The sequence below is a fragment of the Myceligenerans salitolerans genome (genome assembly GCF_017349295.1).
Classification (GTDB): Bacteria; Actinomycetota; Actinomycetes; order Actinomycetales; family Cellulomonadaceae; genus Myceligenerans; species Myceligenerans salitolerans.
Map to the genome: position 1 here is coordinate 273026 of NZ_JAFMPK010000047.1, position 54697 is coordinate 327722.

Annotated in this window: 56 protein-coding genes (1 of these 56 only partly in view); 19 read left to right on the forward strand and 37 right to left on the reverse strand. The window is 73.0% G+C overall.

Translation table 11 applies throughout. The annotated features are described in order from the left end of the window. Positions 1 to 51: 51 nt before the first annotated feature. Entirely contained in the window at positions 52 to 735 is a 684-nt protein-coding gene (locus J0911_RS14700; RefSeq protein WP_207276199.1) for a hypothetical protein, read from the forward strand. 92 nt (positions 736 to 827) lie between these two features. Here J0911_RS14700 and J0911_RS14705 read toward each other — a convergent pair whose 3' ends face one another. Beyond that, entirely contained in the window at positions 828 to 1676 is an 849-nt protein-coding gene (locus tag J0911_RS14705) for an SDR family oxidoreductase (protein WP_207276200.1), read from the reverse strand. A 76-nt stretch (positions 1677 to 1752) separates the two neighbouring features. Then, positions 1753 to 2244: a DoxX-related protein gene (locus J0911_RS14710; RefSeq protein WP_207276201.1), complete on the reverse strand. Its 492-nt coding sequence runs from the start codon at positions 2242 to 2244 to the stop codon at positions 1753 to 1755. A 46-nt stretch (positions 2245 to 2290) separates the two neighbouring features. On the opposite strand from J0911_RS14710, the gene J0911_RS14715 reads away from it, so the two are divergent. Then, entirely contained in the window at positions 2291 to 2821 is a 531-nt protein-coding gene (locus J0911_RS14715; protein ID WP_207276203.1) for a TetR/AcrR family transcriptional regulator, read from the forward strand. Here J0911_RS14715 and J0911_RS14720 read toward each other — a convergent pair. Together J0911_RS14720 and J0911_RS14725 are read right to left on the reverse strand one after the other, a co-directional pair. Next, complete coding sequence (locus J0911_RS14720; protein ID WP_207276204.1) at positions 2811 to 3185, reverse strand: nuclear transport factor 2 family protein; 375 nt, start codon at positions 3183 to 3185, stop codon at positions 2811 to 2813. The two genes, J0911_RS14715 and J0911_RS14720, sit on opposite strands and share 11 nt — an antisense overlap. A gap of 125 nt (positions 3186 to 3310) precedes the next feature. Continuing rightward, the gene (locus J0911_RS14725; protein WP_207276205.1) at positions 3311 to 4036 is read right to left on the reverse strand and encodes an SDR family oxidoreductase; all 726 of its coding nucleotides are present in this window, start codon (positions 4034 to 4036) and stop codon (positions 3311 to 3313) included. Between the two features lie 102 nt (positions 4037 to 4138). Here J0911_RS14725 and J0911_RS14730 point away from each other — a divergent pair, with 102 nt between their 5' ends. Further along, on the forward strand, positions 4139 to 4969 hold the full coding sequence (locus tag J0911_RS14730; protein ID WP_207276206.1) for a helix-turn-helix domain-containing protein: 831 nt from the start codon (positions 4139 to 4141) through the stop codon (positions 4967 to 4969). A 48-nt stretch (positions 4970 to 5017) separates the two neighbouring features. On the opposite strand, the gene J0911_RS14735 is transcribed toward J0911_RS14730, so the two are convergent. After that, a complete protein-coding gene (locus tag J0911_RS14735; RefSeq protein WP_207276207.1) occupies positions 5018 to 5686 on the reverse strand; it encodes a maleylpyruvate isomerase family mycothiol-dependent enzyme in 669 nt (222 codons plus the stop codon). 114 nt (positions 5687 to 5800) lie between these two features. Between J0911_RS14735 and J0911_RS14740 the strand changes: the two genes are divergently transcribed. Continuing rightward, a complete protein-coding gene (locus tag J0911_RS14740; RefSeq protein WP_207276209.1) occupies positions 5801 to 6514 on the forward strand; it encodes a DUF1684 domain-containing protein in 714 nt (237 codons plus the stop codon). Between the two features lie 6 nt (positions 6515 to 6520). On the opposite strand, the gene J0911_RS14745 is transcribed toward J0911_RS14740, so the two are convergent. After that, entirely contained in the window at positions 6521 to 8422 is a 1902-nt protein-coding gene (locus J0911_RS14745; protein WP_242636831.1) for an ABC transporter ATP-binding protein, read from the reverse strand. A 244-nt stretch (positions 8423 to 8666) separates the two neighbouring features. Here J0911_RS14745 and J0911_RS14750 point away from each other — a divergent pair, with 244 nt between their 5' ends. Further along, positions 8667 to 9776 (forward strand): winged helix DNA-binding domain-containing protein, encoded by a 1110-nt coding sequence (locus J0911_RS14750; RefSeq protein WP_207276211.1) that lies wholly within the window; start codon positions 8667 to 8669, stop codon positions 9774 to 9776. Between the two features lie 37 nt (positions 9777 to 9813). Here J0911_RS14750 and J0911_RS14755 read toward each other — a convergent pair whose 3' ends face one another. Beyond that, entirely contained in the window at positions 9814 to 10818 is a 1005-nt protein-coding gene (locus J0911_RS14755; RefSeq protein ID WP_207276212.1) for a LysR family transcriptional regulator, read from the reverse strand. A gap of 71 nt (positions 10819 to 10889) precedes the next feature. Between J0911_RS14755 and J0911_RS14760 the strand changes: the two genes are divergently transcribed. Beyond that, entirely contained in the window at positions 10890 to 11849 is a 960-nt protein-coding gene (locus tag J0911_RS14760) for an EamA family transporter (RefSeq protein WP_207276214.1), read from the forward strand. A gap of 36 nt (positions 11850 to 11885) precedes the next feature. Here the strand turns inward: J0911_RS14760 and J0911_RS14765 are convergent, their stop codons facing one another. Continuing rightward, positions 11886 to 12020, reverse strand: coding sequence for a hypothetical protein (locus tag J0911_RS14765; protein ID WP_372434884.1), 135 nt, complete (start codon positions 12018 to 12020; stop codon positions 11886 to 11888). Between the two features lie 191 nt (positions 12021 to 12211). Here J0911_RS14765 and J0911_RS14770 point away from each other — a divergent pair, with 191 nt between their 5' ends. After that, complete coding sequence (locus tag J0911_RS14770; protein ID WP_207276216.1) at positions 12212 to 12727, forward strand: mycothiol transferase; 516 nt, start codon at positions 12212 to 12214, stop codon at positions 12725 to 12727. 15 nt (positions 12728 to 12742) lie between these two features. On the opposite strand, the gene J0911_RS14775 is transcribed toward J0911_RS14770, so the two are convergent. Both J0911_RS14775 and J0911_RS14780 read right to left on the reverse strand, forming a co-directional pair. Next, complete coding sequence (locus tag J0911_RS14775; protein WP_207276217.1) at positions 12743 to 14230, reverse strand: flavin-containing monooxygenase; 1488 nt, start codon at positions 14228 to 14230, stop codon at positions 12743 to 12745. 127 nt (positions 14231 to 14357) lie between these two features. Further along, positions 14358 to 14705: a hypothetical protein gene (locus J0911_RS14780; RefSeq protein WP_207276218.1), complete on the reverse strand. Its 348-nt coding sequence runs from the start codon at positions 14703 to 14705 to the stop codon at positions 14358 to 14360. Between the two features lie 216 nt (positions 14706 to 14921). Between J0911_RS14780 and J0911_RS14785 the strand changes: the two genes are divergently transcribed. The 3 genes from J0911_RS14785 (at position 14922) to J0911_RS14795 (ending at position 18690) form a co-directional block, all read left to right on the forward strand. After that, a complete protein-coding gene (locus J0911_RS14785) occupies positions 14922 to 15986 on the forward strand; it encodes a sigma-70 family RNA polymerase sigma factor (RefSeq protein ID WP_207276220.1) in 1065 nt (354 codons plus the stop codon). 151 nt (positions 15987 to 16137) lie between these two features. After that, positions 16138 to 17763 (forward strand): RyR domain-containing protein, encoded by a 1626-nt coding sequence (locus tag J0911_RS21175; protein ID WP_207276221.1) that lies wholly within the window; start codon positions 16138 to 16140, stop codon positions 17761 to 17763. A 177-nt stretch (positions 17764 to 17940) separates the two neighbouring features. Beyond that, positions 17941 to 18690: a GOLPH3/VPS74 family protein gene (locus J0911_RS14795; RefSeq protein WP_207276223.1), complete on the forward strand. Its 750-nt coding sequence runs from the start codon at positions 17941 to 17943 to the stop codon at positions 18688 to 18690. Between the two features lie 81 nt (positions 18691 to 18771). Here J0911_RS14795 and J0911_RS14800 read toward each other — a convergent pair whose 3' ends face one another. From J0911_RS14800 to J0911_RS14810, 3 genes are read right to left on the reverse strand one after another with little or no spacing between them, the layout of a single operon-like run. Beyond that, a complete protein-coding gene (locus J0911_RS14800) occupies positions 18772 to 19404 on the reverse strand; it encodes a TetR/AcrR family transcriptional regulator (protein ID WP_207276225.1) in 633 nt (210 codons plus the stop codon). After that, positions 19388 to 20119, reverse strand: coding sequence for a YqeB family protein (locus J0911_RS14805; protein WP_207276227.1), 732 nt, complete (start codon positions 20117 to 20119; stop codon positions 19388 to 19390). The genes J0911_RS14800 and J0911_RS14805 overlap by 17 nt, the downstream gene beginning before the upstream one ends. 26 nt (positions 20120 to 20145) lie before the next feature. Then, on the reverse strand, positions 20146 to 20787 hold the full coding sequence (locus J0911_RS14810) for a DnaJ family domain-containing protein (RefSeq protein ID WP_207276228.1): 642 nt from the start codon (positions 20785 to 20787) through the stop codon (positions 20146 to 20148). A gap of 69 nt (positions 20788 to 20856) precedes the next feature. Here J0911_RS14810 and J0911_RS14815 point away from each other — a divergent pair, with 69 nt between their 5' ends. After that, a complete protein-coding gene (locus J0911_RS14815; protein ID WP_207276230.1) occupies positions 20857 to 21534 on the forward strand; it encodes a 4a-hydroxytetrahydrobiopterin dehydratase in 678 nt (225 codons plus the stop codon). A 46-nt stretch (positions 21535 to 21580) separates the two neighbouring features. On the opposite strand, the gene J0911_RS14820 is transcribed toward J0911_RS14815, so the two are convergent. Genes J0911_RS14820 through J0911_RS14830 form a run of 3 tightly spaced genes read right to left on the reverse strand, consistent with a single transcriptional unit; the run spans position 21581 to position 27329 of the window. Next, positions 21581 to 22087, reverse strand: a complete 507-nt coding sequence (locus J0911_RS14820) for a hypothetical protein (protein ID WP_207276232.1) — start codon at positions 22085 to 22087, stop codon at positions 21581 to 21583. A gap of 59 nt (positions 22088 to 22146) precedes the next feature. Beyond that, positions 22147 to 24618, reverse strand: a complete 2472-nt coding sequence (locus tag J0911_RS14825; RefSeq protein WP_207276234.1) for a glycosyl hydrolase family 95 catalytic domain-containing protein — start codon at positions 24616 to 24618, stop codon at positions 22147 to 22149. After that, positions 24615 to 27329, reverse strand: a complete 2715-nt coding sequence (locus J0911_RS14830; protein ID WP_207276236.1) for a VWA domain-containing protein — start codon at positions 27327 to 27329, stop codon at positions 24615 to 24617. Before J0911_RS14830 ends, J0911_RS14825 begins: the two co-directional genes overlap by 4 nt. Before the next feature lie 124 nt (positions 27330 to 27453). Between J0911_RS14830 and J0911_RS14835 the strand changes: the two genes are divergently transcribed. Next, positions 27454 to 27993, forward strand: coding sequence for a gluconokinase (locus J0911_RS14835; RefSeq protein ID WP_207276237.1), 540 nt, complete (start codon positions 27454 to 27456; stop codon positions 27991 to 27993). Between the two features lie 14 nt (positions 27994 to 28007). On the opposite strand, the gene J0911_RS14840 is transcribed toward J0911_RS14835, so the two are convergent. The 7 genes from J0911_RS14840 to J0911_RS14870 form a co-directional block, all read right to left on the reverse strand. Beyond that, entirely contained in the window at positions 28008 to 28754 is a 747-nt protein-coding gene (locus J0911_RS14840; protein WP_207276239.1) for an ABC transporter permease, read from the reverse strand. Continuing rightward, positions 28754 to 29527, reverse strand: a complete 774-nt coding sequence (locus J0911_RS14845; RefSeq protein WP_207276242.1) for an ABC transporter ATP-binding protein — start codon at positions 29525 to 29527, stop codon at positions 28754 to 28756. Before J0911_RS14845 ends, J0911_RS14840 begins: the two co-directional genes overlap by 1 nt. A 144-nt stretch (positions 29528 to 29671) precedes the next feature. Continuing rightward, positions 29672 to 30514, reverse strand: coding sequence for a DUF4097 family beta strand repeat-containing protein (locus tag J0911_RS14850; RefSeq protein WP_207276250.1), 843 nt, complete (start codon positions 30512 to 30514; stop codon positions 29672 to 29674). A gap of 65 nt (positions 30515 to 30579) precedes the next feature. Continuing rightward, the gene (locus J0911_RS14855; protein WP_207276252.1) at positions 30580 to 31125 is read right to left on the reverse strand and encodes a toxin-antitoxin system HicB family antitoxin; all 546 of its coding nucleotides are present in this window, start codon (positions 31123 to 31125) and stop codon (positions 30580 to 30582) included. A 135-nt stretch (positions 31126 to 31260) separates the two neighbouring features. Further along, on the reverse strand, positions 31261 to 32955 hold the full coding sequence (locus tag J0911_RS14860) for an NAD(P)/FAD-dependent oxidoreductase (RefSeq protein ID WP_207276254.1): 1695 nt from the start codon (positions 32953 to 32955) through the stop codon (positions 31261 to 31263). 36 nt (positions 32956 to 32991) lie between these two features. Next, positions 32992 to 33924, reverse strand: coding sequence for an aldo/keto reductase (locus J0911_RS14865; RefSeq protein ID WP_207276256.1), 933 nt, complete (start codon positions 33922 to 33924; stop codon positions 32992 to 32994). Positions 33925 to 33946: 22 nt separating this feature from the next. Then, positions 33947 to 34819 carry an aldo/keto reductase gene (locus J0911_RS14870; protein ID WP_207276258.1) on the reverse strand — a complete coding sequence of 291 codons (873 nt, stop codon included), beginning with the start codon at positions 34817 to 34819 and terminating at the stop codon, positions 33947 to 33949. 147 nt (positions 34820 to 34966) lie between these two features. On the opposite strand from J0911_RS14870, the gene J0911_RS14875 reads away from it, so the two are divergent. Continuing rightward, a complete protein-coding gene (locus J0911_RS14875) occupies positions 34967 to 35851 on the forward strand; it encodes a LysR family transcriptional regulator (RefSeq protein ID WP_207276259.1) in 885 nt (294 codons plus the stop codon). 91 nt (positions 35852 to 35942) lie between these two features. Here J0911_RS14875 and J0911_RS14880 read toward each other — a convergent pair whose 3' ends face one another. The 4 genes from J0911_RS14880 to J0911_RS14895 all read right to left on the reverse strand — a co-directional run bounded on the left by J0911_RS14880 (position 35943) and on the right by J0911_RS14895 (position 40491). Next, entirely contained in the window at positions 35943 to 36932 is a 990-nt protein-coding gene (locus tag J0911_RS14880; protein WP_207276261.1) for a DUF2157 domain-containing protein, read from the reverse strand. A 64-nt stretch (positions 36933 to 36996) separates the two neighbouring features. Further along, on the reverse strand, positions 36997 to 38250 hold the full coding sequence (locus tag J0911_RS14885) for an arginine deiminase (RefSeq protein WP_207276262.1): 1254 nt from the start codon (positions 38248 to 38250) through the stop codon (positions 36997 to 36999). 42 nt (positions 38251 to 38292) lie between these two features. After that, positions 38293 to 39744, reverse strand: a complete 1452-nt coding sequence (locus J0911_RS14890) for a basic amino acid/polyamine antiporter (RefSeq protein ID WP_207276263.1) — start codon at positions 39742 to 39744, stop codon at positions 38293 to 38295. A 117-nt stretch (positions 39745 to 39861) separates the two neighbouring features. Then, the gene (locus tag J0911_RS14895) at positions 39862 to 40491 is read right to left on the reverse strand and encodes a superoxide dismutase (protein ID WP_207276264.1); all 630 of its coding nucleotides are present in this window, start codon (positions 40489 to 40491) and stop codon (positions 39862 to 39864) included. Between the two features lie 198 nt (positions 40492 to 40689). Between J0911_RS14895 and J0911_RS14900 the strand changes: the two genes are divergently transcribed. The 3 genes from J0911_RS14900 to J0911_RS14910 are packed head-to-tail and all read left to right on the forward strand — an operon-like array spanning position 40690 to position 43898. Continuing rightward, positions 40690 to 41313 carry an ECF transporter S component gene (locus J0911_RS14900; RefSeq protein WP_207276265.1) on the forward strand — a complete coding sequence of 208 codons (624 nt, stop codon included), beginning with the start codon at positions 40690 to 40692 and terminating at the stop codon, positions 41311 to 41313. A gap of 3 nt (positions 41314 to 41316) precedes the next feature. Continuing rightward, complete coding sequence (locus J0911_RS14905; RefSeq protein WP_207276266.1) at positions 41317 to 43083, forward strand: ABC transporter ATP-binding protein; 1767 nt, start codon at positions 41317 to 41319, stop codon at positions 43081 to 43083. Next, positions 43080 to 43898 carry an energy-coupling factor transporter transmembrane component T gene (locus J0911_RS14910; RefSeq protein ID WP_207276267.1) on the forward strand — a complete coding sequence of 273 codons (819 nt, stop codon included), beginning with the start codon at positions 43080 to 43082 and terminating at the stop codon, positions 43896 to 43898. Before J0911_RS14905 ends, J0911_RS14910 begins: the two co-directional genes overlap by 4 nt. Positions 43899 to 43921: 23 nt before the next feature. Here the strand turns inward: J0911_RS14910 and J0911_RS14915 are convergent, their stop codons facing one another. The 6 genes from J0911_RS14915 to J0911_RS14940 all read right to left on the reverse strand — a co-directional run bounded on the left by J0911_RS14915 (position 43922) and on the right by J0911_RS14940 (position 47469). Then, entirely contained in the window at positions 43922 to 44179 is a 258-nt protein-coding gene (locus J0911_RS14915) for a DUF6510 family protein (protein ID WP_207276268.1), read from the reverse strand. A gap of 1 nt (position 44180) precedes the next feature. Next, positions 44181 to 44942, reverse strand: a complete 762-nt coding sequence (locus J0911_RS14920) for an FAD-binding oxidoreductase (protein WP_207276269.1) — start codon at positions 44940 to 44942, stop codon at positions 44181 to 44183. Beyond that, positions 44939 to 45532 carry a molybdopterin-dependent oxidoreductase gene (locus J0911_RS14925; protein WP_207276270.1) on the reverse strand — a complete coding sequence of 198 codons (594 nt, stop codon included), beginning with the start codon at positions 45530 to 45532 and terminating at the stop codon, positions 44939 to 44941. Before J0911_RS14925 ends, J0911_RS14920 begins: the two co-directional genes overlap by 4 nt. Before the next feature lie 78 nt (positions 45533 to 45610). Then, positions 45611 to 46456, reverse strand: a complete 846-nt coding sequence (locus J0911_RS14930) for a hypothetical protein (protein WP_207276271.1) — start codon at positions 46454 to 46456, stop codon at positions 45611 to 45613. 24 nt (positions 46457 to 46480) lie between these two features. Next, on the reverse strand, positions 46481 to 46846 hold the full coding sequence (locus tag J0911_RS14935; RefSeq protein ID WP_207276272.1) for a DUF2171 domain-containing protein: 366 nt from the start codon (positions 46844 to 46846) through the stop codon (positions 46481 to 46483). Between the two features lie 47 nt (positions 46847 to 46893). Further along, complete coding sequence (locus J0911_RS14940) at positions 46894 to 47469, reverse strand: iron transporter (protein ID WP_207276273.1); 576 nt, start codon at positions 47467 to 47469, stop codon at positions 46894 to 46896. Positions 47470 to 47663: 194 nt separating this feature from the next. On the opposite strand from J0911_RS14940, the gene J0911_RS20880 reads away from it, so the two are divergent. After that, the gene (locus J0911_RS20880; protein WP_207276274.1) at positions 47664 to 48608 is read left to right on the forward strand and encodes a metallophosphoesterase; all 945 of its coding nucleotides are present in this window, start codon (positions 47664 to 47666) and stop codon (positions 48606 to 48608) included. Between the two features lie 25 nt (positions 48609 to 48633). On the opposite strand, the gene J0911_RS14950 is transcribed toward J0911_RS20880, so the two are convergent. Both J0911_RS14950 and J0911_RS14955 read right to left on the reverse strand, forming a co-directional pair. Beyond that, positions 48634 to 49677, reverse strand: coding sequence for a cytochrome d ubiquinol oxidase subunit II (locus tag J0911_RS14950; protein WP_207276275.1), 1044 nt, complete (start codon positions 49675 to 49677; stop codon positions 48634 to 48636). After that, positions 49674 to 51026, reverse strand: coding sequence for a cytochrome ubiquinol oxidase subunit I (locus tag J0911_RS14955; RefSeq protein ID WP_207276276.1), 1353 nt, complete (start codon positions 51024 to 51026; stop codon positions 49674 to 49676). The genes J0911_RS14950 and J0911_RS14955 overlap by 4 nt, the downstream gene beginning before the upstream one ends. A 310-nt stretch (positions 51027 to 51336) precedes the next feature. On the opposite strand from J0911_RS14955, the gene J0911_RS14960 reads away from it, so the two are divergent. Together J0911_RS14960 and J0911_RS14965 are read left to right on the forward strand one after the other, a co-directional pair. Further along, positions 51337 to 52809: an RICIN domain-containing protein gene (locus J0911_RS14960; RefSeq protein ID WP_207276277.1), complete on the forward strand. Its 1473-nt coding sequence runs from the start codon at positions 51337 to 51339 to the stop codon at positions 52807 to 52809. A 104-nt stretch (positions 52810 to 52913) separates the two neighbouring features. Then, entirely contained in the window at positions 52914 to 53375 is a 462-nt protein-coding gene (locus J0911_RS14965; protein WP_207276278.1) for an aminoacyl-tRNA deacylase, read from the forward strand. 53 nt (positions 53376 to 53428) lie between these two features. On the opposite strand, the gene J0911_RS14970 is transcribed toward J0911_RS14965, so the two are convergent. Both J0911_RS14970 and J0911_RS14975 read right to left on the reverse strand, forming a co-directional pair. Beyond that, on the reverse strand, positions 53429 to 54313 hold the full coding sequence (locus J0911_RS14970; protein ID WP_207276279.1) for a potassium channel family protein: 885 nt from the start codon (positions 54311 to 54313) through the stop codon (positions 53429 to 53431). Between the two features lie 115 nt (positions 54314 to 54428). Then, positions 54429 to 54697, reverse strand: the 3' end of a protein-coding gene (locus tag J0911_RS14975; protein ID WP_307865103.1) for a YegS/Rv2252/BmrU family lipid kinase. Its footprint extends 682 nt past the window's final position; the window shows 269 of its 951 coding nt (coding positions 683-951); the start codon falls outside the window, past its right edge; the stop codon is at positions 54429 to 54431.

Consider the following 54697-nt stretch of genomic DNA (forward strand, 5'->3'; position numbering starts at 1 on the left):
CCGACCGCTCGACAAGAGACCGACCAACCGCTTTCGCCCGAGGAGCCCCAGATGACCACCACCCACCGCACCCGGGCCGCCTTCGTCGCGGCCGGCATCGCCTTCCTCCTGTTCCCCGTCCTGCGCCCGTGGCCCGACGAGGCCACCGCCACGGCCGAGCTCGCCGTCGCCTTCGCGTCGGACCGCTGGGTCCTCTCCCATCTGAGCGGGATCCTCGGGCTCGGCCTCCTCGCCCCGGCGCTTCTCGGCCTGCGCGCCGTCCTCGCGGGGGCCGCCGGCACCGCGACGACGACCTGGGCGCTCGTGTCCGCGTGGCTCGGCGCCGGGCTCTCGTCGCTCTACTTCGGCGCCGAGATCTTCGGCATCCGCACCATCGCCGAGGCGGCACTTCCCACGGCCGAGTTCGAGCGCATGCTGACCGACGTCGAGACGCTACGCATGCAGCCCTGGGCCGTGGCCCTGTTCGGCGCCGGCCTGCTGCTGCTCGCGGTGGCCGGCATACTGCTCGCCGTCGCCCTCGCCGTCGCGGAGCGCGGGCATCGAGGCTGGGCGCGCTGGGCAGGCGTCCCGCTGGCACTCGGGCTGGTGCTGCTCCTCCCCCAGTTCTACGGCGGGCCGGAGGTCCGGGTCGCGCACGGTGTCCTCGTCGCGGCCGGCTGCGTCCTGCTCGCCGCCGCGACCCGGCCTGCCGAGCCCGCGGCCGTTGCGTCCACCGGCGCACGCCCCCTGGCGTGACACCCCTGTACACGGCGCTCACCGTCGCGCCCGTGACGCCGCTCGGGCTGTCGCCCGTGGCCTTCCGCGCCTTCTCGTCGTTCGTGACGGGGTCAGGTCCCCCGGAGCAGGTCCGCGAGGCGCATCGGCGGCGCGCCGGTGAGGCGTTCGACGTCGTCGGTCACGACGTCCAGCTCGCCGGCGGCGATGGCCGTGTACGTCGACACCCACGCCTCGACCTGCCAGTCCGGCACGCCGTACGGCTCGCGGGAGCGGTACGCCTGCTCGAGGGTCTCCTCCTCGTACACCGTCTTGCGGCCCGTGGCCTGCGCGATGACGCCGGCGATCTCGGCCAGCGTGAGGGCCTCGGGCCCGGTGAGGTCGTAGGTGCGGCCGGCGTGCGCGGCGGCGTCCTCCAGGACGACGGCGGCGGACCGCGCGACGTCGGCCCGCGCCACGGCGCCCACCCGCCCGTCGCCGCCGGGGCCGCGGATGACGCCCTCCTGGCCCGCGAAGAGCGGGAAGACGTCGAGATAGAACGAGTCGCGCAGGATCGTCCACGCCATGCCGGACTCGCGCAGGTGCTGCTCGGTGGCCCAGTGGGTGCGGGCGAGCGTGAACGTGGCGTCCTCGGCCGCGCCCAGGAACGAGGTGTAGACCACGTGGCCCACGCCCGCGGCCACCGCGGCGTCGATGAACGTCCGGTGCTCGTCGAGCCGGTCCGCACTCTCGGCCGCCGAGACCATGAACAGCACGTCGGTCCCGCGCAGGGCCGCCGTGGCGGCCTCGCGATCACCGAAGGATGCCGCGACCACGTCGTCGGCCCCGTCCGGCGCGCGGCCGGGGTCGCGCACCACGAGGCGGAGCGGCAGCCCGGAGCGGCGCAGGCGCTGGAGGACGGCTCCGCCGACGTGGCCGGTGGCGCCGGTGATCGCGAGGCTCGGGTGCTCGTTGGTGGGCATACCTGATCTCATCGGGCAACGGGTCCGGGCGCAACCGCCGCCGGGGCGGGGCGGACGCCGACGTGGGCCGGCCCGGTCAGTACGGCAGCCAGACGACGGCGGCGCACGCCCCCACGTAGAGCGCCTGTTCCACGAGGCGGCGGCCGACGGGCGTGACGGGCTTCCCTCCGAGTTCGAGGCCGCGCCGGGCCGCGGAGATGTTGGCGGGCGTCATCGCGAGAGTGAGGAGCCCGAGGCAGACGGCGGCTGCGGATGCCGTCGCGGGTACGAGAAGACCGATCGCACCCGCCGCCTCGAGGATCCCCGTGCCGGCGACGAGCAGGTCCGGACGGGGCAGCCCGGGCGGGACCATGCGCTCCAGGGCGTGGCGCACGCGGGGAACGGCCCGCCCGGAGGCCGCCAGCAGGTAGACGGCGGCGAGGCCGATCCTGAGCGCGTCGTGCCATGAGTCGAGGGCAGGTACCACCATGCCGGCCGCACGGGCGGCGAGCGTGACGACGAGCAGGATGACGGGCAGCGGGACGGGCATGACGGATCCGATCTTGACGATGACAAGTTCGAACGGCACTCCATCATCCGAAGTGCTATCTTGTCAATGGAAAGATTGGAGTCGGATGAACTACCACCACGGAGACCTGCGCCGCGCCATGATCGCGGCGGCGGCGACCGCGGTCGCGGAACGGGGGCCGGCGGGCCTGAGCCTGCGCGGCCTGGCCAGGCTCGCGGGGGTGAGCCACGCGGCGCCGGCGCATCACTTCGGGGACAAGGCGGGAGTGCTCACCGCTCTGGCGGCCGAGGGCTTCACACTGCTCGCCACCGCCCTGGACGAGGCCCGGGGCGACCTCCTGGCGTCCGGCGTCGCCTACGTGACGTTCGCCGTCGACCACCCCGGGCACTTCGCGGTGATGTTCGACCGCAGCCTCGTGCACCGGGAGGACCCCGGCCTGCTCGCCGCCGAGAGGAAGGCGTCGGCCGCCCTCGCGGATCTCACGCCCGACGCCGAAGCGGCGCGCGCGGCATGGTCCGTGGCGCACGGCTTCGCCGCGCTGTGGCTCTCGGGTGCGATCTCCGGACCCGACGTCGCCGGCGCGGCGGAGCCGGTGCTGCGGCGCGCGGTGGCGGGCCGGTCGGAGCTCAGTGGGTGATCGTCGTCTGCTGGTAGAGCGCGAGGCGGGGTACGCCGTCGACGAGCCGGTACACGCTCGACATCAGGGCGACGAACGGTTCCTCCAGGTCGTCGCGCTCGGCGCTGGCGCGGTACACGAGCGCGGCGGCGTCGTCACCGGCTTCGACGAGGCGGGTGTCGGTCAGCGTGTACGCCGTCCAGGCCGGCGCGCCGTCCAGGCCGGCGGCGATGGCGTCCCGGTCCATGACGACCCCGTTCGGCAGGACCATCACGGCGTCCGCGGTCATCAGGTCGCCGTAGAACGTCCCGCCTCGTGAGGCGCAGAGCGCGTCCCAGCCCTGGTGTTCGAGAGCGACGAGTGCATCGAGGGACATCGAGGTCATGCCGTCCAACGTACAACGACCTCGCCGACCCGCACGGGCACGTCCGGTCACGCCCGGGCACGTGGTCGGGCGCGGCGCCCGCCGTGCCCGGGCGAGCCGCCGTCCGACGGCGCCGCGGGAGAGTGTCAGCGTTGCCGGGCCGGGCGGACGACGATCTCGTTGACATCGACGTCGGACGGCTGGTCGACGGCGAAGGCGACCGCGCCCGCGATCGCGTCCGGGGAGATGGCGTGGGCGCGGTAGGTGCGCATGGCTTCCGCCGCGCCGGGCTCGGTGATGGAGTCGGCGAGCTCGGAGGTGACCACGCCGGGTGAGACGGTGGTGACCCGGATCGAGGAGTCGCTCTCCTGCCGCAGACCTTCGGTGATCGCCCACTGGGCGTACTTGGTGCCCGAGTAGACGGCGCTGGTCGGTACGACCTCGTGGGCGCCCACGCTCGCGATCGTGACGAAGTGGCCCGACCCCTGCGCGGTGAAGCGTGGCAGAGCCGCGGCGATGCCGTGCAGCAGCCCACGGACGTTCACGTCGAGCATCCGGTCCCACTCGTCCACCAGCAGGGAGTCGAGCCGGGAGAGCGGCATCACGCCGGCGTTGTTGACCATGACGTCGACGCGGCCGGTGAGGTCCTCGGCGGCCGCCACGAAATCGGCCACGTCGTCACGGTCGGTGACGTCGAGCCGGAGGGGGTGAAGCTTGCCGTCGGTACGTTCGGCCAGCGAGCGGAGCCGGTCGAGGCGCCGGGCACCGGCGACGACGTGGTGGCCCGCCCGTGCCAGGTGCGTGGCGACGGCCTCACCGATCCCGCTGCTGGCTCCGGTGACGAGGATGGTCTTGGGTTGCGTGGTGTTCATGCCCACCACGATGGCCGGGCGTGGCGTGCCCGCGGCAGGCCGCCGCGCTCGTGGGAGTGACGCACCCAGGATGTTCTCGCCGACGCGACCTACGATGCGGGTATGCCTTCCTCCGAGTTCGGCGAGTACCTCCGTGCCCGCCGCGCAGCGATCCGGCCGGACGAGGTGAACCTCCCGTCCCTGCGGCCCCGGCGGGTGCCGGGACTGCGGCGTGAGGAGGTCGCTCTGCTGGCGGGGGTGAGCGTCGACTACTACGTACGGCTCGAACAGGGCCGCGAGCGCAGTCCGTCGGCGCAGGTGGCCGACGCCCTTGCCGCGGCCCTGCGCCTGGACGATGACGGGCGCCGGCACCTGTTCCGGCTGGCCGGTCTCGGTCCCCGGGCCCGGGCGGCGGCCGCGCGTGAACGTGTCGACCCAAGCCTGCTGCAGCTGATGGACGCGTGGCCCGGGAATCCCGCCGTGGTCTACAACCGTGCCTACGACGTGCTGGCCTCCAACGTGATCGGCGACGCGTTGTTCCACGACTGGGCTCACTCGCGCAACCTGATGCATGTCGTGTTCACGGATCCCGCCGCGCGGACGTTCTACGTGGACTGGGACGACGTCGCCCGCAACTCCGTGGCGGGGTTCCGGCTCGGGTACGGCGAGGCTCCCGACGACCCCCGGGTCCAGCGGGTGCTCACCGAGCTGCTCGACCGGAGCCCCGAGTTCGCGCGCTGGTGGACGACGCACGACGTTCGCGGCAAGTCCCTGGAGAAGAAGCGGTTCGACCATCGTGCGGTCGGTCCGCTGACGCTGACGATGCAGACGTTCGACGTGCGCTCCAGCCCCGGCCAGGCGCTCGTCGTCTACCACGCCGAGCCCGGCTCTCCCAGCAGCGAGGCGCTCGCCCTGCTCGGCTCGCTCGCCGTGACGGCTCGCGAGCGGGGCTGACCGGCCCCGCACCGGGGCGCCTCCACGCCACGCGCCGCAGCGGCGCCCTCACCCCGAACCCGCCGCGGACCCCAGGCGGCGGCTCAGCTCCGGAACTCCGGTGCCGGCCAGTCCGTCGAGGTAGGCGCGGCGGCCGGCCATCACCATGACCAGCTCCAGCAGCGGGCCCTCCACCAGTGGCAGGCCGGGATCGTCGTTCGCCGTGAACCGCGCGTCCGTCGCCCGGAGACGGAGCCTCTTGATCTGGGAGCGACTGTTGACCGCGTAGTCGCGGCCCGCGAAGAACTCCGCCACACGGATCAGACCCTCCGGCGAGTAGACATGGTCGATGCCGAGGGGGCGACGCACGTCCTCACCGTGGACGACGATCTCCCCCAGCCACGGAACCGGATCCCGGGTCGGCATACGCACCGGTTCGCCCTCCGCCGTGCCGAGGGCGGCGAACCGGTGCACGGTGTCCTGCGGCGTCGCGCCGCGAAAGCGTTCCAGCTGCCTGCGGTTGTGCACCGCGGGACGCAGGCCCGCGCCCAGGATGCTTCGCATCCAGCCGATCGTCCCGATCGTCATCGCCGACCCGAGGTGCGCCACGACGTCCTCGACGGACCAGCCGGTGCACAGCGACTCCCGCGCCCAGTCCGTGTCCGTCAGCGACCGCAGGTCGTCCGCGAGCGCCCGGCGTTCCGCGCCGACCACCGCCTCGAGCGTTCCTCGTTCCATGGCGGTCACCGTACCGGGCCCCTCTGACACCCCGCCCGGGTCCTTCCGCACCGGGTCCGGTGTCGGCGTCCGCGCCTACGGTGGGCCCATGACCTCGTACGAGAACGGCAACCGATGAGGCGGGACGTGGAGCGCGACGCGGCATCCTCCCCGGACGCGCCGGACACGGCGGACGCGGCGGACACGGCGGACACAGCCGACGGCGCCGGGCCCGCGCAGGCGCTGGCCGTCGCCGACTGGCGGCGCCGTGTCTTCGCCCTGTACGACGACGTCCGGGCACAGGCACGTGCCGATCCCGCCGGCGCGCACGCCTCCTGGGTCGCCCGGCGCGACGAACTGTTCGCCACGCATCCCGCGTCGCCGCTCCTGGAGGCGGATCGGGACCGGTTCACCGGGCTGCGCGTGGCGCCCTACGACCCGGCGTGGCGGTTCGAGACCCGGATCGTTCCCGCCCGCGGGCCGCGCCGCCTCGAGGTGCCGACCGGTACCGACGGCGTCGTGCCGTTCGAGCTGCTCGGGGTCGCAGAGCTGGCGGGCGCCGGATCGCTCGACGTGTGGCGCCTCGCCTCGTACGGCGGCGGGCTGTTCGTCCCCGTGAAGGACGCGCTCGCCGGGAAACCCGGCGGGACGTACGGCGGCGGGCGTTACCTGGTGGACACCATCAAGGGCGCGTGGCTCGGCGAGGGTGACGACGGCGGCCTGGTGCTGGACCTCAACTTCGCGTACAACCCGTCCTGCGCCTACGACCCGGCGTGGGCGTGCCCGCTCGCCCGAGCCGGCAACACCCTCGCGGCGCCGGTCCCCGTGGGTGAGCGCATGCCGGTCTGAGTGGGGTCAGGCCGCCCCGTCGGGCGGGGTGGCGAACTGCGTCCGGTACAGCTCCGCGTACAGCCCTCCCGCCGCCAGGAGCTGGGCGTGCGTGCCCTGCTCGGCCACGCGTCCGTCGTCGAGCACCACCACGAGGTCGGCGTCGCGGACCGTGGCGAGGCGGTGCGCGATGACCAGCGACGTCCGGCCGGCGAGCGCCTCGTCGAGCGCGGCCTGGACGGCGGCCTCCGATTCGGAGTCGAGGTGGGCGGTGGCCTCGTCGAGGATGACGACGTCGGGCGCCTTGAGCAGGAGCCGCGCGATGGCGAGGCGCTGGCGCTCGCCACCGGAGAGCCGGTAGCCGCGGTCTCCGACGACGGTGTCGGCGCCCTGGGGAAGACGCTCGACGAGGTCCAGGATGCGGGCACGGCGCATGGCCTGTTCGAGTTCCGCGTCGGTGGCGCCGGGGCGGGCGTAACGGAGGTTCGCGGCCACGGTGTCGTGGAACAGGTGCGCCTCCTGGGAGACGACGCCGACCGTGGCGCGCAGGGAGGCGAGCGTGACATCGCGCAGGTCCTGGCCGGCGATCGACACGCTTCCCGAGGTCGGGTCGTACATCCGCGTGACCAGGTGGCCGGTGGTCGTCTTGCCGGCGCCGGAGCGGCCGACCAGCGCGACCATGGCCCCGGCCGGGACCGTGAAGGTGAGGTCGTGCAGGGTGTCCGAGGTCGGTTCCTGGGCCGGGGCGGCGACGGCTTCGAGGGAGGCGAGCCCGACCTCGTCCGCCTTCGGGTACCGGAAGGTGACGGTGTCCAGGGTGATGCTCGCGCCGTGCCGGGCGACGGCGTCGCGCAGGTCGGTGGCGTCGTCGGCGTCGGCGACGGTGGGTTCGAGGTCGAGGACCTCGAGGACCCGTTCGAAGCTGACGAGCGCGGTCATGATGTCCACCTGGACGTTCGCCATGGCGGTGAGGGGACCGTACAGCCTGTTCAGGTAGGCCGCCAGGGCGACGACGACGCCGACGGTGAGGGTTCCGGCGATGGCCTGGAGACCGCCGAGCCCGTAGACGACGGCGATCGCGAGGGACGCCGTCGTGGTGAGGCCGACGCGGAACCAGGTGCTCAGGAGGGCGCGGCGGACACCGATCTCGCGCAGGGCTTCGACGGGACGGGCGTACTCGGCGGACTCGCGGGCCGGATCGCCGAACACCTTGGCGAGGTGGGCGCCGGCGACGTTGAAGCGCTCGTTCATCAGCTGGCCCACGTCCGCGCTGAGCTCGTAGGTGCGGTGGGTGTAGTCGGCGAGGCGGCGTCCGAACCAGCGGGCCGGCAGGACGAACAGCGGGGTGACCAGCAGGGCGAGCAGGGTGAGCTGCCACGACATGGCGAACATGGCGGCGAGCGTGAACACGACGGTCAGCGCGTTGGACACGACGGTCTGCAGGGTGGAGGTGAACGCCTGCTGGGCGCCCAGCACGTCGCCGTTGAGTCGCTGGACCAGCGCACCGGTGCGGGTGCGCGCGAAGAAGGCGAGCGGCATGCGTTGCACGTGGTCGAAGACCGCGGTCCGCAGGTCGACGATGAGGCCCTCGCCGATGCGGGCGGAGACCCAGCGTTGCGCGACGGCGAGCCCGGCGCTCACGAGCGCGAGCCCGGCCGCGGCCCCGGCGAGTGCCAGGACGAGACCCCTGTCACCGTCGGCGATGCCGTCGTCGATGAGGTAGCGGAACAGCAACGGGACGGCGGTGCCGGCGGCGGCGTCGAGCACGAGGAGGCCGGTGAAGACCACGAGCTGTGTGCGGTAGGGGCGGGCGAACGCCAGGATGCGCCGGACGGTGCCGCGCCCGAGCCGGTGCCGCGCCACCGACCGGTCCCGCATGAAGGCGCGCATGGTGCTGCCCTGTCCCATGCCACGCGAGGAGTTGTTCATGGTCACGCGGTAACGCTAACCGCGGGCACTGACATCCCCGGCCGGACGGCACCCACGGCACCTTCGGGCTCGCCGACCGCACGGCACCCCAACGGTTCCGGCGGCTCGCACGTAGGTGAGGGGTAAGGGTGCGGCGGCCCGACCCCCCCGTAGCCGCCGCACCCGCCACCCCGGTGAGTGCCGGCCGCCGCCCGGGCGGCGTGCTCCCGAGTGCGTGTCGGAGTCCCGGCGTAGCCTTCCGGTCATGTCCTCCATGGCTCTCTCCCCCGATGTCGCGCGGCGGCTCCGGTTGCGCGCGCAGGGGCTGGTGCCGCGCGGCGGCCTGTCGCCGGTCGAGGTGGTGCGGCGCATGGTCGCGCTGCAAGGGCAGGATCTCCCGTCCGTGCTGCGAGCCGTCGCGGTGCGATCCCGCACCGGCACGACGCTCGACGACGTCCGCGCCGCGTTCGACGCGGGTGAACTCGTGCGCGGCTGGACCCAGCGGGGCACGCTGTTCGCCACGACGCCGCGCGACCTCGCGGCGCTCATGTCGCTGACCGCCGAACGCGTGAGGCGCACGTCGCGCAAGCTCCGCGCGGACGAGGGCCTGAGCGACGACGTCGTGCGCCGGGCCGCGGCGGTGGCCCGGGAGGCGCTGGCCGACGGCGCGGTGTCCCGCGCCACCTTGACCGACCTGTGGCGGCAGGAGGGGGTGCCCACGGACGGGCAGCGGGGTTACCACCTCGTCTCGCTGCTCGCGCTCGACGGCGTGCTCCACTGGGGGCCGTTCGCGGGGACGCAGCAGCTGATCGTCGCCGCGCGCGCCGACACCCCGCCGGGGGAACCCGTCGACGAGCTGCGCCGCATCGCCCGCGCCTACGTCGCGACCCGCGGGCCTGCCACCGCCGACGACCTCGCCTGGTGGCTCGGCCTGCCGAAGACACCGGTCCGGCAGGCGGTCGCGGACGTCCTCGGCGCTCGTGTCCCCGCCACGGCTCCCGTGGCCGCGCACGGCGCGGTGCTGCACGAGGTCGAGGTCGACGGCACACGGATGCTCGTGACGGGCGACGCTCTGCGCGAGGCCACGGGCGAGCAGGCGAAGGACGCAGCCGGGGTCACGCTCGTACCGGGGTTCGACGAGATCGTGCTCGGTTACCAGGATCGCGGCCTCGTGGCGTCTCCGGAGGCGATGCGGACGGTCGTCCCGTTCACGAACGGCGTCTTCCGCCCGGCGGTGCTGCTCGACGGACGTCTGATCGGTACGTGGCGCCGCGCCCCCAAGAAGGGCGAGTCACCGTTCGAGCTGATCGCCGGTGTCCGGGCCCGCGACCGCGAGGCCGTCGAGAGGGCGGTCGCCGCCTGGGAGCACGGCTGACCGCACGACGGCCGGGACGAGGCCATCGGCCGGGCCCTCAGCCGACCGACCGCCCCACCGCGCGGAACGCGTCCAGGACCGTGCGGACCGCCAGCCGCTCGGCGCGGTCCGGGCGTGCCATCGCCACGATGTGCCTGCCCGCGGCCATCCCCGCCACCGGCCGCAGCACGAGCCGCGGGTCCGACGTCGTGTACCGCGGCAGCACCGCCACCCGGTCGCTCGCCGCGACGAGCGCCTCGATGAGACGGTTGTCACGCAGGCGTTGCACGACCGTCAACGGCAGGCCCGCCGCCGTCTCGACCGCGAGGCGCAGGCTGTCGAACGGGTAACCCGCGGGCACGCCGTACCACTCGCACCGTGCCAGGTCGGCGGGCGTGACCTCCGGCAGCGCCGCCAACGGGTGCGCGGCCCGCATCGCGATGTCCAGGGGTTCGCGCAGCAGCGGCGTCGTGGTCAGGTGCCGGGCGCCGTCGGGCACGGGTGAGGTGAAGCTGTGCCCGATCACGACGTCGTGGTCCGTCACCAGCTCCGCGTACGTCGTCTCGGCCACATCCACGTCGGTGCACTCCAGCAGGACGTCCGTCCCGGCCAGCCGTTCGAGCGCCCCGGGCAGGAGGATGGCCGCCGCGCTCGGCAGCGTCGCCACGGTCACGGTTCCCGACGGCGCGCCCACGTACGCGTCCCAGCTCGCCTGGACCCGCGCGACCGTGCGCGCGAGATCCCGGCCTCCCTCTGCCAGAAGCCGTCCCGCCTCCGTCAGCCGCACTCCCCTGCCGTCGGCCTCGACCAGGCGCACGCCGCCGAGATCGCGCCGCGCCGTGCGCAGCTGTTGCGACACCGCCGACGGCGTACGGAACGTCGCCGCCGCGACGGCGGTCACCGAGCCGCGGTCCGCGAGTTCGCGCAGCAGTTCCAGGTGGCGGGGGTCGACCCGGCTCAGGTCGATCCGCCGCGGCCGGCCGCCCTCGCCGCCCGCACGGTCGCTCGCACGGTCGCTCGCACGGTCGCTCGCGGCACGGGGGCCGTCACTCCGGTCCTTCATGAAGGCAGCCTACAGAGAGATGTAGCAGCTTTCACTTGTCCTACAGACCACTGCGCGCCCAGACTCGAGCCATGCCGCTCACGCACCGCCTGCTCGCGTTCTCGGTCGCCCTGATGTGGGGGCTGAACTTCATCGCGATCAACGCCTCCCTCCAGCAGTTCCCGCCCTTCATGCTGGTCGCGCTTCGTTTCGCGGTCGTCGCGATCCCGACGCTCCTGCTGGTACCGCGCCCACAGGTTCCGGCGAGGTGGCTGATCGGCTACGGCCTCGGGTTCGGCACGCTCCAGTTCCTGTTCCTCTACTGGGGCATGGCCGCCGGCTTCCCGACCGGCCTGGCCTCCCTCGTGCTGCAGTCCTCGGCGCCGTTCACGGTCCTCCTCGGCGCCACGGTCTTCCGGGAGCGGGTGTCCGGCAGGCAGCTCGCGGGGCTGGCCGTGGCCACGGCAGGGCTCGCCGTCGTCGGCTGGCAGCAGGCGCAGGCCGCGGCGTTCGCGCCGTTCCTCCTCGTCATCGCCGGCGGGTTCGGCTGGGCGATCGGCAACGTGTCCAACGCCCGGGCGATGTCCGGGGTGTCTCAGCGTCCCGATCCCCTGCACGTGACGCTGTGGATGTCGGTGGTGCCGCCGGTACCGATGGCCCTGCTGTCGCTGGCCGTCGAAGGGCCCGCCGTGATCGCGCGCTCCTTCACCCCGGGGCCGGAACTGGTTCCCGCGCTCGTGGGACTGGCCTACACGGTGGTGATCGGGACCCTCCTCGGCTCAGGGATCTGGACGTGGCTCATGGCCCGGCACCCGGCCGGCATGGTGGCACCGTTCTCCATGCTCGTCCCGGTCGTGGGGCTCAGCGCGTCCGCACTCCTGCTGGGCGAGGAACTCGGCGTCCCGCAGCTGACCGGCGCCGCGCTCGTCATCGCCGGCGTCCTGTGGGGCTCCCGGTCGGGGCGGCGGCGGCCCGAGCCAGTAGTGCCCGCCCGGCATGCGGGTGGTCGCCGGCCGGTGCATCCGACCGCACCGGCCGCGCCCGGGTCGTGACACCGGTGTGCGTCGCACCCCGCCCTGCCGCCGGGCTCAGGCCTTGCGCCAGACCGAGACGTGCTTGCGGCTGTCGGCGGTGAACGGCGAGCGGTCCCAGTCCGCCCAGCGCTCGACCAGCCGCATCCCGGCGATCCGGGCCATCAGGTCCAGCTCCGCCGGCCATGTCACCGATCGTGACGTGGATCCGCTCCGCACCGGGCTTGCCGGCGATGCGGCGGGCCATGGCACGGCTCAGCTCGATCCCGTGCACCCGGGTACCGCGCGCGGCGAGAGGAACGGGGAAGGCGCCCGGACGCCCGTCCTTTTCCGGCGTGGCATCGTGGACCCCGCACGACGTCCGGCAACGAAGGGAGAGGGACATGAACGGCGCGGACCTGCTCGTGGACGCGTTCGGCCGGATCCGCCAGGAGGTGCACGCCGCGGTCGACGGGCTGACCGCGGACGAGCTGGCATGGCGGGCCGACGCCGAGGCGAACTCGGTGGCCTGGCTCGTCTGGCACCTCACGCGGGTCCAGGACGACCACGTCGCCGACGTCGCCGGCACGGACCAGCTCTGGTCCCACCACGGCTGGGCCGAGCGTTTCGGCCTCCCGCTCGCGGTGGGCGACACCGGCTACGGGCACCGCGCGGACGAGGTGGCGTCGGTGCGGGTCGGGTCCCCCGACCTGCTCACCGGGTACCACGACGCCGTCCACGAACGCACCGCCGACTACGTGGCCACCCTCACGGACGCCGACCTCGACCGCGTCGTCGACACCTCCTGGGACCCGCCGGTCACCCTCGGGGTCCGCCTGGTCAGCGTGTTCGACGACGACGCCCAGCACGCGGGCCAGGCCCTGCTGCTGCGCGGGTTGCTGCTGCGCCGCCGAGAGTGACCGGTACGCGCCGGGTCACCCCGTCGCGAGCCGCGTCCTCAGCCGGTCCACCGCGCCCTGGTACTCCGACGGGTCGATCGGCAGGAGCCACTGCTTGACCTTCACGCTCCGCGAGACGTTCAGGTCGATGTCGTCGAGGGTCTCGTCGACGTTGTGCATGGAGAACGGGATCACGCAGGTACCGCGCGCGTGACGCCCCTGCGTGCGCTTCTCCGTCCAGCGCAGCCGCGTCTCCACCAGTTCCCGCCGCTCCTCCACGGGCGGCAGCGGCACCTTGCCCGCCAGGTGGGCGCCGATCCAGAGCGCGCCGGCCTCGGCGCTCAGCGGGCTGAAGTAGGAGGAGTTGTACCCGTTGAAGGTCAGGTGCGGTACGTCGTGCGGGAGGATCTGCCGCCACAGGTGGAAGTTGCCCTCGTCGTCGTGCAGCCGCCGCTGGATCTTCTCGTCGAGGAACGGCACCCGCTGGTGCCATCCCGTCCCGCACACGACGAGGTCCGCCGGGACGACGCGCCCGTCGGAGAGCTTCGCGTAGGGCCGCCCGTCCCTGACGACGAACCGCTCGATCGACGCGTCGCGGTGCACGACGATCCTCCCGCCGGCGATCTGCTCGAAGAACTGGTCGCTGACGAGGGAGACCGTGTGCCGGGCGATGTCGGTGAACTCACCGTGCGGCAGCAGGCCGAGCTTGCGGAGCCTGAGCTGCCGGGTCGTGATCGCGGCGATCGAGCCGACCATCGCGCGGGTGACGAAGTGGCCTCGGCCGTGCAGGAAGTTCTCGATGCCGACGGGCTCGATGTAGCGGAACAGCCCTTCGCCCAGCCGCGTCAGCAACAGGTACTTGAAGTTGAGCACCCGTCCGATCTTCTTCGGCATCTTCCACAGGAGCTGGCGGGCGATCACGCGCGTGCTCGCCGCGACGGGCCCCAGCGACGTCGCGATGTCACACGCCGACTTCCCGTAGCCGATCACCAGGACGTGCTTGCCGGCGCCCTCGGAGATGTCGTTGAGCTGCGACGGCGCCAGCAGGCGCCCACCGTGCCGGACCAGCTCCGAGTACCCCTCGAACTGCGGCAGCACCGGGTCGGAGAAGATCCCGTTGGCGACCACGAGGTGGTCGAACCGCTCCGGGGCCTTGAGGGAACCTCCCGCGGGGCGGACGGTGACAAGCCAGCCGTCCTCGGCGTCGGTCAGCTCCGTCCGCACCACCTCCGTCGACAGCCGCAGGCCGGACGCGAGACGGAACTTGCGCACGTAGGCCTCGAGGTACGCCTGCACCTGGGAACCCGACGGCCACTCGGGGTACTCCTTGGGCATCGGGTGGTCCGAGAACGTGTAGGTGTCCTTGTTGTTCTGCGTCGTCAGACCCGAGTAGCGGCGCGTGCGGCTCCACACGCCGCCCACGTCCGGAGCCTTCTCGAAGACGACCACCTCGTGTCCGAGCTCTCGCAGGATCTTCAGCACCGCCAACCCTGCGAACCCCGCTCCCACGACCGCAACCCGCACGTCCGCTCACCCCATCTCGTCGACGCTTCCGGATGTAAGGCATCGAACCGTAATCATTTGCCGGAACGCCGGGGACCACGGCGGTGATTGACAGAGCAGCGATATGGGCGATATGCCCGTCAGAGCGTCAGGCCCGCAGCCGCAGGGTCGGCGGTGCCGGCCAGTCGAGCACGAACCGCTCGACGGAGGCGTCGACGGCGCCGAAGTCGTCCGTCTGCACGACGACCCTGCCCGGGCGCAGGTCCACGATCCGCACCCGGAGCGGTTGGCCACCGGGACGCTCCAGCGTCCAGACCTCCGCGAGCCAGCGCAGGCCGAGGTCCTCCAGCGCCTCCTCCGCCTCGATCCAGCCGACGGCGTCCGACACGTCCCACCCGAGCAGCGACACCGCCACCCAGTCGTCGCCGGCGGGCCGGATCCAGCCGACCAGCTCGCCGTCCTCCCGCCGGTGCGCGATCCACTCCTCAGGAACCATGGCCGCGACGCTAACCGCGACCCCCTCGTCACCACCAGCGCATTCCGCACCCACCGGGACCTCTGGCGGCGCCGCACGGCCGGCAGGGTCGTCCTCGTGACCACCCTCACCCCGAGGGGCGCGAGGTCTGCGGTCACATCCGGGCGAACCGCCGTGTCGCAGGGGTATGGACACGACGCGCGCCCGCACCACGGTCGTCGGCGAGAGGATGGCCTCATGACCCACGACACGCCCGGGACCGGCGGGACCACGATCGACGACGACGCCCTCGACCGGCTCCGGCCGCTCTCGTTCGCGGTGGCCTACCGCATGCTGGGAAGCGTCGCCGAGGCCGAGGACGTGGTGCAGGAGGCACTGCTCAAGGTCGCACAGCAGGCCGACCGCCCGGACGGCGTCCGCAATCCCGACGCGTTCGTCACGACGGTCACCACGCGGCTGTCGATCAACGTGCTGCGCTCGGCACGCGCCCGGCGCGAGACCTACGTGGGCCCCTGGCTGCCGGAACCGCTCGTCTCCGGCACGGCGACCCGGTGGCCGGGCCACGAGAGCCCCGCCGTCGCGCACAGCGCCGCCCCACCCGACGCGGCCGCGCACGCCGAGCTCGCCGACGACCTCTCCACCGCGTTCCTCGTCGTGCTCGAGACGCTTACCCCGGCCGAGCGGGCGGCGTTCCTGCTGCACGACGTGCTCGGCTACCCGCACGCCGAGGCCGCCGAGATCATCGGGACGAGCGCGGTCTCGGCCCGTCAGCTCGCCTCCCGGGCCCGGCGCCGGATCGAGGCGAAGCGAGCCGAGGCGCTGGGGCACACCCCCGGGCGCCGGAGCCGTGAGGAGGCGAACCGGCTCGTGAGCCGCTTCCTCGCCGCCGTCGAGGACGGCGAGGTCGAGGCGTTCATCGGTGTCCTCTCCGACGACGTCGTCTTCACCGGCGACGGTGGCGGCAACGTCCCGCCCGGCTTCGCCATCACCAAGCCGATGGCAGGCCGGGACCGCGTCGCGAAGCTGCTGTCCGGATTCTCCCGCCGCGGCCTGTCGGGGCTGGCGCACTACGTGCCCGAGGAGATCAACGGCGCCCCCGGGCTGGTCATCGTCGCCGACGACAGCCTGGGCGGCGGCGTGCTCGGCACGTTGTCCTTCGAGATCGGCACCACGCCCGACGGCGCCCTGCGGATCGTCGCGGCCCACGGCGTGGTGAACCCGGCCAAGCTGGGCCACCTGGGCCGGCTCGCCGATCTGGACCGCCTCGCGGCACACCTGCGGCAGGCGCGTCGCGGACACTGACCGCGGACACTGACCGCGGCCGCAGGCCGCCGCGGGAGCACGGATCGAAAACCCCTTCGGGCGGGAGCGCCCCGTGTCGACTCGTGCGTCCTCACGGCGCGACGGCGATGATTGCTCCTGACATAGTGGGACATTGGGGTAGCGTGCCTCCGTGACGCGCGCCCGCCTGCCCTGGACCCGGATCGGTTTCGTCGGCCTGGTCGCCGCCTCGCTCGCCCTCGGAGGCTGGGGCCTCGCGCTCGACACGGCCGACCTACCGGGCCGCACCTGGCTCGACGTCTTCTACTACGACCTCCAGCTCTTCGTCCTGGGCTCCGATCCAGCGAGCGACGGCGGCGCCCTGTCCTGGCAGCTCCAGGCCGCCCGGTTCGTCGCCCCGGCGGCAGCGGTCTGGGCGATCGTCGAGGCCGTCCGCGCACTGTTCGCCGAGCGGCTGCGGCGGATGCGGGAGCGGCGGACGAAGGACCACGCGATCGTCGTCGGACGGACCGACGCCGCCGAGGCCGTCGCCGACGCCCTGCGGACCGGGGGCCACACCGTCCTGCGCGCGACCGACCAGGACGACCTGGACGACGCCGGCCTGCGCGGCGCGGCCGTCCTGTACGCCTGCTCGGACGACTCGGACAACCCGAGCGTCAACGTGCTGACCGTCACCGACGTCGCCAACACGGTGCGCGAGCGCGGCCGTGGGCCGCAGCGGCTGTACGCGCACGTCGGCGACCCGGACCTGGCCGTCGCCCTGCAGGCACGCCATCTCGCGTGCGCCACCACCGGCGTCGACTTCTTCACGCTCGACGTCCTCGCGGCGCAGAGCCTCGCCGCACGCGAGGCAGAGGCCCTCGCCGCGGCGACCGCCGTGGCGGTCATCGGGTCGGGCGACCTCGCCCGTGCCCTGGTCGTGGCGCTGGCCGCGGAGTGGGAACTCGTCTCCGGCGTGCGCAACCGCCTGAGGATCCTGCTCGTCGCCGACGACGCGCCCGAGGTCGCCACCGAACTGGCCAGGCGCTGGGGCGCCGTCACCGACGCCTGCGACCTGCGGGCCATGACCAGCCTCCCGGACTCGACCGCGCTCGACCGCGTCTACGTCTGCCCCGACGACGAGGACGCCGCGCTCCTCACGACCCTCACCAACCCGGCGCTCTGGCACGGCGCGCCCGGGTCGCTGGTGCTGGTGCTGGACCGGTTGTCCGGCCTCGCGAGCGTGTTCGACGGCGACGGGACGCGCGTCCTGGACGACCTGGACGGCCGTCTGCGCACCGTCGTGGTGCACGACCTGCTCGCGCACACCCGCCATCCCGAGCCGCGGGTCCACGACGACGTGTACGAGCGCCTGGCACGCGCGGTGCACCATGTCTACCTGCGCAACCAGCTCGAGCGCGGCGTGGCGTGGGCGAGCGCACCCGCGATGCGCCGGTGGGAGGACCTGAGCGACGACCTGCGCGAGTCGAACCGTCGCTGGGTCGTCGGGCTGCCGGACCGGCTGGCTCGCGTCGGCGGCACGATCGCGCCGCGCGACGGCGGCACCGACGTCACGATCTCGGGACCGATGCTGGACCGGCTCGCCAGGGCCGAGCACGACCTGTGGGAAGCGGTACGGATCGAACTGGGCTGGCGGCACGGCCCGGTTCGCGACGACGCGAAGCGGCTGCACCCCATGATCGGGGTGTCGTGGGAGGAGCTCCCCGAACCCGAGAAGGAGAAGGACCGGGACCTGATCCGCAACCTTCCCGAGATCCTCGCCGAGTTCGGGCTGGAGCTCGTCTTCTACGACGCCTGAGCACGTCCCGGGCCTGGGCGAGTCCCGGACGGAGAGCTCGCACCAGTCCTGTGCCGCGGCCGGGACGGTCGAACCGGTGGCCGACGGCGACATCGCCGCCCCGGCCGCGGCGGGCGCCCTCGGGTCGCCTGGTGCGCGAATCGCCGTTATCCCGCTTAATCGAGATATGGTGCGGCCATGCTGATTGCCGAAGACCTGCTGCTGCTTGCCGTCGACGACGAGTCCGGCAAGACCGCCAATGTCGACAACCTGAACGCCCGCCTCGCCGGTGCCCTGCTGGCCGACCTCGCGAACGCCAACAGGATCCTCACCCAGGGCGGGCCCGAGGCCGGCGCCACCAAGGAGGAGCGCAAGGCGGCCGCCGAGGCCAAGATCCTCATCACCAACCCCGACCCCACGGGCAATCTCGCCCTTGACGCCGCTCTCGAGGCCGCCAAGGGCGAGGAGCGCCGCGCGCACAAGGTGGTCGAGCGGATCGCCGAGAACGCCGAGGACAACCTTCTTGCCGGGCTGGTCGAGCGTGGGATCCTGGAGAAGGAGGAGACCAAGCTCTTCCGTATGCTCCCGCAGACGCGCTGGCCCGCCGCGGACTCGACCCACGAGAACACGCTCCGCGCGACCCTCAAGAAGGTGCTCGTCGAGGGCGCCGAGCCCGACGAGCGCACCGCGACGCTGATCTCCCTGCTGCACGGCTCGGGCCTGGTCGGCAACGTGGTGGGCAAGGAGGACCGGAAGGCGGCCGAGGAGCGTGCCGAGGAGATCGCCGGCAGCGAGTGGGGCGCGGCGAGCGTCGCCGCCCAGGTCGCCATCGCCGCCTCGGTCGCCGCCGTCGCGGCCGTGGGCGCGGTCGCCGCGGCGCTGATCATCGCCGCCGCGAAGGAGAACGAGGGGTCGGCCGAGCCGGCCGAGGCCGCCTCGCAGTCCTGATCCACGCGAACGGGAACGGCCGGGCACCGGGATCTCCGGGCCCGGCCGTTCGCGTCGGCGCGTGCCCTGCCTCGGCGCCCGTTACCGCGATACCCTGCCACCCCGCCGCGCCGGGCGCCCTCCCGGGTGGAGGAACTCGCGGGCCGTCGCCACGAGCAGGTCTCTCTCACCGGCGGCCGTGAAACCCGGCTCGGCCGCGACGCGCTCCAGGAAGCCGTCCGTCAGCAGCATCAGCCACGACACGATCCGCGCGTCCGTCAGGTCCGTGCGCACCTCGCCCAGTTCCTGCCCGCGCTCCACCCAGGGCCGGAGTCTCGCGCGCTGTGCGTCCGCGTCGGCCTCCAGTGCCGCGGCGACCTCGGGCAGATGCATCACCCCCGCCGCCGCGCGGACGAACCCCGGCACCCTCGGGTCGGCGGCCTCGTCGGCGCTGCGGCCCACGATCTCCAGCAGCACCCCCACGGGGTCCTCGCGGCCCTCGTAGGCGGCGGCCGACTCCCGCACCTCGCGCGTGCCGTACTCCAGGATGCCGAGCAGGATCGCGAGCTTCGTCGGGAAGTAGTGGAAGAGCGTCCCCGAGCCGATCCGCGCCTGCCGGCAGATCGCGGCCGTCGTCGCGCCGTCGTACCCGCGGGCCGCGAAGACCGTCAGGGCCGCGTCGACGATGACGAGCCGCCTCGCCTCGTGGCGGGCCTGGTCAACGGTCCGCGCCACGCGCGCCCTCGGGGTTCGCGTCCCCTGACGGCCGGTGCCCGCGCACCCGCCGCACCTGCAGCCGGTCGTCCCGCTCGCGCACCACCACGCCGGCCGCCGCGAGCGCCGCGTCGGCCCTGCGCCGGGCGGCCTTGTCCTTGCGCTCCTCGCGGCGTTCGCGCAGCAGGGCGTGCTCCTCGGGGGTGAACCCGGGGCGGCCGTCGGCCCACGGCTGGAAGTCGGCGTCGTACGGGTCGGCGTCGCGGAGGGGCCAGCCGTCGCCGGTCAGGGCGGTGCGGACGGTGGACCACGGCAGATCGGTGACGTCGAGCCGGGCGCGCAGAGCGCCGTCGGACCCGAGGAGCACGAGGTCCTTGCGGTCGCGGAAGGCGACCGCCGTCTCGGAGCGTTCCACCCACGTCTCGCGGTCCTCCTGCCGGTGCTCCAGGTGGTCGCGGGCGACCTCCAGCCGCGGGGCCTCCCCGGCGGCGGCGACCGCGAGGAAGATCCCGCCCAGCAGGCCGGCGCCGCCGAGGACGGGCAGGGACCAGACCTGGTCGATCTGGCCGAGCTGCTCGACGAGGCCGTGCACGGGGAACGGCGTCCGTTCGATGAGGGCGGTGAGGCCGCGGGCGAGTCCCGGCCCGAACAGGCCGAGCAGCAGGCCGAGGGCGGTCCCCCCGCCGACCAGCACGGCGGGCACGGCGGGTGACTGCCGGATGCGGGTCGTGGTCATGGGCCAATACTAGAGCGACTGCTCCATTAATGGAACGGCCACCAGGTCCTCCTGCGGCGGGCAGGCGCGCCCTGCCCCGGCTCTGGCGAGCGCTCTGCCGCGCGCGGCGCCGGCCCGGCCACCCGTCGCGCCTCGCGGCGGGCACGCCACGTGGCGACCTCCGCGTCGACGTCGCGCGTGGGGGTCACGACCGGCGGGCCGCCCCTGAGCTGGCGGCGCGCGTCGATCACACGGGCGTTGAACTCCTCGACGATCTCGCGGACGCGGTCCTCGGTGACCTCGCGGTCGAGCTCGTCGGTGAGCCGGGCGTCGTCGTGGCGCAACTGCGCCGCGGGAAGCACTCCGGTGATCTTCTCGCGCTCGACCAGGTTCTTCACCCACCAGTCGGGGTCGTGCGCGCCCTTGATCCCCGGGATGGGCTTGCCCTCCAGCGGCAGGTTGTCGAACTCGCCGCGGCGGATCGCCTGGTCGATCACGGTGTCGACGAACCGGGAGCGTTCCTCCTGGCTCATCGTGCCGATCCGCCGGTCCTCGGCGGAGTCTCCGGCGTCGTCGGCACCGTCCTCCTCGCGTTCCCTGGCGGCTTCCCGGTCCACCCGGTACTGCGCGGCCCGCCGGACCGGGTCTCCGTCGTCCTGGCCGGCCTTGTCAGCTGGTCTCGACACCATGACCGGCACGTTACCCGTTCGCGCCGACCGCCGGTGGCGGTGTCGGCCTCCGGTGGCACGATCGGAGGCATGAGCACTCTCACCGGACAGCAGATCGCCGGCTCCGGCCTGACCGGCTGGGTCTTCCTCGGGGACGCCCTCTACACGCGCGCCGCCACCGGCAGCTTCGCCACGGGCCTGACGCTGGTCGCCGCCGTCGGCGCGGCCGCCGAGGCCGCGAACCATCATCCCGACGTGGACCTGCGCTACCCGCATGTCGACCTGCGCCTGACGAGTCACGACGCGGGCGGTGTCACCGAGCGCGACGTGTCGCTGGCGCGCACCATCACCGACCTGGCCCGCGACGCGGGCGTGACCCTGGACGGCGCGGGCCTGTCACGGCTGGAGCTCGCCCTCGACACGCCGGCCCGGGACGGCGTGAGGCCGTTCTGGCGCGAGTTCCTCGCCTACGAGGGCGAGGCGGCGGACGGCGACCGCCCCTGGGCGGCGGACGAGCTCGGCGACCCGACGGGCCGTCTGCCCGTGGTGTGGTTCCAGGCGTCCGGCCGCGAGGAGCCGCGGCAGCGCTGGCACCTGGACGTGTGGGTCGACCCGTCGCAGGTGCAGGGCAGGATCGAACGAGCGGTCGCCGCCGGCGGCCGCGTCGTCGACGACAGCGAGGCGCCCGCCTTCTGGGTCCTGTCCGACGCCGAGGGCAACCGCTCCTGCCTGTGCACCTGGCAGGACCGGGACGACGAGACCGTGTGACCGGCCCGCGCGGGGCGACCGACCGGGAAGAGCGGCTCGCGCCGGTTCAGGCGCGGCGCGGGAGCGGCTTCAGCACACCGTCCTCCGTGCGGGCCTGCACCATCGACTCCGGTGCGGGCGCCGGCGGCGCTGCCAGCTCGGACGCGTCCGCCGTGGCCCGGCAGTAGACGCCGCCCCGGCCTTCCCGGCACAGCGCGTGCAGGTCCGCGGCGAAGGTGTACAGGTCCTCGCCGGGCGCCCCGCGACGGAACCGGCGGGACATCGACCACTGGTCCACCAGGAGCTTGACCGTGTCGGGCTGCACCCGTCCGTAGAGCGACAGGATGTGGGCGGAGAGCCGGATCACGAGTCGCGCACCGTCCTCGCTCTCGGCGATCATCTGCGCGCTCAGGAGGCCGTCGTCGTCGCGGCGGGCACCGAGCAACCGCTCGAGCTGGCCGAGCACCGACGCGGGGTCGACGACGCGCGACTGCACCGTGCTGCCGAGCGGCCGTCCGTCGATGGTGCCGGCAGCGGACTCGTCGTCTGGGCTCGCGAAGTACTCGAACAACATGCGGAGCATCATCCCCTATGTCCGAGCCCTCTCCCAAACCCGTGCCCGGCCGAGCACCGCTACGAGGCGGCCGGGCGAAGCAGGCCGGTGGCCTCGACCGCGCGTCCGGCCGCGAGCTCGACGGTCGCCGTCCGGGTCCCCCAGCGCAACCGGTGCGCTCCCGCCGCGCGGGCGTGCCGGGCTCGGAGGGTGACGGCCAGGAGACGCGGCGCACCGTTCCCGTCGCGGTCCCATCCGAGGTCCACCTCGATGCCGGGCCTGGCCACGAGCCCTCTCACGCGACCGGAGGGCAGGGCCGCGGGGAGCGCGGGCAGCAGTTCGATCTCGCCGCGGTGGGACTGCAGGAGCGCCTCGGCCAGCCCCGCGGTGAAGCCGAGGTTGCCGTCGATCTGGAACGGCGGGTGCGCCGCGAACAGGTTCGGGTACAGCCCGCCGCTCTGTCCTCCGCGGTCGGTCTCCATGTCACGGAACATCAGCCGCAGCAGCCGGTCCACGGCCGGCGCCTGCCGGAGCCGGGCGCGCAGGCCGATCTTCCATGCCAGCGACCAGCCGGTCGACTCGTCCCCGCGCTCGTCGAGGAGCCGCACCGCGGCGTCGAGCCACTCCGGGGCGGGTGCGCTCGTGGCCGGCTCGCCCGGCGCCGGCCACCACCGGCCGGGGTAGAGGCGCACGAGCGGCGAGAGGTGCCGGTGGTGCGGGTCGTGCTGCTCGAAGTCGTCCTCCCACTCCGCGAGGGCTCCGCCGCGCCCCACGCGGGGGCGCCGGAGGCGCGGGAGCACGGCGCGGGCGCGGTCCACGACGGGGTCCTCGATCCCCTGCCGCTCCGCCTCGGCGACGACCAGGGCGAGGTGGTCCCGCACCAGGTCGAGGTCGCAGGCCGACGACGACGCGACGCTCGCCACCCGGCCGTCCGCGGTCCGGAAGTCGTTCTCCGGCGAGGTCGACGGGGACGTGCCCCACCACCCGTCCGCGTCCCGCACCAGCCAGTCCAGGGTGAAGGCGGCCGCGTCGCGCAGCACGTCCCACAGGGAGGTCAGGAGCGTGTCGTCGGCCTCGAACGCGGCGTGCTCGGCGACGTGCCGGGTGAGCCAGAGACCCGCCATCGGCCAGAACGCCCACTTGGGGTCGTGGCCGCCGTGACCGACCGGCAGGCTGTACGCCCACGCGTCGGTGTTGTGGTGCGCCACCCACCCGTCGGCGTCGTACAGCCGCCGGGCGGTCCGCCGGCCCGTCACCGCGAGCGCCCGGATCAGGTCGAACAGGGGTTCCTCGGTCTCGGCGAGGTTGGTGGTGCTCGCCGGCCAGTAGTTCATCTGGAGGTTGATGTTGGTGGTGAAGTTCGAGCTCCAGGGCGGCTGCAGCTCGCGGTTCCAGATGCCCTGGAGATTGGCCGGGAGCGTGCCGGGCCGTGAGGAGCAGATGAGCAGGTAGCGGCCGTAGTGGAACAGGGTCGCGAGGAGATGTGGGTCCCGCTCGGGTCGCGCGACGGCGCCGTCGTTGACCGCGAGCAGGCGCCGCGCCGTGTCGCCGGGAGGCTCCGCGGAACCGGGGACGAGTTCGGCCCGGTCGTACAGGCCGCGGTGGTCCGCGACCTGCTCGCGGCGCACCGTCTCCGGCCCTGCCTCCACCGCGTCCTCGACCCGCGCCCGCGCGTCCAGGGCGGCGTCCCACTCGTCGCCGCGCGGCGCGTCGACGGGGCCGCGGTAGGTGGTGGCGGTCGCCACGACGAGCGTGAGCCGTGTCGCTCCGGTCACGACGAGCCGGCCGTTCCCTGCCACGGGGTCGTCCACCACCGGGTCCGGAGCCGCCGGGTCCGCCGGCGTGGTCCACGCCCGCGCGCTCCCGTCGTGCAGCACGCGCGCCACCAGTGCGCCGCGCAACGACGCGCCCGGCCGGTCGTCGTAGCGCACGGGCGGATCCACGGGGTCGTGGGCGGGAGCGACGTCGGCCGGCATCAGCAGGTGCAGGACGACGTCGTCCCCGCTCTTCCCGGCGTACGAGCGGTGCAGCAGGCGCAGGCGGCTCCCGGCGCGGATGCTCAGGTCGCGGGGACGGCCCGTCACCACCTCGTGCACGAGCACGCCGTGCGGCCGGCTGACCCAGGTGGTCCGGGAGACCGCGTCCGCGCCGTGGCCGCCGTGGGTGGTCTGCGTCGCGGTCCGGAAGTCCAGCGTCCGGCGCACGTCCGCCGGGCCGGCGCCGGTCACCGTGATCTCCAGCTCCGCGAACGGGAGGTAGGACTGGCCGTGCCGGTGCTGGAGCCCGCGCAGCAGCCGCCCGGCTCCGACGTGGTTGCCGGTGGCGATCAGCGCCCTGGCCCGGGCGAGCAGTTCGCGGGCACGCCCGGGGTCGGGCAGGCCGGGCTCGTCCGCCGACGCCGGACTGCCCGACCAGGCGGTGTCGTCGTTGACGACCAGGCGGGCCGTGCGCGCGTCGCCGAGCACCATCGCGCCGAGGCCGCCGTTGCCCAGGGGCATTCCCTCCTCCCACCGCTCGGCGGGCGCCGTGGAGACCAGGCCGTGCGCGCTCACTGCTTCCCGACGAGCCCGCTGAAGACGTCGACGAGCACCGTGTCCAGGTCGCCGACTCCCTCCGGCGAGCGCAGGTCCCGCACGGCGCCACCGGTGGCGTCGCCGATCCGGACGAGTTCGTCGACCGGGGCCTCGGCGCCGATCGCGACGGAGATGACCGGCTCCGCCGTCTCCCCGTCGATCCCGTCCAGGAGCGCCCCGAGGTCCCCGGCGGGGAACTGGGCGCCGTCGGACAGCACGACGACGGCGGTCGAGCTCGGCGGACCTGGCTTGCTCGCCTCCTCGCCCATCAGCCGCTGCGCGTCCGCGATGGTGTCGTACAGGGGCGTGCTGCCTCCGTTGCCGTCCAGCGCGCACACCGCCGCACGAAGGTCGCGACGCAGGTCCTCGTCGAGGGTGCGCATCGTGGTCGGCGTCCAGCCGCGCGGGCGCGGGAAGGCGTCGACGCTCACCGAGTCCCGCCCGTCGTCCAGCCGCTCCAGCGCGTCCAGCGTCGCCTTCTTGGCGAGCTGGAGGTAGTCCGGGTGGTTCGTCGGGGCACCGGTGCACGGGTCCTGGAACCCGGGCACCTCGGCCCGGCTGCCCGCCTTCGTCATGGAGTTGGAGTTGTCGATGGTCAGGTGCACACGCACCGGCAGGCGTACGGACTGCCACTGCTCCTGGTAGCGGCGGATCGTCGCCGCGTCCGGCCATTCGTCGATGCCCGCGGCCGGCGCCGCGTCCACGATGCGCTCCAGTTCGTCGGTGGTCGTCACGGGATCGCCCGGCGGCCGGAAACCCCAGGCGCGGAACTCGGCCTGGGCGTGGGAGTCGGTGGCGAGGTACGTCGCGAACGCCTCGGCCACCGCCCGTCGAGCGGCGTCGTCGTCGGTCGGGGCCAGGGGGACCACGGGGTGGTCGAACGCATAGGTCCCGTCGGCCGGCTGGACGGCGACGAGTCGTTCGGCGGGGTTCGCCGGCACGTCGTCGCAGTCCAGCGGTGGCACGCCGAGCGGCGAACCGCAGTCGAACAGAACCGCGGTCTGCTCCTGCGCGACGACGGCGTCCATCTGCGCGAGGGCGGCCGGGTCGTCGTGGAGCGCGCTCATCAGCTTGGTGATCTCCTGCCCGGCGAGCTCGTCCGGTACCGATGCGATCGCGTTGCGCAGGCGGTAGACGGTGGCGTCCTCCCCCATGTCGGCGAGTGCCTGGTTGAGCGCGACCGAGGTCGCCATCCCGGAGGTCGAGCGGACGGGGTCGTCGAGCGCGAGCGTCAGTTGTCCGTCGGCGGCGCGCTCGACGAGCTCGGCCCAGGTCACGGTGCCGCCTCCGAGGAGGGTGTCCCGTTTCTCCTCGGTCATGAGGACGGCGAGCACGGACGAGGCCACGGTGGTCATGTCCGCCTGCCAGTCGCCGGCCAGCTGGATTCCGCCGGGAGTCGCGGCGAGCTGCCGTGGCCAGACCGACGACGTCGGCATCCAGACGTCCGGGCGGGGCGCCGTGGTGCCGGGGGCGAGCTGGTTCTCCGGTGGCGAGATCCACGCGTCCTCGAGGGCGTCCGCGGCCACTCCGGAGCTCACGCCGCTCACGTCGATGTCGGCGCAGCGTGTCTCCTGGTAGCGGTACCGCTCGGCGAAGTCGGCGGCGAGCTCCCGCACCAGGCCGTCCTTCTCGGTGCCGACGACGACGTTCAGCGGCACCTCCTCGCCCGCGCAGGCCGGCGGGCTCCCGACCGCGCCGGGCCACCGCACGACGGCGACGACCAGCACCGCCGCGAGGACCGCGACCGCGGCCGGCGCCCACCAGGCGGTGAGCAGTCGTCGCGGTCCGGGGCCGGCGGAGGCGGCCGTGGCGACGGCACCGGCGCCCACGGCCGCGAGCGCGTCCACGGCGTCCTGGATCGCGGGTCGCTTGACCGGCACGAACGACACGGCACCGCCCGACCCGTCCGCGTCCACGCGCCCGTTCACCATGCCGACGACGTTCATGTCGTACGTCCGCAGAACCGGCGCACCGCCGAGCTCCGGCGCGCCGGCGCCGGTTCCCCGCACGACGGTCCACAGGTCGCTCGTGCGCCGGTGCGCCGCACCGGACGCCTGGAGGGGTGCGTCCTCGCCCCACGCCTCGACCTCGACCCGTACGGACTCCTCGGGCGACTTGAGCGCGACGGGGAGCACGTGCCCCGGCAGGGTCTCGTCGTCGTCCAGGACGAGGACGGCGAACCCGGCGCGGGTCGGTGCGACCGTGTCCGGGAGGTCGAACGCGCCCGGGTGCCACGCACGTACCCGGGCCTCCAGCCGGCAGTCGGGATCCGCCTCCCACGTGCAGCGAAGCCAGCCGTCGGGTTCGCTCGTCTCCTCCGGCGCACGGTCGAGCGCGGCGTTGACGACCTCGGGCAGGGTGAGGACGCAGCGGTCGGCCACCAGGAACCCGTATCCGGCGATCCGTCCGCTCTCGGACCAGATGGTCGCCGTCGCGTGGCGGGCGGCCGACAGGTCGGGCCGGGTGAGCGCGGTGTGCTCGGCACGTGACCGGATACGCAGGGCGACGGCCGTCGTCCCGGCGCTCACGAGAGCCAGCACCACGACGACGGGGATCACCCACGGCTGCACTCCTTCGAGCAGCGCCTGCTGGACCACGCCGACCACGGCACCCAGCACGGCGACCGCCGCCGCACCACGGCCGGCACGCTGCAGGCCGGTGCTGCCCGGCCCTTCCTGTGACTGCGACATCCGATGCGTCTCCGGCGACTCGTGGGACAGTTCCGCGGCAGTCTACCGATTTGCCCCGGGATGTCTCTCAAGATCACCGTGGACGACGACGCGGCCGCTCCTGGTCACCGGCCATGATGGAGGGATGGACACCGAAACCCCCCACGCGCGGGCGATCGTCGTGATGGGCACCGCAGGCTCGGGCAAGACGACCGTCGCCGCCCTCCTCGCGGGCCGCCTCGGCGCGTCCTTCGCCGAGGGCGACGACTTCCACTCCCCGGAGAACGTCGCCAAGATGGCGGCGGGCCGGCCGCTGGACGACGACGACCGCCGGCCGTGGCTGCGCAAGATCCGTGACTGGCTGGCGAGCGAGCTGGACGCCGGCCGCACCGCGGTCGTCCCGTGCAGCGCCCTGCGTCGCGAGTACCGCGACATCCTCCGCACGGCGGCACGTGACGGGTCCGGGCACGACGTGCGGTTCGTCCATCTCACCGGCTCCTACGAGCTGCTTCGCGAGCGCATCCAGGGGCGAGCCGGCCACTTCATGAAGCCGGCCATGCTCGACAGCCAGCTCGCCACCCTGGAGCCCCTGCAAGACGACGAGCCCGGGTTCGGCGTCGACGTGACGCCCCGCCCCGCCGTGATCGTCGACGAGATCCAGCGCCGTCTCGGGCCCGCCGCCTGACATCCGGCGCGCTCTCAGACCTTCCTGCGGTACGTGCGCAGGGCGAGCACGTAGCAGAGCCCGCCGACGCCGGCGATCCAGGCCAGGGCGACCCAGATCTCGTCGCCGGCCGGCCGGCCCTCGAACAGGGCCCGCAGCGTCTCGACCACCGAGGTGACCGGCTGGTTCTCGGCGAACCAGCGCACCGGGCCGGGCATCGACTCCGTGGGGGCGAACGCCGAGCTGAGGAACGGCAGGAAGATCAGCGGGTAGGAGAACGCCCCGGCGCCCTCCATGGTGGTCGCGGTCAGGCCCGGGATGACCGACATCCAGGTCAGGGCCAGTGTGAACAGCGTCAGCACCCCGAGGGCGGCCAGCCAGTCGAGGACGCTCGCCTCCGGGCGGAAGCCCATCGCGAACGCGATGCCGACGACGAGCACCGCGGTGACCGCGTTCGAGACCAGCGAGGTCAGCACGTGCGACCACAGCACCGCCGAGCGGGAGATCGGCATCGTGCCGAGCCGTGCCGTGATGCCCTTGCTGGTGTCGTTGAAGATCCGCAGGGCCGTGTAGGCGACGCTGGACGCGATCGTGATGAGCAGGATGCCCGGCAGGAGGTAGTTGGTGTAGTTGGCGCCGCCGGTCTCGATCGCACCGCCGAACACGTAGCGGAACAGCAGGAAGATCGCGATCGGGGTGATGGCGACGGTGATGATCGTGTCCGGGCTGCGCAGGATCTGCTTCATCAGGCGCCCGGTGAGGGTCGAGGTGTCGCGAAGCATCAGTTCGCCTCCTTGGTTCCGATGATGGCGAGGAAGATCTCCTCGAGGGTGGGCTGCTTCTCGACGTACTCGACCTTGGCCGGCGGGAACATCGTCTTGAGCTCGCTGAGCGTGCCGTTCGCGATGATCGTGCCGCCGTGCAGGATCGCGATGCGGTCCGCGAGCTGCTCGGCCTCCTCCAGGTACTGGGTCGTGAGCAGGATGGTGGTGCCGCTCGACGCCAGGCCCTTGACGGTGCGCCAGACCTCGATCCGCGCCTCGGGGTCGAGGCCGGTGGTGGGCTCGTCGAGGAAGATGATCTCCGGCGAGCCGACCAGGCTCATGGCGATGTCGAGGCGGCGCTTCATGCCGCCGGAGTAGGTGGCGGCGCGACGGTCCGCGGCGTCGGTCAGGCCGAACTGCGCGAGCAGGCCCGTGGCGACCGTCCTCGGGCCCGGGACCCGGCGCAGCCGGGCGATGAGCTCGAGGTTCTCCCGCCCGGTGAGCACCTCGTCGACGGCCGCGAACTGGCCCGTCAGCGAGATGGCGCGACGGACCTCCTCGGGCCGCGCGACCACGTCGTGGCCGGACAGCGACGCCGTGCCGGCGTCGGGGCGCAGGAGCGTGGAGCAGATGTTCACCGTCGTGGTCTTGCCGGCGCCGTTCGAGCCGAGCAGGGCGAAGATCTCGCCTCTCCCGACGTCGAAGGTGACGCCCTTGAGGACCTCGTTGTCGCCGAACGACTTTCTCAGGCCGACGACGTCGATCGCCGGGGCGGACGCAGGACTGGGCATGATTCCTCCAGATGGGTGGGGGCTGTTTCCGGGCGCGCTCGGGCCAGGGGCGGGCGCGTGGCGGCCTTCCGGCCGGGCAAGGCGGTGTGTGTCAGGAGCAGGCGTGGCGGGCCGGCACCGGCGGGCCGTCCGCCGGGGCACGGCTCACGGGCGGCGGATGATGATCTCCCCGTACCCGGTACGGGCGTGGACCTCGGCGGTGCCCTCTCCCTCGACGGGAGCGGCGGCCGGTGTGAGCTGGTTGCGGACGGCTCCGTGCTCGGAGGCGACGTCGAGGAACGCGGCCGTTCCTTCGGGGACGCCCACCTCGATCGAGCCGTAGGACGTGGTGAGGCTGACGCTCCCCGAGACGACGTTGTTGACACGGATCCCGGAGTGGGCCGACTTCGCGGTGAGCGAGCCGCGTACGCGGCTCACCGCGATCTCGGCGTGCGCCCCGGTCACGTCCAGCGACCCGGTGACGTCGCCGATGGTGACGGTGCCGTTCGTCGCCCGGAGCGAGCCGTCGCCCGTGAACTCCTCGATGCGCGCCGAACCAGCGCTGACCTTGACGTTCGCGGTGCCGCCGGTCCGCCCGACGACGAGGTTGCCGGCGGAGACCTTGGCGTCGAGCCGGTCCACGGCGTCCATCCGGGCGTCACCCGCGGAGACGGTGAGATCGACGACGCCGAGGTGCCCTTCGGCGAAGAACGAGCCGACCTTGCCCCGGACGTCGGAGCCCTCGGGCAGTTCGACCGTGATGTCCGCGGTGCCCGCGGAGAACGGCAGCACCCACTGCTTCCAGGAGCCGGGGTAGGTGATCTCGACGGCCTCGCCCTCGCGCTCGACGCGGACCTCCTCGGCGGCGCGGACGCTGCCGGACTTGGCGGGATCGGTGGGCAGGACCGTGACCACGACGTCGTCACGCTCGCCCGCGACGACGCGCAGGTTGACGAAGGGGACGTCGACGCGGACGGGGACGGGGCTGGGGGCGGGGAAAACGGGCATGGGAGACCTCCGGGTGTGGTGTCAGTGTGGTGTCAGGCGGGTCTAGGTGGTGTCGGGTCGGGCGGTCAGCGCACCCAGCCGGTGTGGCGGTTGCGCCCACGCGCCTCGGGCCCGGCGTCGGGGGCGGAGCGGGCGGCGGACGGCTCGAGCGCGGCGGCGACCGCGCGCACGAGCCACGTGTTCACCGAGACGCCGTCGCGGGCGGCGGCGACCTCGACCTGCGCCTTGAGACGGTCGGGCAGGCGCAGGGTGGTCCGGGTGGTCGCGGCGCCGTCGGCGTCGGCGATCGGCGCGCCGGACGACGCGGCCGGCGCCTGCGCCGGGCGCGTCATGGCGGGCGCGGCCGGGTCCTGGTGGGCCTCGGCCGTCACGGGCGGCACGACGACGAACTCCGGGTCGCCGCCGCGCAGCCGCACGTCGACGGAGCCGGGCGCGAGCTCGGCGGAGATCTCACCGGCCGCCTCGGACAGTGCGTCCAGCAGGACGAGACGCACGGCGGCGTCGAGCGGCGCGGTCAGGCGTTGCGCGAGCTGCCGGGCGTCGTCGCCCGAGGCGTCGGCCGCGACGGCGAGCCGCTGCTGGAGGTCCTCGACGTGGTGCGTGATATCCATGGCACCACTATGACACCATCTATGGTGTCAACGCAAGCCCCAGTGGTGTCGCGACAGCCGGTTCCAGGGAACCCGCTCTCCCCCACGGGCCCGTCGTCGGCCACCTCGCCCCCGCGGGTTCCCGGGCCGGCCCGCTCAGACGGTCGCGCCGTACTCCTGCTCCCGCAACCACGCCAGGTGCGCGTGGACCAGCGGCAGCACGGACGCCCCCTCACCGCTGGCCGAGGCGACCCGCTTCATCGATCCCGCGCGGACGTCGCCGACGGCGAACACGCCCCGCATCGTCGTCTCCAGGCTCGCCGGCGGCCGACCGCCGGTCCAGGACTCCCGCGGGGTGTCACGACCGGTGAGCACGAACCCTCGCTCGTCGAGCGCGAGTTCCCCGGGCAGCCAGGCGCAGTCCGGCTCGGCACCGAGGAGGCAGAACAGACCGTCGGCCAGACGCAGCACCGAGGTACCCGCGCCCAGGTCGTCGAACCGTAGCCACTGGAGCCGCCCCTCACCCCCGCCGTCGGCCACGACCGTGCGGGTCATCACCGAGATGTTCGGAGTCGCCGCGATCTCGCGCACCAGATAGTCCGACATCGACTCGGCCAGGCCCGCGCGCCGCACGACCATCGTCACCGACCCCGCGAACTTCGCCAGGTGCACGGCGGCCTGCCCGGCCGAGTTGCCGCCACCCACGACGTACACGTCCCGGTCCGCCATCTCCCGGGCCATCGAGGTCGCCGCTCCGTAGTACACCCCCGCGCCGACCAGGGCGTCGATCCCCGCGACGCCGAGCCGGCGATAGGCGACTCCCGTCGCCAGCACGACGGTGCGCGCACACAGCCGCGCCCCGTCGACGTGCACGTGGTGGTGCTCGGGTTCGTCCGCCGGGCCGGGCGTGACACGTATCGCGGCGCGGCCCGTGTAGAAGCGCGCGCCGAAGCGGCCCGCCTGCACCCGCGACCGCTGCGCCAGCCGCATCCCGGAGATGCCGCGGGGAAATCCGAGATAGTTGCGGATCATCGAACTGGAGCCGGCCTGACCGCCGATCGCGTCGCGCTCCAGCACGATCGTCGCCAGGCCCTCCGACGCCGCGTAGACGGCCGCGGCGAGGCCCGCCGGCCCCGCCCCGACCACCAGGACGTCGGCGATGGACCCGTCCGGGATGGAGTCGAATCCGCCGTACATCGCCTCGGCCACCGCCGCCGGGGTCGCCCCGGTGAGAATCCGGCCGTTGTACGCGCGCACCACCGGCAGCTCCGCACCCGGGCCGGCCTCCTCGAGGACGGCCCGGGCGTCGTCGTCGCCCGGGCCGAGCCGACGGTTCGGGATGCCCAGGCGTTCGAGCAGGTCGTGCACCGCCGCGGCCTGCCGGTCGCCGTCGGCCGCGACGACGTCCGTCGCCGACACGGTCGGCCGGGACACCGACCACCCCCACTCCGAGAGCAGTTCGACCAGCGCGATGTGGAACTCCTCGTCCCTCGCCCCGCGCGGAAGGGCGACGAACGTGTCCATGTCCCGGCGCAGCGCGGCCGCCCGCAGTCCGTCGAGCGCCTCGACGTACTCGCTCGTCGGTACGAGCGCGACCCGGCGGGCAGTCGCGACCACGGCCGGGACCTGGTGGAGCAGCTCGACGCCGCCCCCGTCAGGGAGCCGGTACTCGGCCGCGACCATGGCGACCGGGACACCACCCGCGACGAGATCACGCAACACGTCCAGCGCGGCGGCCGCGGACGCGGCGCACTCGATCCGGTAGTCGCGGTCGTACCGCGCCCGGAACTCGGCCTCGATGTCGTCGGCGTGCCGGCCACCGACGAGCAGGATCACGGGCAGGTCGTCCATGCGGTCAGCGTAGAGCGCACGCGAGCCGCGGGTCCCTCACGGCACGAGGTGCCCCGCCGCCCGGAACAACTCGTACCACTCGGCACGCGTCAGCGGCACGTCGGACCCCTGGGCGGCACCCGCCACCCGCTCCGGCGTCGTCGTCCCGAGCACCACCTGCATCGCCGCCGGATGACGTGTGATCCACGCCGTCGCGATCGCGATCGCCGGCACGTCGTACCGGGCGGCGAGCCGGTCGATGACGGCGTTCAGCTCCGCGAAGTCCGGCGACCCGAGGAACGTGCCCGTGAAGAACCCCGCCTGGAACGGGGACCACGCCTGGATCGTGATGTCGTTCAGACGACAGTAGTCGAGTACACCGACATCCCGGCTCGCCGCCTGCTCCACCCCCACCATGTTCGCCGCCACACCCTGCGCGACGACCGCGGCGTGCGGCAGCGACAGCTGCAGCTGGTTCGCCACGATCGGCTGGTCCACGTGCCGGCGCAGCAGCTCGATCTGCCCGGGCGTGTGGTTCGAGACGCCGAACGCACGCACCTTGCCGGCCGCCGACAGGTCGTCGAACGCCCGCGCCACCTCCTCCGGCTCCATGAGGGCGTCGGGGCGGTGCAGCAGCAGGATGTCGAGGTAGTCGGTGTCGAGCGCCGTCAACGAACCCTCGACCGACTCCACGATGTGCTCGTAGGAGAAGTCGAAGTACGGACCCTCGCGCACGATGCCGCACTTCGTCTGGATGACCAGCCGCTCGCGCTCCGACGGGGACAGCCGCATCGCCTCGGCGAAACGGCGCTCGCAGCCGTGCACCTCGGATCCGTAGATGTCGGCGTGGTCGACGAAGGTGATCCCCGCGTCGGTGGCGGTGCGGACGAGGGCGCGCACCTCGTCGTCGGACTTCTCCTGGATCCGCATGAGGCCCAGCACGACGTTCGGCGCGACGATGTCCGTCCCGGGCAGGGTGAAGGTCTTCATCCGTCGGTTCCTCCCCTCGTGGTCAGGCGCCGGCCGCGCCGAGGCGCGCGATCTCGTCGTCGGACAGGACGAGTTCCGCGGCCGCGGCGGAGTCGGTGACGGACTCGGGCCGGGAGGCTCCCGGGATCGGGACGACGACGGGCGCCAGGGCCAGCTCCCAGGCCAGCGCCACCCGGAACGGGCTCACCTCGCGCTCCCGGGCCACGTCGAGGAACGCGGCGAAGTCCGCGCCCAGCTCGCCGGAGCGCGCCAGCGCGATACCGCCCAGCGGGCTCCACGGGAGGAACGCGATGCCGAGTTCGGCGCACAGCTCCAGCTCCGGCAGCGACGAACGGAACCGCGGGGAGAACTGGTTCTGCACCGAGACCAGGCGCCCGCCCAGGACCTCGTTCGCCTCCCGGATCTGGTCCGGGTCGGCGTTCGAGATGCCGGCCATCTGGATGACGCCGTCGTCCAGCAGGTCGGCGAGCGCACCGACCGAGTCGGCGTAGGGAACGGCGGGGTCCGGCCGGTGGAACTGGTAGAGACCGATGGCGTCCACGCCGAGCCGCCGGGCGGATGCCTTGGCAGCCTGCTTGAGGTAGGCGGGGTCACCGTTGCGCGTCCAGGAGCCGTCACCGGGGCGCAGGTGGCCGCCCTTGGTGGCGACGAGGACGTCGTCGGCCGCCGATCCTGCCGAGCGCAGCGCGGTCGCGATGAGCTCCTCGTTGTGGCCCACCTCGTCCGCGCCGACATGGTAGGCGTCGGCCGTGTCGATCAGGGTGACGCCGGCGTCGAGCGCGGCGTGGATGGTGGCGATCGACCGGGCGGTGTCCGGGCGGCCCTCGATCGACATCGGCATGCCGCCGAGGCCGATCGCGCCCACCTGCCGGCCGCCGATGCTGCGGGTCTGCATCGTGGTACGTCTCCTTCGTCGTGGAATGTCGAGTGCGGGTCACGGCCGCGGCACGAACGGCGCGCGGGTGCCCGGATCGACACTAGAGAGCGATAACCTAGAAGTCCAACAACTTCAATTCATGACACCCAGAAGAAAGACTGGTCAATGGAGCTACGCCAGCTCGAGTATCTCGTCGCGCTCGCCGAGGAACGCCAGTTCACGCGCGCCGCCGACCTGACCGGAGTCTCGCAGTCAGGACTGTCCGCCGCCATCCGCAGCCTCGAGGACGAACTGGGCACCAAGCTGTTCGACCGCACCACCCGGAAGGTCGAGCCCACCGAGGCCGGACAGGCACTCCTGCCGTTCGCCCGCTCGATGCTCGGCCAGGCCGCCGAGGCGCGGGACGCCGTCGTCCACCTCTCGCGCGAGGTGTCGGGGCAGCTCCGGGTGGGCGCGGAACAATGCCTCGGCCTGGTGGACGTGCCCACGATGCTGGAGCGGTTCCACCGGCGGCACCCGCGCGTCGAGGTCGAGTTCACCCAGGCCGGTTCCGAGGACCTGCTCGGCGCGATCCGCGAGCGGCGGATCGACGTCGCGTTCGTGGCCGGGACGGAGCACCTGGGTTCGCTGTCCGGCACGCGGATCGGGCACGAGCCACTGGTCGCGATCCTGCCTCCGGGACATCCGCTCGGTGCCCGCACCTCGGTCGAGCGCGGCGATCTCGCCCCGGAGAGTTTCATCGACTTCCACGGGTCGTGGGGTGTGCGGCGCCTCAACGACGCGGCGTTCGAGGCGCTGCGCGTGCACCGGCGGGTGCGCTTCGCGGTGAACGACGTGCACACCCTGCTCGACCTGGTGGGACGCGGTCTGGGCGTCGCCGTCGTGCCCCGGCACGTCGCGGCGAAGCCGCAGGCGGCGACGCTCACGACGGTGCCGTTGCGAGGCGATGTCGGGCCCGACTGGGTGGTCTCGCTGGTCACTGCCCCGTCGGCGGCGGACTCCCCGGCGCCGCACCTCGTGGAACTGGTCGGCGACCTGCCGGGATCCTGACCGCGCAGCCCGGTCAGCCGCCGACCTGACACCTCGGCGAGCGGGGTGGGTCTGCGTCTCGCCGGCACCCTCGGCGGGACGGGGTGGGGATCTAGGTGTCGTGGGGGCCGTTCCTGCGCCGCGCGATCCAGAGGGCGGCGGCCACCAGGACCACCCCGGCCGCGAGCAGCGCGACCAGGGCGGCGAACGTGCCACCGAACCACGCCGAGAAGGACCACGGCAGGGTGATGAGCAGCCCCGCGGCTCCGATCCCCAGCAGCACCAGATCCGTCGTCACGACGGCCATCACGGCGATCGCCACCGCCGTGGCCAGCGCCACCACGAGTCCGGCGTCGTCGGTCGTGAACGACAGCAGCAGCGCGCCGAAGACCGCCGACGACGCCCCGAGTCCGAGCGCGAACCGTCGGGGACGGAGCACGCCGAAATAGGCGAGCAGGAACCACACCACGCCGAGGGCCCACACGCCGCTCCCGGTCGGGTAGCCGCCGTCGCCGAACCACGCGACCGTCGCACCGACCGCGGTCGCCAGGGCGACCAGAGCCACGAAATGCTGCAGGACGGTCGGCCGCAACCACCACAACGCGACCGCCACGACGGCCGTCGTACCGCTGGCCGTGAGGACCCCCTCGTCGCCGTGAATCCCGAGGACCTCCGAGGTGAGCAGGCCCATGAACCCGGCGAACGCGCCCGTGGCCCCCGCCCAGAGCACCGCCCGCAGACGGCTGCCCTGGTCGCCCGCCTGCCGGGGCACGGCGACGCCGGCGAGGAGCAGTACCGCGGCGGCCCCGCCGAGCACCCCGACGCGGCCGGCCACGCCGAGGTCGTCCCAGAGCTCGGTGGCCAGCAGCACGGCCGCCGCCAGGATGATCACGCCGCCGACGTAGCCGAGCGCCTCGACGAGCAGTGATCGGGTCGCTGCGGGCGTCCGCCCCGCCCGCTCCGTCCGGGCGTGCTCGTGCGCGGCGATGCGGTCGGCCTGTTCCTGCGTGATGATGCCCGCACCGACCCAGTCGGCGAGCCGGGATGCCGGTACCGGTTCGGTGGCAGGAGGACCGGCTGACGTGCGGGCAGAATCTCGCATGCGCGCGATCATGGCAGACGGGCCCCGCCACGACCACCCGGTTCGGCGCCGCGACGCGGGCGGTTCAGTCGATCCGGTCGCGGGCGATGGGGCAGGTCATGCAGTGCCCGCCGCCCCGCCCGCGGCCGAGCTCGGCACCGACGATCGTGATGACCTCGACGCCCGCCCGGCGCAGGGCGGCGTTCGTCATCGTGTTCCGGTCGTAGGTGAACACCACACCGGGCTCGAGGGCGACGGCGTTGTTGCCGGAGTCCCACTGCTGCCGCTCCGAGGCGTACACGTCGCCCGCCGTCTCCACCACCCGCAGTTCCGGCAGCCCCATCGCGCGTGCCACGACGTCGACGAAGGGGGTACCGCCGGCGTCGGTCACCTCGACGCCGGGAGCGGTGTCGCTCGGCCGCAGCACGTAGGGATGGATGCCGTCGACGATCGTGGGGTGGACGGTGGCCAGGTCCACGTCGGCGAAGGTGAACACGGTGTCCAGGTGCATGGCGGCCCGGAGCTTGGGCATCCCCGCGACGACGACCCGCTCGGCGGCCCCGGCGTCGAACAGCGATCTGGCGAGCTGGGTGATGGCCTGCCGCGACGTACGTTCGCTCATGCCGACGAGCACGGTTCCCCGGCCGACGGGCATCACGTCGCCCCCTTCCAGGGACGCCTGGCCCCAGTCCCGTTCCGGGTCGCCCCACCAGACGGTCGAGGCCCGGTACTCCGGGTGGAAGGCGTAGATCGCCTTCATGAGCAGGGTCTCCTGCTTGCGCGCCGGCCAGTACAGCGGGTTCAGGGTGAGGCCGCCGTAGATCCAGCAGGTGGTGTCGCGGGTGTACAGGGTGTTCGGCAGCGGGGGCAGGAGGTACTCACGGGCGTCGGGCGAGTCCTGGGCCAGGGACACGTAGCCGGTGCGGTAGTCGGCCGGCAGGTCCGCGGTCGACAGGCCCCCGATGAGGAACCGGGCGAGGTCGTGTGGCGCCAGGGTGTCCAGGTAGGCCCGTGTACCCTCCACCAGCCCGAGGCCCACCAGGTTCGGCACGACCTTGCGGTCGAGAAGCCAGGAGCGTGCCTCGGGGATCGCCATCGTCTCGGCGAGCAGGTCGTGCAGCTCGACGACCTCCACGCCCCGGTTCGCCAGCTTGTTGACGAAGTCCAGATGGTCACGCTGCGCGGACTCCACCCACATGACGTCGTCGAACAGCAGGCTGTCGGAGTTCGTCGGGGTGAGCCGCTCGTGCGCGAGGCCGGGGGCGCACACCAGCACCTTGCTCAGCCGGCCCACCTCCGAATGGACGCCGTGGACGGGGGCGGACGGTGTGGTGGTCATGAGACGGACCTTTCCTCGGCGAACGGGAACGGGGTCGGCGGGTCAGATCGAGATCCATCCCGCGGCGAGCCCGGCCGCGGCGGTCACGGCGATGGCCACCACCACCACGAAGAGGGCGAGCTCCACGGGTGCGAAGACCTTGCGGCCCTGCTCTCGCCGGGTCATCAGGAACAGGATCGTCGCCGGGGCGTAGAAGAGGAACGAGATCAGCACCAGCCCGATGCCGGCGGCGAACACCAGGAACGCCGTGTACAGGGTGGCGAGCACCCCGACCGCCAGGTCACCGCGCAGGGTGGAGGCCGGTGCGCCGTCGTACGTCTCGCGGGTCACGCGGAGTTTGACGGCGTACAGCGTCGCGAGCAGGAACGGGATCAGCGTCATGACGGCGGTCATGTCGAGGGCGAAGTCGAACGCGTCCTCGGAGAAGTACGTGAGCACGAGCACGACCGTGGACAGTGCCGTGCTCAGCAGCAGCGCGTTGACCGGCACGTCGCGGTCCGTCAGGCGGGAGAGGAAGCGCGGCATGTCACGGTCCCTCGCGGCGACGAACAGTACCTCGGCCGCCATGAGCGTCCACGCCAGATAGGCGCCGAGGACCGAGACGATGAGCCCGACCGAGACGAACACGGTGCCCCACTCGCCCACCGCGGCCTCCAGGACTCCCGCCATCGACGGCTGGTGCAGCTCGGCGATCTCGGCCATCGGCAGGATGCCGTAGGACACGATCGTCACGGACGCGAAGACCGCGAGCACGCTCACGAAGCCGAGGATCGTGGCCCGCCCCACGTCCTCCCGGCGGCGGGCGTGCCGGGAGTAGACGCTGGCCCCCTCGACGCCCAGGAACACGAAGACGGTCACCAGCATCGTGCCGCGCACCTGGTCGAACAGGGAACCCGCGTAGTCGGCGCCCTGCCAGTTCCCGGCGAACGCCGCCGGGTCGAGGACGAACAGCGCCAGCAGGACGAAGACGATGATCGGGATGACCTTGGCGACCGTCACGATCCGGTTGATCGCCGTCGCCTCCTTCACGCCGCGGCGCACCAGCAGGAAGAACAGCCACAGCCCCACGGTGGACAGCGCGAGCGCCGGCACGGTGTCCCCCGCGCCGAGCGCCGGGAACCACTGGCCCAGCGTCGACATGATGAGCACCCAGTAGGTGACGTTGCCGACGCACGCGCTCGCCCAGTAGCCCGCGGCGGAGAAGAAGCCGGTGTACTCGCCGAATCCGGCCTTGGCGTAGGCGTAGACGCCGGCGTCGAGCTCGGGCTTGCGGACCGCGAGGCGCTGGAACACGAACGCCAGCATCAGCATGCCCGTACCCGCGACCGCCCAGGCGATGAGAGCGCCCGCGACCCCCGTCTCCTGGGCGAACCGGCCCGGCAGCGAGAACACGCCGGCGCCGACCATCGACCCGACGACCATCGCGGTGAGGGTCGGCAGTGAGACCTTCGTCGTCGTCCCACCTGCCGGCGCCGCGGTCTCACGCTGCGTCATGCGTCCTCCAGCGGCGAATCAGCACCGGAACCTGCGCGGTGGAACGTTCACCTGCTGGGGACGATACAACTCACGCGCCGGGCCCGCCCGCGCAGCGGCCGCGCCACGGCCGGTCTCTCACACGGCGGGCGTCAGGAGTCCCTGCGTCGCGGTGCGGGCGCGCTCCAGACGGGCGGCGACGTCCTGCCAGTTCGCGATGTTCCAGAACGCCTTGACGTAGTCCGCCTTCACGTTCAGGTAGTCGAGGTAGAAGGCGTGCTCCCACATGTCGAGCATCAGCAGCGGTACCGTGCCGGCCGGCAGGTTGGCCTGCTGGTCGAACAGCTGGAACACCGAGAGACGCTGCCCCACCACGTCCCACGCCAGTACCGACCAGCCCGACCCCTGGATGCCGGTCGCGACCGCCGCGAAGTGCGCCTGGAACGCCGCGAACGAACCGAAGTACTCCGTGATCGCCGCCGCCAGCTCGCCCTCGGGCTCGCCGCCGCCGTCCGGGGACAGGTTGTTCCAGAAGATCGTGTGGTTGACGTGGCCGCCGAGATTGAACGCCAGGTTCTTCTCGTACAGGTTGACGGCCGCGAGGTCGCCGGCCGACCGGGCCTCGGCCAGGGCGTCGAGGGCGGCGTTCGCTCCTGACACGTACGTGGCGTGGTGCTTGTCGTGGTGCAGCTCCATGATGCGGCCACTGATGTGCGGCTCCAGGGCGGAGTAGTCGTAGGGCAGGTCCGGCAGGGTGTAGGTAGGCATCTTCCGTTCCTCTCGTCCGGTTTCGTGGACGTTCGCCACGCTAGGACCTCAACCAGCATTCAGGTCAACGGTGACACTCGCCACCGCACGCGCACGCCGCCGACCCTGCGCCCCCCCACGCCCATGGGTGCCGCCGGCACACGCCGGTGGTCTAAGGTAAGGCTCGCCTCACACACGATCGACCGTTCCGGAGTCGCCATGGCCCTCACCTCGCGCTTCTCGACCCGCCTCCTGCTCAGCACCGCCGCCATCGGCGCGGCGGGCGGGTTGCTCGTCGTCGGCCTGAACTACGCCCTCGTCGGCCTGCCGCCGAGCAGCCTGACCTATGCGATCTACGCGGCGACGACGCCGGCATGGTCGCTCGGGTCGTTCGTCGCCATGGCCCTCTTCCGGCGGCCGGGGGTCGCACTGCTCACCTCCGTGTTCTCCGGACTGGTGAACCTGGCCTCACCGTTCGGCGTCGCGCAGCTCGTGAACTTCCTCGTCATCGGCCTGCTGCTGGAGCTTCCGTTCGCCGTGGCCCTGTACCGGAGATGGAGCGACCGGTACTTCTGGGTCGCGTTCCCCGCGGGCGCCCTGCTGCTCAGCGTGGGCTACCTCGTCCCGACGCTCGCCGCCGGCGCCATCGTCCCGTCCGAGATCGCGCCCTGGCCGGCGGCGCTCCTGGTCGTGGCGACCGTCGCCCTCGCGCTCGGCCTCACCGCGCTCTCCCTGCGCACGGCGGCAAGCCTGCGCCGGGCGGGGATCGGCGGCGGGCGCGCGGTCGGCGCCACGCCACCGTCCGCGCGCGGCGACGACGCACCCGCGACGGCCGCCGAGTAGCCCATGACCGCTCCCCTGCTCCGGGCCGACGACGTCGCCGTACGGTACGACGGCGCGGCCGTCGCAGCCCCCGGTGGCGCCACCCTCACCGTCGGGCGGGGCGAGGTCGTCCTGCTGCTCGGACCGAGCGGCTGCGGCAAGTCGACGCTCGCCCTCGCGACCAACGGGCTGGTTCCGCAGTCGGTGCCCGCGACGGTGAGCGGCCGGCTGACCGTCACGGGCACGATCGATCCCGCCGCCACGCCGACTCCGCGGGTCGCCGCACGGGTCGGGATGGTGTTCCAGGACCCCGACGTCGGACTGGTCGCCGGAACGGTCCTGGACGAGGTGTGCTTCGGCCCGGAGAACCAGCGTCTGCCCCGCGACGAGGTGCTGGCCCGCGGGCAGGACGCGCTACGGCGCACCGGTCTGTGGGACCGTCGCCACGAGAACCCGGACGCCCTGTCCGGCGGGGGCCGCCAGCGGCTGGCGATCGCCTGCGCCCTCGCGCTGGGCGCCCCGCTCCTGGTCCTCGACGAGCCGACGGCGAACCTCGACCCCGTGGGTACCGAGGAGGTGTACGCGACGCTGCGGGAGCTCGTCGCCGACGGCGACCACGGTGTGCTGCTCGTGGAACACGACCTGGACGCCTGCGCCGGCCTCGTCGACCGCGTCGTCGTCCTCGACCGCGGCGGGCGCACCGTCATGACCGGGACCGCGCGCGAGGTCCTGGCCGAGCGCGCCGGTGAGCTCCTCGACCTCGGCGTCTGGCTGCCGGTGGCCACGCTTGCGGCCTGGCACCTGCGCGAGGCCGGGGTGCCGCTCGGCGGGCTCCCGCTCACGCCGGCCGAGCTGACCGTGGCCCTGGACTCGGCCCTCGACGACGTCCCGCGGCTGCCGGCGCCGGCCGGGACGACACCGCCCCGGCCGGCGGGCTCCCCCTCCGCCGCCTCGCCGGCCGGCGACGCCGTCGTCGAGGTCTCCCGGCTGACCGTCACCCGCCCCACCTCCGCCCGCACCCGCGGGCAGCGCCGCGTGACCGTGCTCGACGACGTGTCGCTGACCGTGCGCCGGGGCGATTTCGTCGCCGTCGTGGGCACGAACGGGGCGGGGAAGACCACTCTGCTGCGCGCCGTCGCGGGCGTGACTCCCCCGCCGCGAGGCACCGTGAAGGTCGCGGGGCTCGACCCGGCGCGTGCCGACGTGCGCGAGCTGGCCCGGCGGATCGGGTTCGTCTTCCAGAACCCCGAGCACCAGTTCGTGCGGTACACCGTGGCCGAGGAGCTCGCCCATGCCCTGGAGGTCCAGCGGACCCCCGCCGGGCGGATCGCCGAACGCGTGGAGGAGATGCTCGCGCGGTTCGGGCTCACCGAGCACCGCGACCGCCACCCGTTCCTGCTCTCCGGCGGGCAGAAGCGCCGCCTGTCGGTCGGAACCGCGCTCGTCGCGGGCGCGGAGGTGCTCGCACTCGACGAACCGACGTTCGGGCAGGACCGCGAGCGCGCCGCCGAGCTCCTGGACATCCTTGCCGCGCTCAACGCGGCCGGGACGACGGTGCTCGTCGTCACCCATGACCTGCAGCTCGTCGCCGACCACGCGAGCCATGTGGTGGTGCTGCGAGACGGCCGGCTGGTCGCGCACGACCGTACCGAGCGTGTCCTGGCCGGCGACGCCCTGATCGAGGCGGGTCTGCGCCTACCTCCCCTGGCCGAGGCCACCCGAGGGCTGACCCGGCATCCGGAGTGGCGGGCCGTCACCCGCGTCGCGGACCTGACGGCGGTGCGCGCATGACCGACCCGTACGCCCCCGTGGCGAGCCGGCGCTTCCTCCACCGGCTCAACCCGCTCGCCGTCGTGGCGGCCGTTGCCCCGGCCGTGATCGTCCTCGTCGCCGTACGCGACCTGGCGACGCCGCTGGTCCTGTTCGCCCTCGCCACCACGCTGCTGCTGGCCGGAGCGCATGTCCCCGCGCGGTACGCCGCACTGGCCTTCGGGCTGCCGCTCGCCTTCACCGTGGTGGCAGCCGTGTCGTTCGGGCTGTGGGCCGACCCCGACGCCGTCCCGGGCACGCCGACCCTGTTCGAGGCCGGCTCCTACCGGTTCACCGTCGGGTCGTGGCTCGCCGGACTGGCCATCTCCCTGCGGCTCGGCGCGCTCCTCGCCGTCGTCCTCGTGCCGGGGTTCGCCACGACCGGGCCCGACCTCGTACGCGCCGCGGTGCAGAACCTGCGCGTGCCGTACCGGATCGGGTACACCGCGTTCGCGGCGTTCCGGTTCGTGCCGCGCTTCGGGTACGAGCTCGCCGTCATCCGGGCCGCCCACCGGGTACGCGGCGTGGCCGGGGGCCGGGGCCCGCTCGGCGGGGTCCGCCGCTGGGCGGGCTACATCGTGCCCCTGCTCGCGGGCGCGATCCGGCATGCCGAGCGCGTGGCGCTGGCCATGGACGCCCGCGCGTTCGGCGCGTACCCCACCCGGACGGAGCGCTACCTCGTCCCGTTCCGGGCCGGCGATGCCGCGTTCGTCGGAGTGTGCTGGGCGGTCACGGCGGTGGTGGTGGCGTTCGCGCAGCCGGTCCTGGGGCTGCCGTCTCCGACGCCGGTCGTCTGAGACCGCCGCGTCGGCGGCACCGGTCAGCGGCGCAGCTCGATGGTGCTCATCCCGGAGAGGCTGAGGAAGACACGGTCACCGGCGTCGACGATCGTGGCCAGCACCTGGTCGCACGACGCGCAGCGGGCCACGAGGCCCGGTGCGTCGGGGTAGACCACGGCTCCCCCGATCGGTGACACCCCACCGCAGCCGATGCACCGCGCACGCGCGGCGGTCACGTCCTCCCGGAACACTTCCGAGAGGGCACCGGCGAGCGCGTTGCCGTCGAGACGAGTAGCCATGTCAGAGACCTCCGAAGCGTTCGGTACGGATGTCCGTCGGGGAATGCCCGAGCTCCTGCAACCAGCCCGCGATCGTCTCGACGAAGCGCGTCGAGCCACAGACGTAGACGCGCGGCCGCTGGGAAGCCGGGATCGTCGAGGCCGCGAGCGCCGCCTTGTCGAGACGGCCCACCGGCGCGGTCCAGCCGTCCGGCGCCTGGCGCGTGTAGACGACGTCGAGCGCGAACGCCGGGCCGTCGAGAGCGGCGAGCTCGTCCGCGAAGAAGACGTCGTCGGGCCGCCGGACGGAGTACAGCAGCCGAAGGGGTGCGGTGTCGCCGCTCGCGCCGTGCGCTGCCGCGATCGCGTAGAGCGGGACCACGCCGGACCCCCCGGCGACGAGCTGGACCGGACGGTCGCTCTCACCCGGCCGCCAGACGAAGAACGAGCCCAGCGGGCCGTGCACCTCGAGCTGATCCCCGCTGCGCACCTCGTGCACGAGGAACGGCGACACCTCGCCGTCCGGCAGTTCGTCGACGGCGAGCACCACGTCCCCCTCGGGTGTCGAGGACGCGATCGAGTAGGACCGGCTGGCCTGGTAGCCGTCCGGAGCGGTGAGCCGGAGGTCGAGGTGGGCGCCCGCCTCGCTGCCGGGCCAGCCGGGCACCTCGAGGGTGAGGCGGACGGCGGTGGGCGTCTCGGGACGGACGTCGGCCACCGTGGCGAGATGCCACGCGGCCCGCGGGCGGGAACGGCCGAGCCGCGTCCCGGATGGCGTGCTCACCAGTACCGCTCCTCCTTCCACGGGTCGCCGTAGAGGTGGTAGCCGTTCTGCTCCCAGAAGCCGGGCTCGTTGTCCGCCGTCATCGTCAGGCTGCGGATCCACTTGGCGCTCTTCCAGAAGTACAGGTGCGGCACGAGCAGGCGGGCGGGGCCGCCGTGCTCGGGGTCGAGCGGCTCGCCCTCCGCCTCCGTGGCGATCCACGCCTTGCCGTCGAGGAGGTCCTCGAGGGGAACGTTCGTCGTGTAGCCGCCGTAGGAGTGCGCCATGACGAACTCGTGCTCGGTCTCGACGTCCTCGAAGAGCTTGTCGAGGCTCACCCCGCGCCACGCCATGTCGAGCTTCGTCCAGTGGGTGACGCAGTGGATGTCGACGGTCACGTCCTCCACCCCGAGCGCGAGGAGCCCGTCCCAGTCCCACCGGTGGTCCGTGCCGGTCTCGTCGCGGAGTGTCAGTTCCCAGTCCGCCGCGTCGACCCGGGGCGTCGGCCCCGCGGTGAGCACCGGCCAGTCCTCGAAGAGCGTCTGGCCGGGCGGGAGGCGCGGGTTCTCCTCGCGCCGTCTGCCGGAGAAACCACGAGTGGTGAACGACATGCTGACTCCGATCTGCGCGAAGCTGCCGACCGACCCGGCCGTGTTCGATTGTAGGAGCATCGGGCCGCCGCGGGCCGGTCAGACCTCGCGCAGACGTCGCGCACGCCTCTCGTCGATCCCGCCGCGCCATCCCGCGAGGGGCACGGTGATGTCCGAGCGAGGACCGCCACGAGCCTTCCGGCCGGCCGCCCACCGTTCGCTCACGGGGACGAACCCGTCCCACGAGGGCGCGAGGACCGTGCTCGGCAGGACGCCGAGCTCGGCGAGGCCGACGAGGATGCCGTACCGCTGGTACTTGTCGGTGCCGGGAAGGATCTTCTCGCGCGCGATCACCCGCTCCAGTTCGCCGGGACGTGTCCCGGCCGGCTGGGCCCCGATGACGTCCAGCAGCGCGCCGAGCCGCTCCCGGTCCCCGTTCCCGGGCCGGGGGAGCCCCTCGGCGGCAGCGGCCTCCAGGTCGGGCAGGTACCGCTCGGGTTGTTCGTTCCACGACCAGCCCAGTGCGAGCCGCAGCAGCACCTCGGTGACGTCGACCTCGTGGTCCCCTCCGCCCGACCTCGCCAGGCCGCAGTCGGGAAGACCCCCCTCGGCCTTCGGCGCCGCGTCGAGGAACCGTGCCCAGCCGTACGAGACGGCCGTCTGGCGCCCGCGGGGCGCGCTGCCCAGCCCGGCGACGAAGGCGGCGAGGACGGCGTCCTCGTCGAGGACCCGTGCCGCGACGACCGACCGCTCCAGGACCTCCGACGGCGTCCACCGCTCGGTCGTGCGGACCGGCCAGCCGAGGCGCTCCACCGCGGCCACGTCCTCCGGGTCACGCGACTGCGCGGCACCCGTCACCGTGCCGGTGCGCGTGAACCGGTATCCGTAGCACCTCATCAGAGGTGCGAGCTCGGGCTCCGCGGGAACACGTCGAGGCGCTGTCACCACCGCACGCTACCGCGCGGACGCCTATCGGAGCAGTTGGTCGCCGTCCACCGACAGCCGCACCTCGTCTCCTGCGACGGAGGCGATCTGGCCCGGTTCGACGTAGCAGTGGCCCGAGAACAGGCCCTTGCCGTCGACCCGGACGAACCCCAGACGCGCGAGACGCTCCCGCGCCTCCTGGCTCATGCCGCTGTCCGTGCTGAACGCCTCGGCGACCCACGCGATCGGGTTGCTCGGCTCCTTCGACGCCGGGTCGGTGCCTTCGACCGCTCCGGAGTCGGCCATCCGCACGTCCTCGACCGTCCCCACCGTCTCACCGGCGGCGTCGACCACCGACATTCCCGGCACGACATCGCGGATCGGTCCCTCTGGTCCTGCGAACTCGGTCACGTCAACTCTCCTCCTCGGTGCTCGTCCGTCGCCCGCGCCGCCGGTCGTCAGACCGGCGGGTCGACGGGCTCGGAGCCACGTTCGATGGTCACCTTGTCGAACTCCGCGTCCGCGGGTTCGGCGAGCCGGCGTCCGTTGATCTCGTCGTGTCGCATGAACGCCGGCGGGTCCACGTGCACGCGCAGCGTGTACTCGCCGTCCTGCGGCAGCTCCCAGTTGCGCGCGTAGTGGTAGAGCATGGGATGCCACACCAGCTCCTGCGGGAACGGCCCCAGTTCCTGCCCGTCAGGTGTCACGAGAGCCGCGCTCACGCTCAGGCCGGGGATGAAGCGCCCGTCGGCCGCGTCGCACACCACGACCTCCACGTGCGCGTTGGCGCTCCCCGGGTTCCGCCACTGCAGCTTCCCGTTCTCCAGGTGGTACATGCCCTCGGCGTCCTCGATGGCGTAGCCGATCAGGTAGTCCCCGACCTGCTGCGTGCCGCCGGCCTTGGCGACGTCCTGGGCCATGTGGTCCAGGGCCTGCCGGTAGGCGTCCCCCTGAGCCGCGGCGAGCTCCAGCTGGCGCTCGGTCGCCTCCGACGAGCCCGGGTCCCCGGGCAGTGTGCCGCGTGTGCTCGTCATCCGTGCCTCCTCCATCGGGTGGTGGGTGCTCTTCGATGCTGCCCCGGAGTGCGCGCCCTCGCATCCGCGTGCCCGGGGCCCGCCTCACCGGCCGTGACGGTGCCGCACCGCCCTGCCCCCCCGGTGGCGACCGCGCCCGGCCCGGAGCACCGTGGGACCACGTCTCGACAGCATCCGACAGCGAGGAGAACGCCGTGCCGCAGGAGGACGGCCTGGGCTCCGGCCCTGGTTCCCGCTCCGGCCCCGGCGGTCCACGCCGGCGCCGGCACAGCGCCGCACGGGTCCTGAGGACGGTCGCGTCGGCGCTCGCCGTCGGCGCGGCGGCCCTCGTCGTCTACGGCGTGGCGATCGAACCGCGTCTGGTCCTCGCCACCCCGCGGCACCAGGTCACCATCCCGGGGCTGCACGACTCGTGGGACGGCGCGACGGTCGCCGTCGTCGCCGACCTGCAGACGGGGATGTGGTGGGCGAACACGCGGATGGTGGACCGTGCCGTGCGGGAGGTCGTCGACGAGGACCCCGACCTGGTCCTCCTGCCGGGCGACTTCCTCTACGGCGAGGACTCGTCGGTCACCCGGCAGGCACGGCAGGTCGTCGACCACCTGCGGCCGCTCACCGACACCACGACCCCCGTGGTCGCCGTGCTGGGCAACCACGACCATGCCACCGGAGGTGCGCGGGAGATCACGCGAGCCCTGGAGGACGCCGGCGTCCGCGTCCTGCACAACGACGCGTTCACGGTCACCCGCGAGGGCGAGCCGCTGCACGTGGTCGGGCTCGCCGCCACCCGTCCCGGCCTCACCGACGTCCGCGCCGCTCTGTCCGACGTCCCGCCGAAGGCTCCGCGGCTGGTCATGATGCACAACCCGACGGCGTTCCCGCGGCTGCCCGCCAGATCGGCGCCCCTGGCCGTCGCCGGCCACACCCACTGCGGCCAGGTCGTGCTCCCGGGGCCCTCGGGGTGGTCGCACGTGGCGCTCAGCGGTGAGGAGAAGACCGTCGCCGAGCACTGGGCCCCGCCCTCGTACGGTGCCGAGGGCAACCGCCTCTACGTCACCTGCGGCCTCGGATTCAGCCTCGTCCCCGTGCGTATCAACGCACCGCCCGAGGTCGCCCTCTTCATGCTCCGCGCACCATGAGACCCGGGCGGTCTCCTGACCCGGCTCAGCGCCGGTCCCGCTCGCCGGGTCCCGGCTCCCCGTCGCCGGCCTCCACGACTCGCTCCTCCCGCTGGAAGAGCACGTACAGCCACACGAGTGACGGCACGAGCAGAGCGGCACCCACGGCGAGGCTGGCCAGGACCGCTGCCAGCACCGCCTCCCCGGCGGCGGCCTCGGCGATCGTGACCCCCGGCTGCAGGATGTACGGGTACTGGGCGGCGGCCCACGCGGCCAGGAGCAGCGCCACGGCGCCTGCCGCCGTCAGGCGTGCGGCCGTGTACCGGCGCGCGTGCAGCAGGGCGAGCCCCGCGACACCGCTGAGCACCGACCCCGCGGCCACGGGCAGCGCGACACCGGTGAGACCGATGAACAACGCCTCCGCGTCCTGGGCGATCACGACGAGCCCGACGACGGCGAGCGCGCCGGTGAGCCATCCGACGAACAGCGCCCGGCCCCGGAAGTACTCCGCCAGGTCGTCACGTCCCGTACGGGTGGCGTCGCGGGTGAGGTAGGTGGCGGCGAGATACGCGCAGACCAGGACGGCCATCAGGCCGCTGAACAGGCTCGTGGTGTTCGTCCAGCTCGTCCGGGGATCGCCGTAGCCGTCGTAGGGAATCCGGCCCGAGGCGACGGCGCCGGCGACGGTGCCGAGGAAGAACGGCGTCAGCAGTGACGACGTGGCGAAGAGGATGCCGAACAAGCCCTCGAACCGCTCGCCGTGGAGCGACTTGCGGAAGGCGAAGGAGGACCCCCGGAAGATGATCCCTGCCGCCGCGAGGGTCAACGGCACGACCAGGGTTCCCGCGACGGAGGCGAACGCGCGCGGGAACGCCGTCCACCCGATCACCACGGCGAAGATCAGCCAGACGTGGTTGGTCTCCCACACCGGCCCGATCACGTGCTCGAGGAGCTCACGCCGGCGCCTGCCCGGTTCCCCGCGGCCGGCGAGCAGGTCCCAGATCCCGGCGCCGAAGTCGGCACCGCCGAACAGCACGTAGGCGACGATGCCGAGCCACAGGAGCGCGAGGCAGACGTCCGCGGCGCTCATCTCGGGTCCTCGCCGTCCGGGACGACGCGGTAGTCGGAGACCCTCCTGGCGGCGCCGTCGTCGAAGGGCGCCCGGGCCAGCCGGCGCAGGACGTAGATCAACGCGACGGTGAGCAGGACGTAGACGGGTAGCAGCGCATAGAACCCGTAGCGGAGCCCGGACATCGGGTTCACGGCGTCGGCGGTCAGCATCTGGCCGTAGACGATCCACGGCTGCCGGCCGACCTCGGTGACCACCCAGCCCGCCTCCAGCGCCACCACCGCGGCGGGCCCGGCGACCACGGCGGCACGGTAGAACCACGACGAGTCGGGGAGGCGTCTTCGCCGCCATGCGACGACGGCGAACCACGCGGACAGGGCCAGCAGCGCGAGGCCGACCGCGACCATGATGTCGAACGCCCAGTGCACGATGCCGACCGGTGGGCGCAGGTCGGGTGGCACCTCCTCCAGTCCGGCGACCGTGGCGTCCGGGTCCCAGTACGCCAGCAGTGACAGCGCGTTCGGGATCTCGACGGCGTACCGGAGCTCGTCGTCGACCACGATGCCCCCGAGGCGCAACGCAGCCCCCTGTTCGGTGCGGAAGAGCGCCTCCATCGCCGCCAGTTTGACCGGCTGGTGCTCGGCGACGCTGTGGGCCGCCCAGTCACCGACGGCGACCTGGGCCGGCGCGGCGACCGCGCCGAGCGAGAACGCCAGGGCGAAAGCCCGGCGATGGTACGCGTCCCCCTTGCCCCGCAGGATCGCGACGGCGTAGACGGAGGCCACCAGGAATCCCGTCACCATGAGCGCCGCGAGAAGCATGTGCACCGTCTGGTGCGGTGTGGCCCTGTTGAACATCGCCTCCCACGGGGAGACGTCGACCACGCGCCCGTCGACGAGGCGGAAGCCCTCGGGCTGTTGCATCCACGCGTTGGCGGTCACCACGAAGAACGCCGACGCGAGTCCCGCCAGCACGATCGGGATGCCGGACAGGAGGTGCGCGCGTGGCGGTAGCCGTCCCCACGCGAAGAGATAGATCCCCAGGAAGATCGCCTCGATGAAGAAGGCGATGCCCTCGATGGCGAACGGCAGCCCGATGACCTCTCCGTACGTGCCCATCAGGCCGGGCCAGAGCAGGCCCATCTCGAACGAGAGGATCGTGCCCGACACGGCTCCGACGGCGAAGACCACCGCCAGCGCCTTGGCCCACCGGCGTGCCAGCAGGGTCCAGCCGCGGTCCCCCGTGCGGATGCCCCGCCACTCCGCCAGCAGCACCAGGGCGGGGAACCCCACGCCGAGGCAGGCCACGACGATGTGCCAGCCGAGCGAGAGCGCCATCTGCATACGGGCGGCGACGAGGTCTTCGATCACCCGCTTCTCTCCCCTCCCTGAGAGTTCGGCCGGGATGTCGGACGGGCCGCGTGCCGTCCGAGCGGCAGGTTCCGCGTCAGGCTAGGCCGGTGGCCGAGCACTCGCCACAGCGGCGACGCGTGAGCGAGAAGCCGGGAACCGCCGCCGGGGCGGACCTTCACCGCCAGTCCGTCGGCGACCTTTTGTGATCGTTCTTGATCGTTCTCCGCACTGGTTCTTTCTGATACATTCACTCCTGCACTACTCTGACGGGTAGTGCTCGACACTGTGAACCCATCCCCTGCAACGACGCACAGGAGGTTCTTCGAACATGAACGCATCCCGGATCCGGCCGCTGCGCCGGCTCTTGGCGGGTCTGGCCACGCTGGTCCTGCTGCCGGTCACCGCCGCCGCTCTGTCAGCGGCTCCCGCATCGGCTGCCACCAGCCAGTTCCGTGGCATGAACTGGGCCGTGCTGGGTGACAACTTCAGCACCGGCAACCTCGTCCTGGACGGGCTGTCCAGCTCCGACAGCTACTCGACCGTCAAGGCGAAGGCGAACGCCCTGTACGACGACATGGAGTCGAGCCTCGGGGTCAACACGGTCCGCCTGCCCGTCAACACGCACACGGTCGGCTCCTCCTGGTGGGCGAGCTACCGGGGCACGATCGACGCCGCGACCGAGCGCGGCTGGAAGGTCGTCCTGGCGTACTGGGAGGACGGGGCCGCCTCCGGCGGGCGCGTCACCGACTACGCCGCGTGGAACTCCATGTGGTCGGAGGTGACGAGTCGGTACGGCGGCAACGACCTGGTGTACTTCGAGCCGATGAACGAGCCGCACGGCTACAGCTCGTCCGAGTGGCGCGACGTCGCCGCCGACTGGCTCGACCACCACTACTCCGCGGTGCCGGGCCGCGTGCTGATCGGCGGCACCGGGTACAGCCAGGACCTCCGCGACCTGTGCACCGACAGCCGCTTCTCCGACACGCTGTTCTCGTTCCACCACTACGCCTTCTTCTACGGCGAGAACACCTACGACGGCTGGCTCGACCACATCAGGACCCGTCTGGGGAACTGCGCCTCGCGTGCGGTCGTGACGGAGTTCGGTGCCCCCATGAACGACGGCCGCGACTACGCCGACGGCGGGAGCACGGACAACTTCGTGCGGCACGTCCGTGCCGTGACGCAGGTCATGCGGGACAACGGCATGGGTGCGACGTACTGGCCCGCCCTGGGCGGCAAGCCGGGCGACATCGGCTACGACTGGTACTCGATGTACGCCAAGAGCGGCGGCGGCACCGATCTGAACCTCTCGATCCGCAACTCCTCCGGGGCGGAGCGCCTGAGGTACGGCTGGGGCGACGACGTCTCCGGCGGCACCCCCAGCGGAACCGTGACCCAGATCGTCAACGAGTCGTCCGGCAAGTGCGTGGACGTGGTGCAGGCGTCCACGGCCAACGCCGCGGAGATCATCCAGTACACGTGCTCCGGTGCGTCGAACCAGCGGTTCGAGCTACGGGATCTCGGCAACGGGTACCACAACCTCGTCGCACAGCACTCCGGCAAGTGCCTGGACGTGAGCAACGCGTCCACGGCCGACAACGCCGCCGTCATCCAGTACACCTGCGGCAGCGGCACCAACCAGCAGTGGCAGCTGCGGCCGGTGTCCGGCTCGAGCCGTGTCGAGATCGTGGCCCGCCACTCGGGCAAGTGCCTCGACGTGGTCGGCCAGTCGTCCGCGAACGGCGCCAGGCTGCAGCAGTACTCCTGCTGGGGCGGCGCCAACCAGCGCTGGGACCTCTGACCGGCACGGAAGGTGAGAGCCGCCGCCCCCGGGTGACCTCGGGGGCGGCGGCTCACGCCGCGGACGGCGGCGGCTCTCCGCGGGCAGGGACGTAGGGTGGACGGATGACCTCGCCGGCGTCCGTGGAACGCGCCCTGGCCGACGCCGCGACTCGTGGGCTCGACGTGGCGCTGCGCCCCCGGGGACGCGGCTCCGAGGACGTCCGCCCGGACGGGACCGTGCCGGTGAAGACCATCGTGCTGCATCAGCGGGACGGATTCGTGTTCGTCCTGGTGCCGTTGGAGGAGCGGTTCTCCTGGCCGAAGCTGCGTGCCGCCCTCGGGATGAACCGGGTGCGGCTGCCCGACGAGGAGGAGGCGTACCTGGCGACCGGGTACCGCCGGGGAACCATCACCCCGCTCGGGGCCACGACGGCCTTCCCCGTGGTCGCGGACCGGCGCATCATCGGGCACGACATCACACTCGGGTCGGGTAGTCCCGACCACGCCGTGAAGGTAAGCGCCGACGAGCTCGTCCGGGCCTACGACGCGACCGTCGTCGACCTCACCCCCGCCCGGACGGCCTGAGCCCGCACGGGCGGCGGCCCGGCCGTGGCCGGCGGAGGCGTCCGACCGCCGCGTCATCCACCGCACTGGGCGCGCTCGTAGGCGGCCAGAACCGAACTCGTCGAGCCTCCGGTGTGCAGGTGTCTGGAGTCGAGCGCCTCGGCGAGCCCGCCCAGGGCGACGTCGAGGACAGCACCGGCGTGCCGCAGGCTCGCCGCACCGGACTCCCGCGCCGCTGCGGACAGCTCCAGCGCGTACGGGGCCAGCGTGGCCAGGGAGGAACTGGGCTCCGGATCCGCGAAGTAGTACGTGACCTCGTACTGCAGGAGGTCGACGCGTACCTGGTCGAGCTCTGCCGCCAGCCCACGCAGGATCGGTGCCCCCGCCCCCGCTCCGATCCCCTCCGGTTCCTCCTGCCGCAGGAGCTGCGCCGTACGGGTTCTGCGCAGCCCGTCGAGCTGCAGCGCGGCGGCGCGTCGTCGCCCCAGGGCGGGATAGACCTGGAGGATCCACGAGACCCCCGCGGTGAGGAGCCCGAAACCGATCATGCCCTCGACCGGGGCCGCCAGCCGCAGCCACCCGGCCGTGGGTACCACGTCGCCGAAGCCGAGCGTCGTCAGGGTGACGGTCGAGACGTAGAACGCGTCGACGAGGTCGTCGCGGCGCGCCGGTTCGAGACCGATGCCGTAGGAGAACCCGCTGTCGAGGTGCGGCCAGTACACCAGGGCCCAGCCGGTGACGACCAGACCCAGCCAGACCACCGCCACGGCGACCATGACGGCCGGACCGCCCAGTCCGGTCGCGCGCCCCCCGAGACGCCGGCAGGCGCGCCACACGAGACCGCTCACCACCGGGCTGATACGGCCTCGCCCGCTGGGATGCAGCAACGCGTGGAACACGTCGCGCAGGGCCAGCAGAACAAGGACCGCCCCGGCACCCGTCGCCAGGGCCGTCACCATGTCGATCCGGCCCGGGAGCTCCGCCCGGGCCTCACTCCCGTCACCGATCCCGTCATGACAGTCACGCTACGCACAGCACACCCGCGCAGCACATCAGCCGACCCGCTGCGCCGGCTCACGCCCCACCGTCGAGCCGCCCCGCCCTGCTCCAGGCCGGCACCGCGACGTGCAGCGCGTTGCGGTCCACCCGGAACGCGGCCGGGGTCGTCGCCGCGAGCTCGCCGTCCAGGTTGAGCGGCATCGGCACGGTCGTGACCACGTCCACGGCCCTCGTCACGACGTGCCGCACCTGGTCGTGCTCGATCAGGCTGCCGTCCCGGAGCAGCCGTGCGATGGACACGTGGTCACGCAGCCGCCCCTTGACGATGGCGTACACGTCCAGCA

Bases quoted from the DNA above. Each gene is read 5' to 3' on its own strand.
- J0911_RS14700 (WP_207276199.1), top strand. From the start codon at position 52: ATGACCACCACCCACCGCACCCGGGCCGCCTTCGTCGCGGCCGGCATC.
- J0911_RS14705 (WP_207276200.1), bottom strand. From the start codon at position 1,676: ATGCCCACCAACGAGCACCCGAGCCTCGCGATCACCGGCGCCACCGGC.
- J0911_RS14715 (WP_207276203.1), top strand. From the start codon at position 2,291: ATGAACTACCACCACGGAGACCTGCGCCGCGCCATGATCGCGGCGGCG.
- J0911_RS14720 (WP_207276204.1), bottom strand. From the start codon at position 3,185: ATGACCTCGATGTCCCTCGATGCACTCGTCGCTCTCGAACACCAGGGC.
- J0911_RS14725 (WP_207276205.1), bottom strand. From the start codon at position 4,036: ATGAACACCACGCAACCCAAGACCATCCTCGTCACCGGAGCCAGCAGC.
- J0911_RS14730 (WP_207276206.1), top strand. From the start codon at position 4,139: ATGCCTTCCTCCGAGTTCGGCGAGTACCTCCGTGCCCGCCGCGCAGCG.
- J0911_RS14735 (WP_207276207.1), bottom strand. From the start codon at position 5,686: ATGGAACGAGGAACGCTCGAGGCGGTGGTCGGCGCGGAACGCCGGGCG.
- J0911_RS14740 (WP_207276209.1), top strand. From the start codon at position 5,801: ATGAGGCGGGACGTGGAGCGCGACGCGGCATCCTCCCCGGACGCGCCG.
- J0911_RS14745 (WP_242636831.1), bottom strand. From the start codon at position 8,422: ATGAACAACTCCTCGCGTGGCATGGGACAGGGCAGCACCATGCGCGCC.
- J0911_RS14750 (WP_207276211.1), top strand. From the start codon at position 8,667: ATGTCCTCCATGGCTCTCTCCCCCGATGTCGCGCGGCGGCTCCGGTTG.
- J0911_RS14755 (WP_207276212.1), bottom strand. From the start codon at position 10,818: ATGAAGGACCGGAGTGACGGCCCCCGTGCCGCGAGCGACCGTGCGAGC.
- J0911_RS14760 (WP_207276214.1), top strand. From the start codon at position 10,890: ATGCCGCTCACGCACCGCCTGCTCGCGTTCTCGGTCGCCCTGATGTGG.
- J0911_RS14770 (WP_207276216.1), top strand. From the start codon at position 12,212: ATGAACGGCGCGGACCTGCTCGTGGACGCGTTCGGCCGGATCCGCCAG.
- J0911_RS14780 (WP_207276218.1), bottom strand. From the start codon at position 14,705: ATGGTTCCTGAGGAGTGGATCGCGCACCGGCGGGAGGACGGCGAGCTG.
- J0911_RS14785 (WP_207276220.1), top strand. From the start codon at position 14,922: ATGACCCACGACACGCCCGGGACCGGCGGGACCACGATCGACGACGAC.
- J0911_RS14795 (WP_207276223.1), top strand. From the start codon at position 17,941: ATGCTGATTGCCGAAGACCTGCTGCTGCTTGCCGTCGACGACGAGTCC.
- J0911_RS14805 (WP_207276227.1), bottom strand. From the start codon at position 20,119: ATGACCACGACCCGCATCCGGCAGTCACCCGCCGTGCCCGCCGTGCTG.
- J0911_RS14810 (WP_207276228.1), bottom strand. From the start codon at position 20,787: ATGGTGTCGAGACCAGCTGACAAGGCCGGCCAGGACGACGGAGACCCG.
- J0911_RS14815 (WP_207276230.1), top strand. From the start codon at position 20,857: ATGAGCACTCTCACCGGACAGCAGATCGCCGGCTCCGGCCTGACCGGC.
- J0911_RS14820 (WP_207276232.1), bottom strand. From the start codon at position 22,087: ATGTTGTTCGAGTACTTCGCGAGCCCAGACGACGAGTCCGCTGCCGGC.
- J0911_RS14830 (WP_207276236.1), bottom strand. From the start codon at position 27,329: ATGTCGCAGTCACAGGAAGGGCCGGGCAGCACCGGCCTGCAGCGTGCC.
- J0911_RS14835 (WP_207276237.1), top strand. From the start codon at position 27,454: ATGGACACCGAAACCCCCCACGCGCGGGCGATCGTCGTGATGGGCACC.
- J0911_RS14840 (WP_207276239.1), bottom strand. From the start codon at position 28,754: ATGCTTCGCGACACCTCGACCCTCACCGGGCGCCTGATGAAGCAGATC.
- J0911_RS14845 (WP_207276242.1), bottom strand. From the start codon at position 29,527: ATGCCCAGTCCTGCGTCCGCCCCGGCGATCGACGTCGTCGGCCTGAGA.
- J0911_RS14850 (WP_207276250.1), bottom strand. From the start codon at position 30,514: ATGCCCGTTTTCCCCGCCCCCAGCCCCGTCCCCGTCCGCGTCGACGTC.
- J0911_RS14855 (WP_207276252.1), bottom strand. From the start codon at position 31,125: ATGGATATCACGCACCACGTCGAGGACCTCCAGCAGCGGCTCGCCGTC.
- J0911_RS14860 (WP_207276254.1), bottom strand. From the start codon at position 32,955: ATGGACGACCTGCCCGTGATCCTGCTCGTCGGTGGCCGGCACGCCGAC.
- J0911_RS14865 (WP_207276256.1), bottom strand. From the start codon at position 33,924: ATGAAGACCTTCACCCTGCCCGGGACGGACATCGTCGCGCCGAACGTC.
- J0911_RS14870 (WP_207276258.1), bottom strand. From the start codon at position 34,819: ATGCAGACCCGCAGCATCGGCGGCCGGCAGGTGGGCGCGATCGGCCTC.
- J0911_RS14875 (WP_207276259.1), top strand. From the start codon at position 34,967: ATGGAGCTACGCCAGCTCGAGTATCTCGTCGCGCTCGCCGAGGAACGC.
- J0911_RS14880 (WP_207276261.1), bottom strand. From the start codon at position 36,932: ATGCGAGATTCTGCCCGCACGTCAGCCGGTCCTCCTGCCACCGAACCG.
- J0911_RS14885 (WP_207276262.1), bottom strand. From the start codon at position 38,250: ATGACCACCACACCGTCCGCCCCCGTCCACGGCGTCCATTCGGAGGTG.
- J0911_RS14890 (WP_207276263.1), bottom strand. From the start codon at position 39,744: ATGACGCAGCGTGAGACCGCGGCGCCGGCAGGTGGGACGACGACGAAG.
- J0911_RS14895 (WP_207276264.1), bottom strand. From the start codon at position 40,491: ATGCCTACCTACACCCTGCCGGACCTGCCCTACGACTACTCCGCCCTG.
- J0911_RS14900 (WP_207276265.1), top strand. From the start codon at position 40,690: ATGGCCCTCACCTCGCGCTTCTCGACCCGCCTCCTGCTCAGCACCGCC.
- J0911_RS14905 (WP_207276266.1), top strand. From the start codon at position 41,317: ATGACCGCTCCCCTGCTCCGGGCCGACGACGTCGCCGTACGGTACGAC.
- J0911_RS14910 (WP_207276267.1), top strand. From the start codon at position 43,080: ATGACCGACCCGTACGCCCCCGTGGCGAGCCGGCGCTTCCTCCACCGG.
- J0911_RS14915 (WP_207276268.1), bottom strand. From the start codon at position 44,179: ATGGCTACTCGTCTCGACGGCAACGCGCTCGCCGGTGCCCTCTCGGAA.
- J0911_RS14925 (WP_207276270.1), bottom strand. From the start codon at position 45,532: ATGTCGTTCACCACTCGTGGTTTCTCCGGCAGACGGCGCGAGGAGAAC.
- J0911_RS14940 (WP_207276273.1), bottom strand. From the start codon at position 47,469: ATGACGAGCACACGCGGCACACTGCCCGGGGACCCGGGCTCGTCGGAG.
- J0911_RS14950 (WP_207276275.1), bottom strand. From the start codon at position 49,677: ATGAGCGCCGCGGACGTCTGCCTCGCGCTCCTGTGGCTCGGCATCGTC.
- J0911_RS14960 (WP_207276277.1), top strand. From the start codon at position 51,337: ATGAACGCATCCCGGATCCGGCCGCTGCGCCGGCTCTTGGCGGGTCTG.
- J0911_RS14965 (WP_207276278.1), top strand. From the start codon at position 52,914: ATGACCTCGCCGGCGTCCGTGGAACGCGCCCTGGCCGACGCCGCGACT.
- J0911_RS14970 (WP_207276279.1), bottom strand. From the start codon at position 54,313: ATGGTGACGGCCCTGGCGACGGGTGCCGGGGCGGTCCTTGTTCTGCTG.